Annotated in this window: 40 protein-coding genes (1 of these 40 running past the window's edge); 27 read left to right on the top strand and 13 right to left on the bottom strand. The window is 65.2% G+C overall.

What is annotated here, in order from left to right:
* From MLE42_RS08705 to MLE42_RS08650, 14 genes are all read left to right on the top strand, one after another.
* A partial coding sequence (locus MLE42_RS08705) for a hypothetical protein (protein ID WP_243287478.1) occupies nt 1–263 on the top strand: 263 nt, incomplete at its 5' end.
* A gap of 1,053 nt (nt 264–1,316) precedes the next feature.
* Nucleotides 1,317–2,171 carry a hypothetical protein gene (locus MLE42_RS08700; RefSeq protein WP_243287477.1) on the top strand — a complete coding sequence of 285 codons (855 nt, stop codon included), beginning with the start codon at nt 1,317–1,319 and terminating at the stop codon, nt 2,169–2,171.
* A 205-nt stretch (nt 2,172–2,376) separates the two neighbouring features.
* A complete protein-coding gene (locus MLE42_RS08695) occupies nt 2,377–2,865 on the top strand; it encodes a hypothetical protein (RefSeq protein WP_243287476.1) in 489 nt (162 codons plus the stop codon).
* Between the two features lie 2,070 nt (nt 2,866–4,935).
* On the top strand, nt 4,936–5,277 hold the full coding sequence (locus MLE42_RS08690) for a YciI family protein (RefSeq protein WP_243287475.1): 342 nt from the start codon (nt 4,936–4,938) through the stop codon (nt 5,275–5,277).
* Nucleotides 5,278–5,442: 165 nt separating this feature from the next.
* A complete protein-coding gene (locus MLE42_RS16375; RefSeq protein WP_420843081.1) occupies nt 5,443–5,931 on the top strand; it encodes an SF0329 family protein in 489 nt (162 codons plus the stop codon).
* A gap of 417 nt (nt 5,932–6,348) precedes the next feature.
* A complete protein-coding gene (locus MLE42_RS08685) occupies nt 6,349–6,771 on the top strand; it encodes a GNAT family N-acetyltransferase (RefSeq protein WP_243287474.1) in 423 nt (140 codons plus the stop codon).
* A 124-nt stretch (nt 6,772–6,895) separates the two neighbouring features.
* A complete protein-coding gene (locus MLE42_RS08680; RefSeq protein WP_243287473.1) occupies nt 6,896–7,330 on the top strand; it encodes a WapI family immunity protein in 435 nt (144 codons plus the stop codon).
* A 230-nt stretch (nt 7,331–7,560) separates the two neighbouring features.
* The gene (locus tag MLE42_RS08675; protein WP_243287472.1) at nt 7,561–7,845 is read left to right on the top strand and encodes a hypothetical protein; all 285 of its coding nucleotides are present in this window, start codon (nt 7,561–7,563) and stop codon (nt 7,843–7,845) included.
* A gap of 1,200 nt (nt 7,846–9,045) precedes the next feature.
* Nucleotides 9,046–9,417 (top strand): cupin domain-containing protein, encoded by a 372-nt coding sequence (locus MLE42_RS08670; protein ID WP_243287471.1) that lies wholly within the window; start codon nt 9,046–9,048, stop codon nt 9,415–9,417.
* A gap of 146 nt (nt 9,418–9,563) precedes the next feature.
* Nucleotides 9,564–10,010, top strand: a complete 447-nt coding sequence (locus MLE42_RS16370; protein ID WP_420843080.1) for an SRPBCC family protein — start codon at nt 9,564–9,566, stop codon at nt 10,008–10,010.
* A 135-nt stretch (nt 10,011–10,145) separates the two neighbouring features.
* On the top strand, nt 10,146–10,490 hold the full coding sequence (locus tag MLE42_RS08665) for a cupin domain-containing protein (protein ID WP_243287470.1): 345 nt from the start codon (nt 10,146–10,148) through the stop codon (nt 10,488–10,490).
* A 575-nt stretch (nt 10,491–11,065) separates the two neighbouring features.
* On the top strand, nt 11,066–11,344 hold the full coding sequence (locus MLE42_RS08660; RefSeq protein WP_243287469.1) for a hypothetical protein: 279 nt from the start codon (nt 11,066–11,068) through the stop codon (nt 11,342–11,344).
* Between the two features lie 71 nt (nt 11,345–11,415).
* Complete coding sequence (locus MLE42_RS08655) at nt 11,416–12,030, top strand: metal-dependent hydrolase (RefSeq protein ID WP_243287468.1); 615 nt, start codon at nt 11,416–11,418, stop codon at nt 12,028–12,030.
* Nucleotides 12,027–12,242, top strand: a complete 216-nt coding sequence (locus MLE42_RS08650; protein WP_243287467.1) for a hypothetical protein — start codon at nt 12,027–12,029, stop codon at nt 12,240–12,242. The genes MLE42_RS08655 and MLE42_RS08650 overlap by 4 nt, the downstream gene beginning before the upstream one ends.
* Before the next feature lie 28 nt (nt 12,243–12,270).
* Here MLE42_RS08650 and MLE42_RS08645 read toward each other — a convergent pair whose 3' ends face one another.
* Nucleotides 12,271–13,557 carry a transcription antitermination factor NusB gene (locus MLE42_RS08645; RefSeq protein ID WP_243287466.1) on the bottom strand — a complete coding sequence of 429 codons (1,287 nt, stop codon included), beginning with the start codon at nt 13,555–13,557 and terminating at the stop codon, nt 12,271–12,273.
* Nucleotides 13,558–13,592: 35 nt separating this feature from the next.
* Nucleotides 13,593–14,783, bottom strand: a complete 1,191-nt coding sequence (locus MLE42_RS08640; RefSeq protein WP_275975787.1) for a CsgG/HfaB family protein — start codon at nt 14,781–14,783, stop codon at nt 13,593–13,595.
* Between the two features lie 78 nt (nt 14,784–14,861).
* Between MLE42_RS08640 and MLE42_RS08630 the strand changes: the two genes are divergently transcribed.
* From MLE42_RS08630 to MLE42_RS08595, 8 genes are all read left to right on the top strand, one after another.
* Complete coding sequence (locus MLE42_RS08630) at nt 14,862–15,308, top strand: OsmC family protein (RefSeq protein ID WP_243287465.1); 447 nt, start codon at nt 14,862–14,864, stop codon at nt 15,306–15,308.
* A gap of 20 nt (nt 15,309–15,328) precedes the next feature.
* Nucleotides 15,329–15,940, top strand: a complete 612-nt coding sequence (gene nrdR, locus MLE42_RS08625; RefSeq protein WP_243287464.1) for a transcriptional regulator NrdR — start codon at nt 15,329–15,331, stop codon at nt 15,938–15,940.
* Nucleotides 15,941–15,967: 27 nt separating this feature from the next.
* The gene (gene lon / locus MLE42_RS08620; protein WP_243287463.1) at nt 15,968–18,397 is read left to right on the top strand and encodes an endopeptidase La; all 2,430 of its coding nucleotides are present in this window, start codon (nt 15,968–15,970) and stop codon (nt 18,395–18,397) included.
* Between the two features lie 7 nt (nt 18,398–18,404).
* Nucleotides 18,405–19,256, top strand: coding sequence for a tetratricopeptide repeat protein (locus MLE42_RS08615; RefSeq protein ID WP_243287462.1), 852 nt, complete (start codon nt 18,405–18,407; stop codon nt 19,254–19,256).
* Between the two features lie 49 nt (nt 19,257–19,305).
* Nucleotides 19,306–19,683, top strand: coding sequence for a hypothetical protein (locus tag MLE42_RS08610; protein ID WP_243287461.1), 378 nt, complete (start codon nt 19,306–19,308; stop codon nt 19,681–19,683).
* A gap of 79 nt (nt 19,684–19,762) precedes the next feature.
* Complete coding sequence (gene ftsY, locus MLE42_RS08605) at nt 19,763–20,674, top strand: signal recognition particle-docking protein FtsY (protein WP_243287460.1); 912 nt, start codon at nt 19,763–19,765, stop codon at nt 20,672–20,674.
* On the top strand, nt 20,667–21,794 hold the full coding sequence (gene ribD, locus MLE42_RS08600; protein WP_243287459.1) for a bifunctional diaminohydroxyphosphoribosylaminopyrimidine deaminase/5-amino-6-(5-phosphoribosylamino)uracil reductase RibD: 1,128 nt from the start codon (nt 20,667–20,669) through the stop codon (nt 21,792–21,794). The genes ftsY and ribD overlap by 8 nt, the downstream gene beginning before the upstream one ends.
* Nucleotides 21,795–21,862: 68 nt before the next feature.
* Entirely contained in the window at nt 21,863–23,539 is a 1,677-nt protein-coding gene (locus MLE42_RS08595) for a hypothetical protein (protein ID WP_243287458.1), read from the top strand.
* A gap of 1 nt (nt 23,540) precedes the next feature.
* Here MLE42_RS08595 and thiS read toward each other — a convergent pair whose 3' ends face one another.
* The 9 genes from thiS to rpmH all read right to left on the bottom strand — a co-directional run bounded on the left by thiS (nt 23,541) and on the right by rpmH (nt 30,660).
* Nucleotides 23,541–23,741, bottom strand: coding sequence for a sulfur carrier protein ThiS (thiS, locus tag MLE42_RS08590; protein ID WP_243287457.1), 201 nt, complete (start codon nt 23,739–23,741; stop codon nt 23,541–23,543).
* A complete protein-coding gene (locus MLE42_RS08585; RefSeq protein ID WP_243287456.1) occupies nt 23,738–24,931 on the bottom strand; it encodes a trans-sulfuration enzyme family protein in 1,194 nt (397 codons plus the stop codon). Before MLE42_RS08585 ends, thiS begins: the two co-directional genes overlap by 4 nt.
* 72 nt (nt 24,932–25,003) lie before the next feature.
* On the bottom strand, nt 25,004–25,294 hold the full coding sequence (locus tag MLE42_RS08580) for a hypothetical protein (RefSeq protein WP_243287455.1): 291 nt from the start codon (nt 25,292–25,294) through the stop codon (nt 25,004–25,006).
* On the bottom strand, nt 25,291–26,775 hold the full coding sequence (gatB, locus tag MLE42_RS08575) for an Asp-tRNA(Asn)/Glu-tRNA(Gln) amidotransferase subunit GatB (RefSeq protein WP_243287454.1): 1,485 nt from the start codon (nt 26,773–26,775) through the stop codon (nt 25,291–25,293). Before gatB ends, MLE42_RS08580 begins: the two co-directional genes overlap by 4 nt.
* Nucleotides 26,776–26,808: 33 nt before the next feature.
* Nucleotides 26,809–28,110: a tRNA modification GTPase gene (locus MLE42_RS08570; RefSeq protein ID WP_338029966.1), complete on the bottom strand. Its 1,302-nt coding sequence runs from the start codon at nt 28,108–28,110 to the stop codon at nt 26,809–26,811.
* 9 nt (nt 28,111–28,119) lie between these two features.
* A complete protein-coding gene (locus tag MLE42_RS08560) occupies nt 28,120–28,584 on the bottom strand; it encodes a R3H domain-containing nucleic acid-binding protein (protein ID WP_243287453.1) in 465 nt (154 codons plus the stop codon).
* Nucleotides 28,585–28,593: 9 nt separating this feature from the next.
* The gene (gene yidC / locus MLE42_RS08555; protein WP_243287452.1) at nt 28,594–30,150 is read right to left on the bottom strand and encodes a membrane protein insertase YidC; all 1,557 of its coding nucleotides are present in this window, start codon (nt 30,148–30,150) and stop codon (nt 28,594–28,596) included.
* Complete coding sequence (locus MLE42_RS08550; protein WP_243287451.1) at nt 30,147–30,515, bottom strand: ribonuclease P protein component; 369 nt, start codon at nt 30,513–30,515, stop codon at nt 30,147–30,149. The genes yidC and MLE42_RS08550 overlap by 4 nt, the downstream gene beginning before the upstream one ends.
* Before the next feature lie 10 nt (nt 30,516–30,525).
* Entirely contained in the window at nt 30,526–30,660 is a 135-nt protein-coding gene (gene rpmH, locus MLE42_RS08545; protein WP_026852422.1) for a 50S ribosomal protein L34, read from the bottom strand.
* Between the two features lie 233 nt (nt 30,661–30,893).
* On the opposite strand from rpmH, the gene dnaA reads away from it, so the two are divergent.
* From dnaA to gyrA, 4 genes are all read left to right on the top strand, one after another.
* Nucleotides 30,894–32,282: a chromosomal replication initiator protein DnaA gene (gene dnaA, locus MLE42_RS08540; protein ID WP_243287450.1), complete on the top strand. Its 1,389-nt coding sequence runs from the start codon at nt 30,894–30,896 to the stop codon at nt 32,280–32,282.
* A gap of 214 nt (nt 32,283–32,496) precedes the next feature.
* The gene (dnaN, locus tag MLE42_RS08535) at nt 32,497–33,630 is read left to right on the top strand and encodes a DNA polymerase III subunit beta (RefSeq protein ID WP_243287449.1); all 1,134 of its coding nucleotides are present in this window, start codon (nt 32,497–32,499) and stop codon (nt 33,628–33,630) included.
* 49 nt (nt 33,631–33,679) lie between these two features.
* Entirely contained in the window at nt 33,680–36,244 is a 2,565-nt protein-coding gene (gene gyrB / locus MLE42_RS08530) for a DNA topoisomerase (ATP-hydrolyzing) subunit B (protein ID WP_243287448.1), read from the top strand.
* A gap of 54 nt (nt 36,245–36,298) precedes the next feature.
* Nucleotides 36,299–38,905, top strand: a complete 2,607-nt coding sequence (gene gyrA / locus MLE42_RS08525) for a DNA gyrase subunit A (protein WP_243287447.1) — start codon at nt 36,299–36,301, stop codon at nt 38,903–38,905.
* Between the two features lie 136 nt (nt 38,906–39,041).
* Here gyrA and MLE42_RS08520 read toward each other — a convergent pair whose 3' ends face one another.
* Complete coding sequence (locus MLE42_RS08520) at nt 39,042–39,473, bottom strand: gamma-glutamylcyclotransferase family protein (RefSeq protein ID WP_243287446.1); 432 nt, start codon at nt 39,471–39,473, stop codon at nt 39,042–39,044.
* Between the two features lie 73 nt (nt 39,474–39,546).
* Nucleotides 39,547–40,785 carry a serine hydroxymethyltransferase gene (locus tag MLE42_RS08515; RefSeq protein WP_243287445.1) on the bottom strand — a complete coding sequence of 413 codons (1,239 nt, stop codon included), beginning with the start codon at nt 40,783–40,785 and terminating at the stop codon, nt 39,547–39,549.
* Nucleotides 40,786–41,544: 759 nt separating this feature from the next.
* Here MLE42_RS08515 and MLE42_RS08510 point away from each other — a divergent pair.
* Nucleotides 41,545–45,016, top strand: partial view of a PKD domain-containing protein gene (locus MLE42_RS08510; RefSeq protein WP_243287444.1) — the 5' portion only. Its footprint extends 62 nt past the window's final position; 3,472 of the gene's 3,534 nt are visible here — the first part of the coding sequence; its start codon is at nt 41,545–41,547; the stop codon falls past the right edge of the window.

The following is a 45,016-nucleotide window of genomic DNA, read 5'->3' as shown; positions in this document are numbered from 1 at the left end:
CTGAGGCGATGAATCGGAAGAGCACCTTGGTTCAAGAGGAGAAGCTCGTCACCCTGAGAGACGATTCGACTCAGCCTCCACCAACGATTGGCACACCCTCGTGGATGAGCATTCTTGGTGGTCCGGCATTGGGCCAACCAGGTAGTCGCCATACAACCTTCCAGCACCACGAACGCCCGTTTCTTTTCTCTGCTCGTTTCTGGCTTTTGGTCGGGTTCGCTGGTTTCCTGCTCTACATCATCAAAGCCGCTCTATTCCGGTGATCGGCCTAACCTTCCGCTCAACCTGGACCCCGCCTGCATTGCCTTTCGCTCTCTCTCAACATCTCGCTTCCTCGGCTCCGCTCAGCATCTCGGTGCAGGCGGGGCCCGGTTAGCTTCATTCGTTAGGCGTCATGCTCTACACTCCAAGCACCAGCCCACCTACACCTGGATTTGCGCTTCTCGGTTGCGCGGTTGGAATTACTTTGTTCGTAGTCGGTATGAAGGCAATTATCAAACGAGAGATCCGTCTAAGGCCTAACAGAGGCGCACCACTAGTAACCCATCGTGGAAGTGGAGCTATTTATGCGGGTTTGGGCTTTTGCCTCATCTCTCTCTTCCTTTGGCTTCCGGCAATAATCTATTTACTCAAACATTTCATCTTTTCGTCACACGCCTAACCCTCAGCTCAACTCGGACCCCGCCTGCATTGTCTTTCGCTCTCTCTCAGCTACTCGCTTCCTCGGCTCCGTTCAGTGCCTCGGTGCAGGCGGGTCCGGTTAGCTCCATCCGTTAGGCACACTCGGCGCTTTCCCTTCGTCTTCCGGGTCTGGTCCTTCTCAATCGGGTTTCAGGTTCAGCGCTCTGGCTTCGCCAGTCGTGAATCTCTGTGGCCTGGTGGCTCATGCTTCTCCTGAATGGCGGGCTTGCGCTGCTGCACACCAGCACCGCTCTCCTGCGGGCCTGGTGGTGAATCCAGCGACTTCCCGTGGCATCCTGGCTCCGCCGTTCCTCAACTCGCTCCATCTTTGGCGCAATCCGCCTCAGTTCTTTGCCTTTGGGCTCGTCCGCTCCAACCGGCTTCTTTGATTGGGCGGCATCCCCTTCGTCCGTTCTCATCCAGGCTCTCGGCAGCTCGGGTGGGCTTCAGTTTCGTGGGGTGCCTAACCTCTCGCTCAACTCGGACCCCGCCTGCATTGCCTTCCGCTCTCTCTCAAATTCTCGCTTCCTCGGCTCCGTTCAGCGTCTCGGTGCAGGCGTGGCCGGTTAGCTCTGTTCGTTAGGCATCGTTTGTAACGGAGTATGATCCAATCACTCACCACTTGAGGCTTTGACATGGAACCCAAGTCTAGAGAAAACAGTGGCAAAGAGGATCAGAATCGCCTGTTTGCAATGACCAATTGGATTCTCCTAGCAGCCGGAATCGTTAATATTCTTGTTGGTTGTCTATTTGCAATTAAAGGTGAAGCCACCAAGTCGACAAGCTTCACAGCCATTGCCTTATTACTTTTTCTCGCGGCGACAATTGATCGCTTTGAATCTCTCAAGGGTTTGGGAATTGAAGCTAAAACCAAGAAATTAGATAAAAAGATCGAACAAGCTGATGAAGTTTTGAATCAGCTCAAAAATCTTGCAGAAGTAACAGGCGCATCTCTAGTAAGTATTACAAGTAAAGTTGGGCGGTGGGGAACAGGAATCTCAACCCGTGAGGCATACGCCCTTGCGCAGAAGGTCCGGAGAATCCTCCTTTCAATTGGTTCCGAGAATACGACGATTGAGGAGGCATTAAAGCCCTGGGCCAGGATCTCATGCTTTGATTTAGCCCGTGTTATTACATCGCCCATATGTAACACATGCAACGAGGAACTGCGCCATCTCCACCAAGCGAATCAGTCAAAGAGCCCCATAAACCCTCATGACGAAAAATTTATGAAGTACATTGAGGAATCCCGCCTTATTTCTGAATATCAACAAAAACTTAGTAATTTACACCTAATTAAACTTGAAGAATATCCGGATGCGCTGTTTGCGCTTATTAATGAAGCTCCCATACAAAATAGAGAAGTGATTTCCGCCGCAGCGAACAAAGCATCACATTTTGCCCCCATGATTATTGAGCTAAAGAAAAATTTCTACTTAACCAATCCAGAGCCTTGGTTCGTCGAATTAGAGACCCCAAGGCAAGAGTAATGGCACAGCAAAATCCATCGCTCATCCCACTCTGCCTAACCCTCCGCTCAAGTCGGACCCCGCCTGCATTGCCTTCCGTTCTCTCTCATCATTTCGCTATCTCGGCTCCGCTCATCGCCTCGGCGCAGGCGCGGCCGCTTAGCTTCACTCGTTAGGCCTTTAGAACCCGGGCAGTACCCCATTAGGTACCCACAAAGGAAAATCCATGAGCTTATCTCGCAGATTTGTCCCTCACGTGGTCGGCCTAGTCCTGATGGTTCCGTTGCTTTTCAGCTGTGATCACCTACCCTTCGGCCAGAAACAAGGAGAGAAGACAAAATCGGAGGGGGCGCCAGAATCTCAAAGACCACCTAGTGCAACCGAAGTCTTCCACCTGCGCACCGAATGTGGTGAGTTCGGCGTAAGGCTTTTGAATGAAAACTTTGTGGGTCGCGCACTAACGCAGAGTCAAGTCTCTCACTACGATCCAAAGACGAATCGCTGCTTCGTTGAACTCACTGTTCAAAGTGCTGACCTCAGCGGGAAATTCATGGCGTCCTATCTCTACGACGGGCAGACGAAAGAACTCCTGGCCTTCACTGAAAGCAAGGATGGCGTGAAGCGGTTCCTGACCTTCAAAACCTATACGAATTCCTACGAACAAGCCCAGGAGTACATAAATTCCAAGATGGAAGATAAAGATTATTCAAAATGATCAAGTTCCAGCGCCCCGCTAAAGGCCTAACCTTCCGCTCAACTCGGACCCCGCCTGCATTGCCTTTCGCTCTCTCTCAACTTCTCGCTTCCTCGGCTCCGCTCATCGCTTCGGTGCAGGCGTGGCCGGTTAGCTTCATTCGTTAGGCCTCGAGACGCAGGCCTGTCCGCTTTCCGTTCGGCCTGCAAATCCGCCTGTTCGGCCGTTCTGCTTCCGATTTCTTAGCGGGCATGCGTTCATGGTGGCAAGCCCCATGTCGCTCTTTCCAATCTCCGCTCGGTTTTCCCATCGCATCGGTTCATGCCACAGCAAAGCTGAGGGCTCGGCCTAACCTTGCGCTCAACTCGGACCCAACCGCCCTTGCCTTCCGCTCTCCCGTGGTGGCTGGGATTTCCGTTCCCCTCTCATCGTCCGGCTGCGGTTGGGCCGGTTACCTTCGATCGTTAGGCCTCACTCATAGGAGCAGGAGATGACAAAGCGATGTGCTGTATTTCTGCTCTCAATCTTGTCCCCAGTAATCCTCCAGGCCCAAGCAAGGAAGGAACTACCAGCTCCGAGCCAGGCCATTCAAACATCCGGAACTCCGGAACCGAGATTCCGATTATTCAAAACGGAGAATGTCTGGACCTTCATTGAACTTGACACTCAGAATGGGCGGCTCTGGCAGGTTCAGTACTCGGTCAACTCAAGTTCAAGCCAGGTGAAGTCCACAATCAATAAATGGCCTCTGGTTTTGAGTGGCAGGAATGGCAGGTTCACACTGTACCCAACGAATAATATGTGGAACTTCATTCTTGTTGATCAAGATGAGGGCGGCACATGGCAAGCTCAATTTTCAATGGAACCCAACAACCGCGGGATTGCCCCAATAAATCTTGAATCAGAAAATTAAACCCCAAATTCGGCCGACGCTTTCGGCCTAACCCCTAGCTCAACTCGGACCCCGCCTGCATTGCCTTCCGCTCTCTCTCAACTTCTCGCTTCCTCGGCTCCGCTCAGCGCCTCGGCGCAGGCGTGGCCCGGTTAGCTTCATTCGTTAGGCGATCCTACGATGCTTCCCACTCTCGGCCTTCTCTTTTCAGAAATTGAGAGTACCCGCTACTTTAGTGGCCTCGCCTTCCTCATTTTTGGGACTGGGGTAACCGTTTTATTGAAATTGAAGCGTCTTGTTTTCTTTGATCGAGTGATCCTCAGATCTGAAAATCCGGTCCTTTATTGGGGCGTAGTTTTCTTTTTTTTCCTTCCAGTTCTTCTGTCCGGATTCGTCTTCGTGGTCTTCACTTTCGGAAACCGGCATTGAACAATCGCCTAACCCTCCGCTCAAGTCGGACCCCGCCTGCATTGCCTTCCGTTCTCTCTCAGCATCTCGCTATCCCGGCTCCGTTCATCGCCTCGGTGCAGGCGCGGCCGCTTAGCTTCATTCGTTAGACGCCACCCAAAACCCCATGACCACCTCAACCCTTCGCCCAGTCATCTTTGTGTTGCTGATCTCCCTGGTTATCTTCGGGGCGGAGTCCCCGAAGACACTTCCCGTCGTTCTTGAGATGAAAGTCCCATCTTGTCCTCCGCTAGCTCGGATTGCAGGCATCAGTGGTACGGCTAAATTCCTGGTTCAGACCGATGGTCATCAGATTAAGGAATTCCTAAAATCCGAAGGCCCGCCAATCCTTCAACGCCAATTACCAACCCAACTCTCATCCTGGAGGTTCACCGACCATACTCCGATGGAGTTCACGATCACATTCAAAGTCACGGTAGTACGCCAGAATCCATGCGATCCCAAACTGCCTGACGAAGTTAAGATGGTCCTCCCTTCACTCGTTGAAATAACCGCCTACACAGCAGGCGAATGCGATCCAGTCATCATCAGAGAGCCAAAGAAATGAACCCGCCGGCTGGGCGTCTAACCTCTCGCTCAACCCGGACCCCGCCTGCATTGTTTTCCGCTCTCTCTCAGCTTCTCGCTTACTCGGCTCCGCTCAGCGCCTCGGTGCAGGCGGGGCCGGTTAGCTTCATTCGTTAGGCCTCTCACAATCTTCAAAGCCATCATCGATCCAGGCACGGAGCACCATGGCCAAATACCTGATCTCCTTCCCCAGTGCTGCGATGGTCGTTCCAACCGGCGAGTTGGAGGCGGTAGGCCGCGATGCGCATGCCGTGATAGAAGAGGCGAAGATCGCCGGCGTTTACATCTTCGGCGGTGGCATCGATGAAGATGTGGCGCCAGTGCTCATTTCGGCCGATGGCTCGGTCGCTTTGGGCGGCTACCCCTGGGGGCCTAGGCTCGATGGTGGGTTCACCGTGCTCGACCTGCCCTCTCGCGAGGAGGCCATCGCCTGGGCCGCACGGATCGCCAAGGCTTGCCGCTGTGACCAAGAGCTACGCGTCTTCGGGTTCGACCCGCAGTCCTAACGGCGCACGGGCACATATCGGCCTAACCCTTAGCTCAACTCGGACCCCGCCTGCATTGTCTTCCGCTCTCTCTCAGCTTCTCGCTTCCTCGGCTCCGCTCATCGCCTCGGTGCAGGCGGGTCCGGTTAGCTTCATTCGTTAGCCCGCTTCCAGGGACTCCTACCCGTGCAATGGTCCAAATTACGAAGCCTCATTGAATCCCGGTTCGCTGAGTCACTCGGCAAGAGAGTCTCCATCCATAGCACTGCCTACGGGAATTGTTCCTGTGGACATGCCTGGATCACTCTCGATGGCGATGTCATCGCGAACTTCTGCACTCGCGCTCACTACTTGAAGTTGGCTGATGAAAGGGCTGGTAGGCAAACGCCCGCCTCTTCAACTAAGAAGCACGAAGCGCAATTTGTCGAGTACGGCGAAATGAGCCGCCAGGACGCCTATCAAAGCTGCTGGCGGTTCATTCATGAACTATCTATCGAGCAGGCCCTATCTGACTCAGACCCCCTCGTTATGTCCCTCGCAGTTCTAGATCAACGCCTTGGCAAACGCAGAATACAATCCCTTGCACTTGAACCTTTGCACTCACTCCCTCGTCATCTACTCGAGATTCGCGCCGCAGCTGAAGGAATTGCCCTTCCGGCGCGGTCTAACCCTTAGCTCAACTCGGACCCCGCCTGCATTGTCTTCCGCTCTCTCTCATTATTTTGCTTCCTCGGCTCCGCTCATCGCCTCGGTGCAGGCGGGTCCGGTTAGCTTCATTCGTTAGGCCTCGAGAAGCAGGCCTGTCTGATTTCCATTCGGCCTGCAAATCCGCCTGTTCAGCCGTTCTGCTTCTGATTTCTTGGCGGGCGTGCGTTCATGGTGGCAAGCCACAGGTCGCTCTTTCCAATCTCCGCTCGGTTTTCCCATCGCCTCGGTTTATGCCACAGCAGAGCTGAGGGCTCGGCCTAACCTTGCGCTCAACTCGGACCCAACCGCACCTGCCTTCCGCTCTCCCGTGGTGGTTCGGACTTCCGTTCTCCTCTCACGGGCCGGCTGCGGTTGGGCCGGTTACCTTCGATCGTTAGGCGCCCAATGAATATCGAGCTAACAGACACACCAAGGGAACAAGACGAAGCCTTCGTCATTGCGCAGGTTCATGCGTACAACTCTCGATTTATCGTACGGGATCAAAGAAGTCTGTGTGTATTTGCCCGTGATGGTGATGGAATTATTATTGGCGGACTAACAGGTCGGACAAACTGGCAGTACCTCGAAGTCTTATTCCTCTGGGTTCATGACGAGCATCGCAAAACCGGGTTAGCCTCAAAGCTAATGGCAATGGCCGAATCAGAAGCAATTAAGCGTGGCTGCAAAAACGCACGTCTCGATACGTTCAGCTTTCAAGCCCTCGGTTTCTACCAAAAACTTGGTTATCAAGAGGTCGGCCATTTGCCAGGGTTTGGTGGCCAGCACACACGCCATTTTTTGCATAAATCACTTTGCTCTGGCGCCTAACCCCTAGCTCAACTCGGACCCCGCCTGCATTGTCTTCCGCTCTCTTTCATCTCCCTGCTTCCTCGGCTCCGCTCATCGTCTCGGTGCAGGCGCGGCCGGTTAGCCCCATTCGTTAGGCTTCACCGTGAAGACGCTCTCAATCGGCAATCAAGAACGCGAACAATTCTCCATCACCGTATTGGGCTACGAGAGATCTGCTTCCGGAGAGTTTTACGACGACAACTGGCTCACTTCGAGAGTCAAAATTTCGGTCGGCTCATTTTCAGGGGAATTTGGGCTCTCACTTTTCACAACAGACTTTACCTCCTTTTTAGAACAGCTTTCTGCTCTTTACAAAACTCTCAGTGGTGAAGCCAAGTTTGAAACCATGGAAGGTCAAATTGAGTTTTCAATGACTGGTAATGGTCGCGGCGGAGTGGAAGTCTCTGGCCGTGTTCTAGACCAGGCTGGGATCGGAAATAAGCTAGAATTCGCTTTCCAGGTCGACCAAACGTATCTTCCCTTGGCAATTCACGATCTGAACGAAATCTTGAACGAATTCCCAGCCCGTCCAGCTTAATCTCTTGTCTAATTTGGCCTGCCCACCCAACTGGCCGTCCCGTTCGAGCCCTTCTCAATCCAAGGTATGTCACAGCCTAACCTCTCGCTCAACTCGGACCCCGCCTGCATTGCCTTCCGCTCTTTCTCTTCATCTCGCTTCCTCGGCTCCGCATAGCGCCTCGGTGCAGGCGGGGCCGGTTAGCTTCATTCGTTAGGGCTCTGAAACATCTTTAGCGACTCCAGGAATCCATGTACCTATCCACCGCCATCATTTTCCTTGTCTGTCTCGGTATTCGTGTCGGCCTACATTTTTTTGACAAGAATTCCATTCAGGAAGCAGCCAAGGACAAAGGCTGGGTGAATGTTCAAGTCATTTGGACGCCATTTGCTTCTGGTTGGTTCCTTTTAAGGAATGATAAACGCCAGTACCGCGTCATTTACTCCCGGGAAGACGGGGTTATGCATGAGGCGCGTTGCAAGAGTTCAATCCAAGATGGTGTTCAATGGTGTGATACAGCCCATGATTACGATTGATCGCCCTAACCCTCCGCTCAACTCGGACCCCGCCTGCATTGCCTTTCGCTCTCTCTCAACTTCTCGCTTCCTCGGCTCCGTTCAGCGTCTCGGTGCAGGCGTGGCCGGTTAGCCACATTCGTTAGGTGCCACCATGAAACCAAAGAACCCAGCATCAGTAGCGATCCTGACGGGACTCCTAGGCCTAGCGGCGGGGGGCGGTGTTGCCACGATTTACTGGCGTCACCAAATCGAGATTGCCCATCGTCTTTATGCAAGTTCACAGGCGGTTTATACCTTAGAGAACCTAAAGTTCATCAGGTCAAATCAAGACCCACTAGCAATCCAATATTTAGAAATGCACCTTGATAGGTATGTAATACAGCTCGGGAAAACCTACACAAGAAACGATTCGTATGCATCCCGTGAAAGAGAGGTTCTGCTTCGAATCAAGAGCTATAGGAATACAAATCATGTACCCGATGGCCTACCTGCAGATATCAATCAGACTGCGAACACGATACTCAGACAGGCTGCCATGTAGCACCTAACCCTCCGCTCAACTCGGACCCCGCCTGCATTGTCTTCCACACTCTCTCAACTTCTCGATTCCTCGGCTCCGTTCATCGCCTCGGTTCAGGCGTGGCCGGTTAGCCACATTCGTTAGGCGCCACCTTCTATGCCGAGCCAACATCACGAAGACCTTATCAATCTTGTTAGGTGGATCTGGTTCAATCACATCGTCCAGATTTATGGCGACTGCATGGAACCAGGTGGGGTCTTATTTATCCTTGACCATAAACTCCGCTTTCTAGCGCTAGAGCACCTCGATATCTCGGGTACTTGGCCAGATTTCTATCTTAACCTTAATGATGGCCACGGCCCGATACTTGGCGAAGTCGGTGAAATGGCCAATGATCGATGGGGACGTGTGATTTGTTCAGATGGTCTTCCAGTTAGAATCCTTCGCGTCGGCTTCGACTATACGGTTGGAGTCATCAATCCAAGGTTTACGGAACGCGAAATCACAACTATAAAAATCGTCCAAGATCTCCTCATTCAAGAGCGCCTGCGTGTGCATGGCGCCTAACCCTCAGCTCGACCCGGACCCAACCTGCATTGCCTTTCGCGCTCTCTCAACATCCCGCTTCCTCGGCTCCGCTCATCGCCTCGGTGCAGGCGGGTCCGGTTAGCTTCATTCGTTAGGCCGCAGGAGCCCCTGTGTCGAATCCCATCTCCCCGAAGTCGGTAGCCCTGTCGCTTACCGAGCCATGGTCTCCTCGTGTGATTGGCGAAGTTGATGACTCGTTCGTAAAAGTCGCCAAGGTCCATGGTTCGCTAGCCTGGCATAGCCATGAGAACGAAGATGAATTGTTCTATATTCTTCAAGGCCATCTGCGTATCGAAATGGAGGACCGTTCGGTCGAACTGAGCGAAGGCGAGCTGTTTGTTGTCCCAAAGGGTGTACGCCACAACCCGATCGCTGAGGAAGAGTGCTACCTGATGCTCTTCGAGCGCAAAGCCACTTTACATACCGGGGATGTAGTGACCGAGAAAACGCGCTCAATCGCGGAACAACTTCGACCACTCTGATGCCCCAACGTCGCTGCGGCCCAACTCTCCGCTCAACTCGGCCCCGCCTGCATTGCCTTCCGATCTTTCTCGTCTACCTGCTTCCTCGGCTCCGCACAGCGCCTCGGTGCAGATGGGTCAGTAGCTTCACTCGTTAGGTGTCTCGCATGCCGATGTACCAAGTCACGCAACGCATAAAGGCTCCTGCAAGTGACGTCTGGAGACACCTGTCAGACGTCCTGGCTTGGCCAGCGTGGTTGCCGACTGTCACTGGGGTCTCGCCGCTTGAAGGTCAACCATTTCAGCTTGGCGCAAAATTCAAGGTCATTCAGCCCAAATTGCGCCCAGTGATCTGGCAAGTTACCCAATTGGAGCCTGGCCGGTGTTTCATCTGGGAATCGACAACCCCGGGTATGCGGCTTTGGGGCAATCACACAGTTCGTGGCGTCGGACCCGGGGAGTCAGAAGTGGCGCTTCAATTCCGGTTCTCAGGCCCTCTCGGAGTGATCCTCGGTTGGCTTGCAGGTCCTATCACACGCAAATACATCGCCACTGAAGCCGCCTCTCTCAAAGCGTTGGCTGAATCTGCGGCCATGGCGAGACCTAACCTTTAGCTCAACTCGGCCCCCGTCTGCATGGCCTTCGGCTCTCTCATCTTCTCGCGTCCTCGGGTCCGTTCATCGCCTCGGTACAGGCGTGTTCGGTTACCTTCATTCGCCAGGCCTTGAAATGACAGGAAGGAGGACACGATGGACGACGAACAGGCGGCACCGGAGACGAAGGGCGTTACGGTGAAGCTGCTTGCCACGGTTGATCTTGGCCCCGAGATCGAGGGCATGGCGGGGCGTCAGCTTCGAATGCGCATGGTGACCATCGAGCCGGGAGGGGTCTTCGGGCCGATTCACGACCATAAGGACAGGCCCGGCATCGTCTACATCCTGCAGGGGACGATCACCGACCATCGGAATGGCGTCGCGACGGACTACAGGCCGGGCGTGGGCTGGCCCGAGGATCGGAACACGACACACTGGCTGGAGAACAGGGGAACGGTTCAGGCGGTGGAGATCTCGGTCGATATCGTCCAGCAAGCCTGAGATTGGGCGCGACCTCGGACACGATTGGGGCGAACCCTGGCGCTCGGCTCCATGTGGTGTCCCGGTGCCGGCGCGACCAGGTTTCCCGACGAAACACGGTTCTCGGATCACCTCAAAACGCATCGACTTGTGATCCAGCCACCGCTGGCTTCCGAGCCCGTGAACGATGGACACCGGCCCCGCGTCTTCCCGCTCCCAACCACGGCTTCGGTGCGGTCCGATTCGACGATGGGACCACGGTTTCAGCCGGTATGAAGTGCCCCGGATTGTTTCGCGCTTTTCCCGAAGGCCAGGACGTGCTTGAGTACCTCGATATTCATGCCGTTAGCGCGCTCACGGCTCAAAGCCAATGACCGCCATCCCCGTGGCCTGACCCTTGGCCCAGCCCGGGCCCCGGCCGCCTTGACTCGCGCCCTCCTGCTTCGTTCCGCCTTCCCGGCTCGCCTCCCTCTGGGGCCGCATTAAGCCGATTTTCTGGTCGCTTGATGCGACCCGATTCCCCGTCCCACCCATCGAGTGGTTGCGGACGGCCCGATTACCTCCCATCGTAAGGCCACACCATCTGGAGGCCCGACATGGAAAGGCTGTTTCCTGATATGGGTCATCCCTACGGGATGAACCCCTCGCCCTATTTCTCCCTGCGGGACGGAAAACTCTATCCCGATGTCGGCCACCCCGAGGGCGCGGGAACGAAACCCTGGTTCTCCGTTCGCGGCGACAAGGTGTATCCCGACATCGGACACCCTGATGGGGCCGGAACTGCGCCCTGGTTCAAGATCGAGAAGGGCAAGCTGTACCCCGACCAGGGCAATCCGGATGGCGCCGGGACCTCCCCCTGGTATTCCATCAGGTGAAGCCCGGCCCGACTCCCTGTTCCCCCAGGCCCACCCCGGGGCCGGCCGGCCTGCGCCGCTAGGCCTTTCCGATGCCGACCATCCTCTCCCATCCGGCGGTTCCCCTGGCCCTGGGCGTGGGATTCGGCCCGAAGGCCGTCCCCAGGCCCCTGCTGATCGCCGGGATCGTCGCCTCGGCGCTCCCGGACCTGGATGTGATCGCCTTCCGCCTGGGGATTCCCTACTCGGCGGCCTTGGGCCACCGGGGGTTCAGCCACTCCCTGGGCTTGGCGGCGGTGGTGGCCCTGGGGGGCGCCTGGGCCCTTCGCAAGGCGCTCCGCAAGGCCAGGTCGCCGCTCCCGGCGGCCTTCGGGTTCCTCTTCCTCTCCATGGCCTCGCACGGTCTCCTGGATGCCTTCACCACGGGCGGCCGGGGCATCGCCCTGCTCTGGCCCTTCACGGAGCAGCGCTTCTTTTGGCCGCTCCAGGTGATCCGGGTGTCGCCCCTCAGCCTTTCGAAGCTCCTCTCCCTGCGAGGCCAGACGGTCCTGCTTTCCGAGGCCCTGTGGGTCTGGCTCCCTTCCACCGCCTTGGCGCTCGGGCTCTGGACCCTGCGCCGGGGGCGCCTTCTCCCGGTCGGGCCCCGCCTCGACCCCACCCGGCCAAGCCTGCCCTCGCCACCCGACCAGCCCCGGGGGAACCCATGAAGGTCTTCGCCTACACCGCCATCGCCGTGGTTCTCTTCTTCGCCTTCGCGATCCATTCGGTCCGGCGGGAGGAGCGGCGGCGTTCCGACCGGCGCCAGGAGGACCTCCCGGTTCTTCCGCCCGACCCGAGGCGGCGGGATCGTCGCCGCGGGAACGTGTTCTCGTACCTCGGCTGGGTGCTGCGGTCGCTGCTCCCGAAGGCCCGCCGGTAGGCGGTCTTCGATCGCGGAGACCGCCTGCCTAGCTGGGGCGCAGGACGGCGAAGGCCTGGAAACCCTCACCCTCCCAGCGGAGGGGATGGGGGCGGAACAAGGCCGTGGCCTCGCGATCCGTCCCATCGGCCGCACCCAGGGCCGCCGGCCAGACCTCCGCCGGGCGAAGGTCGGGGCGGGCCTCCGCCAGCCAATCCCGGTGGGCGATGCCCTCCTCGGGCAGCCAGGAGCAGACGGCATGGATCAGCAGCCCGCCCGGGGCCAGACGCCCGGCCGCGGCCGCCAGGAGGCGACGCTGGATCCCGGTGAGGCGGGGCAGGTCGTCGTGGGCCAGCCAGGGCCACTCGGGGTGCTTCTGGAGGGTGCCGCTGCCCGAGCAGGGGGCATCGAGCAGGATGAGGTCGAAGGTGGCGTCGCTGGTCTCCAGCCACTCCGCCGCATCCGCCTGGATCACCTGGGCCGCCACACCCCGCTGCTGGAGGGTCTGCCGCAGCCGGGCCGCGCGCCGGGGATGCACCTCCAGGGCCGTGAGCTCCGCCCCGGGGTGGCGCAGGGCCAGGGTGGTGGTCTTGCCGCCGGGAGCGGCGCAGGCGTCCAGGATCCGCGTCACGGGGCGATCCCAGCCATAGGCCAGCAGGGCCTGGGAGCTCCGGTCCTGCACCATGCCCGCCCCGGATTCCAGCCAGGGCCGCGGGAAGGGGGCCCCCTCCTCCAGCCGCAGGCAGCCCGGCCATTCGGGGTCCGGCGCCAATCCTGCGGGGAGCTCGCCCCGCACGAGGCGGAAGGCGGGGCGGGGGGGCTGCTGGAGGCGGGACCACAGGGCCTCGACCTGGTCCAGGGCCCCGTGCGGCGCCAGGGCGGCCTTCAGGGCGCGCTCCGCGGCGGGGGGCCGGTCCAGGGCGGAGGGCAGGGCGTCCAGTTCCGCGGCCAAGGCGGCGCGGTCCTTCGCGGCCCGGCGCAGCAGGGCGTTCACCAGGCCCTTGTGGGGATGGAAGCCCAGGTCGCGATCCCCCGCCAGCGCCACGGATTCGTTCACCGCCGCGTGATCGCTGACGCCGGGCAGCCAGGCCAGCTGCGCGAGGCCCATGGCGAGGGCCACTTGGGTGCCCAGGGGCACGCCCCGGGCGGGATCCTTCAGTCGGGGCTTCACCCAGGCCTGAAGGCGGCCCCAGCGGCGCAGACAGAGGCCGAGCAGGGCCTGGGCCAGATGCGCATCCTCACCCAGGTCCCGGTCCCAGATGTCCGGCACCCGGCCCTTTTCCCCGAAGACTTCGTGGAGGGCGTGGGCGACGTGAAGGCGGGCGGGCGTGGGCATGGGGCTCCGAACGACAGAACCCCGATTATCCCCCGTTACAGGTCCTTCAGGATCTCGGCCTTCTTGGCCTCGTAGTCCTTCTTGTCCAGCAGGCCCTTCCGGTAGAGCTCCTGCAGCTTCTGCAGGCGCTCTTCGGGGCCAGCCTTGCCCGTGGCTGACGTGGCGGCTGACGTGGCGGCCGACGAGGCAGTCGGGGCGGGCTTCGTTTCCGCGCGGGGCGGGGCAGGCTCCGAGCGGCGTTCGGATCGGCGCAGGGCGTCCTGGAGCGCGATGGCCTCCTGGCATTCCTTCAGCGCGGTCTGGAAGATGCTGGCGTCGGGCTGCATGTCCAGGGCCGTGCGCAGGTGGGGCAGGGCGTCGTCGTACTGGCCCAGGATGAAGCGGATGATGCCCACGTTGTACTCGGCGCGGGGGTAGTACTTGGGCTTCTGGCCCTTGTCCTCGCGGGACTGGTCCAGCCCGCCGAGGGCCAGGTCCAGCGCGCCGCGGACATCCTGGGCCTTGAGACGCTCGTGGGCCCGGCCCATGCCGAAGACATCGTCATCGAAGAAGGTGAGCTTGCGCACCTCGCTCCAGGCCAGGAGCAGGCGCAGCACCTTCACCTTGGCGGCCTCGAAGGCCAGACGGCGCACCTCGGAATCCCGAGGGTAGGCGGGGAATCCTTCGTACGAGGTGTTGCTGAGGCTGGGCGCGTCCTCCAGGCGCTGCGCGCCGAAAACGCGGCCACTGCTCAGATCGACCACCTGCACGGTGGCGCTGAAATCCAGGCTGGTGGTGGCGGTGCGCTTGAGGCGGACGAGCTCCTTCTTCGTCTTGTAGTCGGTGCTGCGCTCCTCCTTGGCGGACTGGTTGCGGCTGAGGTCCGAGCGGTTCACGTTCACGATGACCAGCACGCTGGGGCCGAGGAGCTTGCCGAGCTTGGCAATGGTGGCGGGCTCCACGTAGCCGCTGGCGCCCAGCTCCTGTTCCTTCAGCACCGCGTCGAGGTGGGCCCGGTCCACCACCTCCACCTGGCGGCTCTGCACCAGGTCGGCGGTGAGGGCATCCGCCAGCTCCCGGGAGTCGAGGTCGCGGGCAGGGGCGAAGGCCAGGCGCTCCACCTTGAGGCCCAGGCCCGGCGGGTGGATGAGGGTGACCTCCACCTTGGGATTGGCGATCTCGCTCCAGAACTGGGCCTGGGCGGGCAGCGACAGCGCGGCCAGGGTCGCGGGGATCAGCAGGCGCATGGGGGCTCCGGAACGTCGTTCCAGGTTAGCAGGAGGGGTGTGTGGCATCCTGGGCGCAGGCTTCCCGAGGAGAACCCCATGGCCCACCGCTATCCCCTCACCCTCTCCTGGACCGGCAGCACCCACGACGCCACCTACTCCCGCAACGCCACCGTCACCACCGCCGGCAAGCATCCCCTGGCCGTGAGCAGCGCTCCGGAGTACGCCGGTGACGGCGGTCGCTGGAACCCCGAGGACCTGCTGGGCTCGGCCCTGGCCACCTGCCACATGCTCACCTTCCTGGCCCTCTGCGCGAAGGCGAAGGTGGAGGTGGTGGGCTACGAGGACCACGCGGAAGCGGTGCTCGACACCATCGACAAGGTCACGCGCATCACCCAGGTGCACCTGCGCCCGACCCTCCGCGTGCCCCGGGGCACCAGCATGGCCAAGGTGGTGGAGCTCTTCGAGAAGGCGCACAAGTACTGCTTCGTGGCCAATTCCGTGACCTGCGAGGTGGTGATGGAACCGCGGGTGGTCGAGGTCTAGGAACCTTTTCCGGAGCGACCGTGCGCTGTCCCTTCTGCGGGCACCTCGAGGACAAGGTGGTGGACTCCCGGGAGTCCCGCGAGGGCGATTCCATCCGCCGCCGACGGGAGTGTCTGTCCTGCGCCCGGCGCTTCACCAGCTACGAGCGCGTGGAGGAGGTGCCGCTGGTGATCCTCAAGAAGGACGGCCGGCGCGAGCCCTTCGACCGGCAGAAGCTCATGAAGGGCCTGCTGCTGGCCTGCCAGAAGCGGCCCGTGTCGCTGGCCCGCATCGAGGAGCTGGTGGCGGACATCCACGCCCGGCTCATAGAGCGGCCGGATCGCGAGATCCGCAGCCGGGAGCTGGGCGAGCTGGTCATGGACGAGCTGAAGGGCCTGGACCAGGTGGCCTACGTGCGCTTCGCCAGCGTGTATCGCGACTTCAAGGACTTGCCGGATTTCGTGAAGGCCCTGGAGGGGCTCATGCACAAGGAGGCGGCCACCGGGCGGAACGGGGGCGGCCCGGTCACACCGGTCAAGCCGACCTCCTCATCCAGCGCCCCCCAGCCTCCCACGGCAGAACCCAAGCCCATGCCCCAGGCCCTCTTCCCCGGCGAAGCTGCGCCTCCGCCCCCGAAGGTCCGGAAAAAGTAGGGGTATCCTGAGGGTCGAGGTTTTTCCGTGGCCGACGACGTTCTCCTGCCCCCCCCTCCCGACGAACAGCCCAAGCTGCCGGAAGAGCTGCCGGTGCTGCCCCTGCGGGACGTGGTGGTCTATCCCTACGTGATCCTGCCCCTCAGCGTCAGCCGCGAGAAGTCCATCCGCGCCGTGGACACGGCCCTGGTGGAGAACCGCATGATCCTCCTGCTCTCCCAGAAGCAGGTGGAGATGGACAACCCCAAGCCCGAGGACCTGTACCAGGTGGGCACGGCGGCCCTCATCATGCGGGTGCTCAAGCTGCCGGACGGCCGCATCCGGGCCCTGGTGCAGGGCCTCCAGCGGGTCCGCGTGGAGTACTTCACCGAGACCGAGAACCTCTTCAAGGCCCGGGTGGAACCCCTGGCCGAGCCCGAGCTGAAGGTGCCGGACCTGGAGCAGGACGCCCTCCTGCGCAGCGTGAAGCAGACGCTGGAGAAGGCCGTGGCCCTGGGCAAGACGCTGCCCCAGGAGGTGCTGGTCATCGCGGGCAACCTGGACAACCCGGGCCGCCTGGCGGACCTGGTGGCCTCCAACCTGGACCTCAAGCTCCAGCAGACCCAGGAGGTCCTCGAGATCGCCCACCCGGGCCTGCGCCTCAAGCGCGTGAACGAGCTGCTCCAGCGCGAGATCCAGCTGCTGGAGGTGCAGCAGAAGATCACCATGGAGGCCCGCGGCGAGATGGACAAGAGCCAGCGGGAGTACTACCTCCGCCAGCAGCTCAAGGCCATCCAGCAGGAGCTGGGCGAAGGCTCCGAGCTGGCCGAGGAGATCCAGGCCTTCCGCGACAAGCTGGCCAAGATGACCGTGCCCGAGGACCCGCTCACGGAGATCGAGCGCAACCTCAAGAAGCTGGAGCGCATGCATCCCGACTCCAGCGAGACCGCCGTGACGCGGACCTACCTGGAGTGGATGACCGAGCTGCCCTGGGGCTCCTTCACGGAGGACAACCTGGACCTCGCGCAAGCCCAGGCGGTGCTGGACGAGGACCACTTCGGGCTGGCCAAGATCAAGGACCGCATCCTGGAGTTCCTGGCCGTCCGCAAGCTCAAGCCCGACCTCCGCGGCACCATCCTCTGCTTCGTGGGCCCCCCGGGCGTAGGCAAGACCTCGCTCGGCAAGTCCATCGCCCGGGCCCTGGGCCGCAAGTACTCGCGCATCTCCCTGGGCGGCGTGCATGACGAGAGCGAGATCCGGGGCCATCGCCGCACCTACGTGGGCGCCATGCCCGGGCGCATCGTGCAGGCCCTGCACCAGGTGAAGAGCATGAACCCCGTGATCATGCTCGACGAGGTGGACAAGATCGGCCGCGACATGCGCGGCGATCCCAGCGCGGCCCTGCTGGAGGTGCTGGACCCCGAGCAGAACCACACCTTCCGCGACCACTACCTGAATGTGCCCCTGGACCTCAGCCAGGTGCTCTTCCTGGCCAACGCCAACGAGCTGGAGCCCATCCACCCGGCCTTCAAGGACCGCATGGAGATCATCTACCTCAACAGCTACACGCTGGAGGAGAAGCTGGGTATCGCCGAGCGGCACCTGATTCCCAAGCAGCTGGAGAAGCACGGCGTCACGCGCCAGCAGCTGTCCATTTCGAGGAAGGCCCTGAAGGCCATCATCACGGGCTACACCCGCGAGGCGGGCCTGCGCCAGCTCGAGCGCGAGATCGGCGCCGTCTGCCGCAAGGTGGCGCGGCGGGTGGCCGAGAACTCGCTGAAGAAGAAGCTCGTGCTCACGGACGACGCCATCCACGAGCTGCTGGGCCCCGTGAAGCTGCTTCAGGACGAGCGCCTGAAGGCCCCGCGGGTGGGCGTCGTGACGGGCTTGGCCTGGACCTCCGTGGGCGGCGACGTGCTGTTCGTCGAGGCCCTGAAGATGCCGGGCAAGGGCCTGCTCACCCTCACGGGCCAGCTGGGCGACGTGATGAAGGAGAGCGCCCAGGCCGCCCTGAGCTACATCCGCAGCCGGGGCGAGGCCTTCCAGATCGATCCCGAGGTGTTCCAGAAGCAGGACCTCCACATCCACTTCCCCGAGGGCGCCATCCCCAAGGACGGCCCCAGCGCGGGCCTGGCCATCGCCACCGTGCTGCTGTCCGTGCTCAAGGACATCCCGGTGAAGAACACCCTGGCCATGACCGGCGAGATCGACCTGCGGGGCGAGGCCCTGGCCATCGGCGGCCTCAAGGAGAAGGCCCTGGCGGCCCTCCGGCTGGGCATCAAGGACATCCTCATCCCCCACGCCAACCAGAAGGATCTGGAAGAGATCGACCCCGAGCTGCGGAACCAGCTGCACTTCCACCCTGTGAAGCACGTGGAGGAGGTCTTCGAGCAGGCCCTGGTGGGTTGGAAAAGACCGGAGGTCGTGGTATCAAAAGCCAAGTCCAGGCCCGCCTCCAAGGCCACATCCAAGCGTTGAGGTTTCCATGTTGCTGCTGTTCGCCGCGGTCCCCCCGCCCAAGCCCCCGGCTGTCCAGGCCCAGGTTCTCGAGGTGGGCACCCAGGGGCTTCCGCCCGCCATGGAGGCGTTCATCCAGGCCGACGACTGGCCGGGACTCGCGGACTGGTTCGAGAAGGCCTCGCCCAAGGTCCGGCGGCAGTACTACGAGTACTGGCTCCAGGCCCTGAACCGGAGCCAGCGCTGGGCCCGCCTGGCGGACGCCTGCAGGACCCTCACCCCCCAGATCGAGGGCCGCGGGAAGCCCCGCCTCGGCACCTACCGGCTCTACCGGGCCCAGGCCCTCAGCCAGCTCGGCCGGCACCGGGAGGCCATGGCGGCCCATGCGGAAAACGGCCGGCTGGGCCAGCCCGACGGCTACGCCAACGCCTGCGTCGAAGCCCGGCTGGCCGGGGACTGGAAGGCCCTCCTGGCCCACGCGGGGACCCTGCTCGCCCGCAAGCCCGGGGACGCCGAGGCCCTGGGCTGGAAGGGCGAGGCCCTCTCCCACCTGGGGCGCTTCGACGAGGCGACCGCCGTGCTCAAGCAGGCGGTCCAGGCCAATCCCAAGGCCGCCTATGCCTGGAACAACCTGGGGCGCGCGGCCCTGCAGCACAAAGCCTGGGCCGACGCCCAGGCGGCCTTCGACCAGGCCCTGAAGCTGGAGCCGGGCCAGATGGAGGCCCTGTTCAACCGCGGGATCGCCCGGTTCAACCTGAAGCAGTACGCCGCCAGCCGGGACGACTTCAAGGCCGCCCTGGCCCTGCGGCCCGGCGACCCGGTGCTCCAGGAAAACCTGCGGCAGGCCGAGAAGATGGCCGCCGCCTACCCGCAGCCCTGAGGTTCTTGCCGCCACCGGCTCTGGAGCCCATGCTGTCGCGGGGTGACCCATGCTCGCCGAAGCCTTCGCCCTCGTCCTCCAGCTGCCGCCCCTGGCCTTCAGCCCGGCCGCCCCTGCTGCCTTCCGGCCCCCGCGGGAACTGACCTGTCCGGTCGGGGAGCTGGGTCGGCCCTGGTCGCCACCTTCGCCCCGCCCCCTCTGGTCCGCACGTCTCGCGGTGGACCCCCGCGACCTGCGCCCCCGGGAACCCGCGCACCTCGTAAACCCCCTGGCGGACCTCCTGCTGCTCTTCGCCTTGGCGGGCTGGGCCTCGAGCACGGGTGGCACCGTGGACTTCCGGCCCTGGCCGGATCGGAATCCTCTCTTCGCCACCCCGCCGATGGCGCCGTACGCTTCGCCGGTTCCGTGGGCAAAGCCTGGGTTCTAGCCCAGTTGTTCCACGTGGAACGCCGTTAAAGAGGGTCGGAAACCGGGTCCCTTCGGTAGACTGGTTCCGCGAGGTGGGCGTGGGGCTTCTGGGCGGTCTGTTCGACAAGTTCAAGCAGGGACTGAAGCGCACTCAGGAGCTGGTGCTGGCGCCCATGGGCCGCCTCCTGGGCCTGCGGCGCCTGGACGAGGATCAGCTGGAGGAGCTGGAGGACCTGCTGCTCCAGGCGGACCTGGGCGTGCGCGCCGTGGACCAGCTCATGGCCCGGCTCCGCTTCGAGCTGCGGGGCGGATCCGAGATCGACCCCAAGGCCGTGCTGAAGGACGAGCTGCTGAAGCTGCTCCGGCAGCGCCCCGCCCGGCCCTTCCTGGCCTCGGGCACCCAGGTGGTGCTCCTGGTGGGCGTCAACGGCGTGGGCAAGACCACCACCCTGGGCAAGCTGGCCGCCCACCTCAAGGCCCGGGGCGAGGAAGTCCTGGTGGTGGCCGGGGACACCTTCCGGGCCGCGGCCATCGACCAGCTGGAGCGCTGGGGCGAGCGGGCCGGGGTGCCGGTGATCCGCAACCAGATGGGCGGCGATCCGGCCGCCATCGCCTTCGATGGGGCCACCAGCGCCAAGGCCAAGGGCACGCCCTGGGTGCTCATCGACACGGCGGGGCGCCTCCACACCAAGGACCACCTCATGAAGGAGCTGGACAAGATCCGCCGCAGCCTCCAGAAGGTGATCCCTGAGGCGCCCCACCGGGTGCTGCTGGTGCTGGACGCCACCACGGGCCAGAACGGGCTGCAGCAGGCGGAGGTCTTCGCCCGCACCGCCGGGGTCACGGACCTGGTGCTCACCAAGCTGGATGGCAGTGCCAAGGGTGGTGTGGTGGTGCCCATCCTGGACCGCCTGAGGCTCCCCATCGCCTTCGTGGGCGTGGGCGAGGGCGTGGACGACCTCATCCCCTTCGACGCCGAGGCCTTCGTGGACGGGCTGCTGGATGCCTGAACCGGACCTGACCCCCGAGGTGGCCTGGGCCCTGGCCACGGGCGGCCCCTGGCCGGACCCGGAATCCCTGGCGGGGGATGCCCGCTTCATGGCCCTGGCCCTCCAGGAGGGCCTGAAGGGCGTGGGCCTGTCGAGCCCCAACCCTCCGGTGGGCTGCGTCCTGGTGAAGGAAGACCGGGTGATCGGGGCCGGAGTCCACACCCGGGCCGGCGATCCCCACGGCGAGATCATGGCGCTTCGGGACGCCGAAGCCCGGGACGAGGATGTGCGGGGCGCCACCGCCTACGTGACCCTGGAGCCCTGCTGCCACCAGGGGCGCACGGGCCCCTGCACCCTGGCCCTCATCCAGGCCGGCGTGGCCCGGGTGGTGGTGGGCGTGCGCGACCCCAACCCCCGGGTGGACGGCGGGGGTCTGGCCATCCTGCGGGCCCAGGGCGTGGCCGTGGAGGAGGGCGTGCTGGGGGAGGCCTGTGCCCGCTTCCACGCCCCCTTCTTCAAGCTCATCCGCACGGGCCTGCCCTGGGTGAGCCTCAAGCTGGCCCTGGGATCCGATGGCGCCCTGGGTCCCGCGGGGCGGACCACCCCCATCACGCCTCCGGAGGTCCAACGCCTGGGCCACGCCCTGCGGCGAGCGGCGGAGGCCATCGTGGTGGGGCGCCACACGGCCGAGGTGGATGATCCCCAGCTCACGGACCGCTGGGCCGCCCCCACGGCGCCCCACCGGATCTTCCACCGGGTGGTCATGGACAACGGCGGCCAGGTGCCCGCCGGGGCGCGGGTCTGGCTGCCCGTGGCCGGACAGCCGGCGCTGCGGGCCGTCACGGGGGATCCGGAACCCCTACGGGGCGTGGAGGACCTGCGCCTGCCCCCAGGTCCCCGGGGATGCAGTTTGCGCCACCTGTTGCACGAACTCGCCGCCCGGGGCGTGGGCCGGGTGCTGGTGGAGGGCGGGGGTACGCTGGCCCAGGCCTTCCTCGACCAGGACCTGGTGGATGAGTTCCACCGCTTCCAGAGCGGGGCTCCGGCGGGTGGAACGCCGCTCCCGTTGAGCATTCCCTCCGCCTGGACCCTCCACGCCGTGGGCCGGTGGCCCGGAGGACGCTGGGAGGTATGGCGCTAGACTGGCCTCCCCGGTTTCCTGGCACGACCTTTGAGAAGCGCGCTTGTTCCCCCACCTCCGGAGTTCCCATGCGTCCCCGATCCTGGCGATTCCTTCTCGGCCTCCTGCTCCTCCTGCCCTTCGCCGCGTGCGGCGGCGGGTCGGATTCCTACGTCAGCCCCGACGCCCTGATCACCCTCCAGGCCCAGTTCGAGAAGCCGACCCTCACCCCCGCGGGCCTCGGCGCCACGACCCTGCGCCCCGCGCGCTACTGCTGGGCCGAGGTGCGGGACGCCTCCTCCGGAAGCCTCCTGGCCTCCGGCTACCTGGGAAGCGACGGCACCGGCCGCACCACGGTGCCCAAGGGCCTCCAGGTCTACGTGCAGGTCTTCGCGGACTACCAGGTGCCCAGCGCCGATCCCGCCAGCTCCTTCCTGCGGGGCAGCGTGAGGAACGCGCCCCTGCCGGCCACCACCCTCACCAACGCGGCCTTCGACGCCATTCCCGAGTGGTCCGTCACCAGCAACACCTTCCTGGCGGACCGGGACGGCACCCTGGCGGTCACAGCCCAAGCCAGCAACCGCATCGCCGGGGCCTTCAACATCGCCGACCAGGCCGTGACCTTCGCCGCGGCCGTGCGGGACATGGACGGCTCCACCACCCTGCGGCTGCCGGACCTCCACACCTTCTGGACCACCAGCACCAATGCCGCCGACCAGCAGCGCACCTATCCCACCGTCCTGACGGGCTCCGGGTCCACCATCCTGGTCTCCGGCCAGGGCCGGGCCCTCTTCGGCCACCAGGTCTACGGCCTGGGGAGCGGCGCCCCCAACACGGAAACCGATGAATGGGATGACGGCGTGCTCCAGGAGTCCTTCGCCCGCCTCCTCTTCGCGGACTACAGCTTCAAGCCCGATGGCAGCAGCAACCTCTCCCTCCTGCGCCGGGACAACGACAATGTCTGGGTGGACCGGGGGGTGCAGAGCGAATCCACCGCGGCCTTCGTGGCGGGCTATTCCGATTTCCTCGCCGGGGCCGTGCGGAACAACAGCCAGATCCTCGATAGCTATGTGGACGGCGCGGGCGTCGCCCGGGTGGACGTCTTCGACCTCACGGACCATGCCTATGTGCCAGCGGCTGCCAAGGGCGAGTTCGCCCGGGGCTCCGTCGCCGTGAGCCTCTGGGGGCTCTGGAAGAACGTGCTGGGGGGCGGCTCCACGGGCCTGAACACCCTCTGGGCCGCCGTGCGCTCGACCCAGGCCTACCCGAACGGCACGGGTGAGTACGAACAGGCCACCCTGGGCTGCTACCCCACCTACCTCCAGGGCGTGGCCAGCCGCACCACCGCCACCACCTGGCAATCGGCCCTCAACGAGCTGGCCCTGGAGTCCGTGCCGAGCCCGGACGCCACCTACTTCGCCGGCACGGCCCTCTGGCTGACCCGGAGCCTCCCCTTCGCGGATTCCGGGAGCCTCCAGACCTACGCCCCCAGCCTCGGCTACTACTACGACCGCGACCAGAGCCAGGCCTGGCGGTTCGTCCACATCGGGGGCGCCCGCACCATCACCATGACGCCCACCAGCGGCCAGGACTTCTACCTCGAGCTCATCGGCCCCGGCGGCTGGGTGGCGGGGAGCTACAGCAATCCCGGCAGCACCCGCACCCTGACCTTCAGCAACCTGGCCGCGGGCACCTATGTCGCCCGCGTGCGGACCGGCGCCACCACGGCCACGGGAACGAACACCTACACGATCAGCGTGAACTGAATCAGCCCCCGCCCACCAGCCGCACCACCTCCAGCCGGTCGCCCTCCTTCAGGGGGGTGGCCGGATGGTCGGCCCGGCGGATGACCTCGCCGTTCAGCTCCACGGCGCTCCCGAAGGCCGGCAGGTCCAGCCAGGCCGCCAAGTCCGCCACTGTGGCCAGGGCCGGGGTCTCGCGGGTCTCCCCGTTGATGCGCAGCCTCACCGGGCCTCCGCCGCTGCCTGGAAGCCCTTCTCCAGATCGGCAATGAGATCCGGCTGATCCTCGATGCCCACGGAGAAGCGCAGGAGGCCATCGGTGATGCCGAGGCGGGCCTTCACGTCGGGCGGTGTCCTCAGGTGGCTCATGCTGGCGGGATGCTGGATGAGGCTCTCCACGCCGCCCAGGCTCACGCCCCGGGTGATGACCTCCAGGGCCTCACAGAAGCGTTGGCCCGCCAGGAGGCCCGCCCGCAGCTCGAAGCTGATCATGGCGCCGAAGCCCTTGTCCATCTGCCGGGCCGCGACCTCGTGGCCCGCGTGGGTGGGCAGGCCCGGGTAGTCCACCCGGGCCACGGAGGGCTGCCACAGCAGCCACTGGGCCAGGGCCTGGGCGTTGTCCGAGGCGCGATGCACCCGTAGGGGCAGGGTCTTGAGGCCGCGGTGCAGCAGCCAGGCGGCCATGGGATCCAGCGTCGGCCCCATGACCTTGGTGAGGTGCCAGCAGGCCACCACATCCGCGTCCGAGCCGGCGATGACGCCCGCCACCACGTCGGAGTGGCCCGCCAGGTACTTGGTGGCCGAGGCCACGCTGAGATCAATGCCGAACCGCAGGGGCTTGGTGTGGAAGGGGCTGGGAAAGGTGTTGTCGGCCACGGTGCGGATGCCGTACTTCTTCCCGAGGGCGGCCACGGCGGCGAGATCTGTCACGGCCAGGGTGGGGTTGGAGGGTGTCTCCACCCAGAGCATCCGGGTCTCCGGGCGGATGGCCGCCTCCCACTCCGCGCCGTCCAGTGTGTTCTGGATCCAGGTGACCTTCAGGCCCCGCCCGGCCTCCCAGCGGCGGATGAGCTGCTCGGTCCCCAGGTAGATGGCGGCGGGCGCCACGAGGTGATCCCCCGCCTTCAGGAAGGCCTCGAAGACCAGGGCGAAGGCCGCCATGCCCGAGGCGGCCACCAGGGCGCGCTCGGCGCCCTCTAGGGCCGCCAGCACCGACTCGACCTCGCTGGCGTTGGGATTGCCCCAGCGGGTGTAGAAGGTCGGGGGTTCGACGGCCGCCGCGAACTCGGCGCCCTCGCGGTTCTCCAGCAGCTCGAACACGGAGGTCTGGAAGATCGGCGTGGTCACGGCCCGTGTCGGGTTGTGGTGCTTCCCGGCGTGGATGGCGGTGGTGGTGGGACCCCAGGGCGTGGGCATGTCGGCCTCGTCAGGTGCGCGGGAGCGCCTTGGCTCCTGGTTCCCAGCATAGGCGCGGAAGCCCGCTCCGGCCTACCACTTCCAGAAGATGAGGGCGAGGGCCACCACCGCCAGACCGATCACCACCACCAGGCGCCAGACCGAGGCCCGGCCTGTCGGGCGCCCGCTGGGCTCCTGGTCCGTCAGGGCCGCGCGGGTCAGCTCGTCCATGTCCGAGGGCGGCGCGGGAGCCTGGCAATCCAGGCAGCGGAAGGGCTCGCCCGGTGTCTCCACCGCATCCACGATCACCCGCCCGCAGCTCTGGCACACATGGCCCACGCCGGGAAGGTAGGCCGAGAGGGAAGGGGGGATCTCGTTGCTCATGGCCCAGCATGCGGTGCGGGCCCGTCCTTGGCCAGCCCTTCGGCCAACACTTCGTTCACCACGCCGGGATCCAGACGGCCGCCCCCGGCCTTCAGCACCTGACCCACCAGGAAGCCCCGGAGGTTTGTCTTCCCCGCGCGGAACTGGGCCACCGGCCCCGGGTGGTCGGCCAGCACCTGGGCCACCAGCGTCTCGATGGCGCCCCGGTCGCTGACCTGGGCCAGCCCCTTGCGCGCCACGATGTCGCCGGCCCGGCCCTCGCCCGCCAGCAGGGCCGGGTACACCTGCTCCTTGGCGGTGCCGTAGCTGATCCGGCGTTCCCCGACGAGACCCACCAGTTCCGCCAGGGCCTCCGGCGGGATGGGGAAGGCCGCGATGCCCCCCCCTCGCTCGTTGAGGGTGCGGCTCACCTCGCCCAGCATCCAGCTGGCCGCGGCCTTGCCCTGGCCCGACGCGGCTGCCAGCGCCTCGAAGTAGTCCGCGAAGGCCGGATCCTGGAGCAGGGTGAGGGCCTCCTCCTCGCCGAGGCCAAAGGCCGCCCGCCAGCGCTGCGCCCGGGCCTCCGGAAGCTCGGGCAGGGAGGCTCGCACCGCGGCGATCTCGGTCTCGGTCACCTCCAGGGCCGGCAGATCCGGCTCGGGGAAATAGCGGTAGTCCATGGCGGCCTCCTTGGTCCGCTGGGCCCGGGTCTCGCCGGCCTCCGCGTCCCAGCCGCGGGTCTCCTGGACCACGGCGCCGCCCGCCTCCAGCAGGGCCGCCTGCCGCGCCACCTCGTGGGCCAGAGCCTGCTTCACGAACCGGAAGGAGTTGAGGTTCTTCACCTCCACCCGGGTCCCGAGGGTCTGGGTTCCCCTTGGCCGGAGGCTCACGTTGGCGTCGCAGCGGAAGCCGCCCTCCTCCAGATTCCCCTCCCCGACGCCCAGGAAGACCACCAGGCGATGCAGGGCCTTGAGGTAGTCCGAAGCCTCCTGTGGACTTCGCAAGTCTGGCATTCCCACCACTTCAAGCAGTGGTACCCCGGCCCGGTTGAGGTCCACCAGGGTGGCGCCGGATCGCTGGTCGTGGAGGCTCTTGCCCGCATCCTCCTCCAGGTGGGCGCGCTCGAGACGGATGCGCACGGGTCCACCCTCCCCGCGCACGGCCGCGTCGCCGGGGATCTCCAGGGACCCGCCCTCCACCAGCGCCACGGGACCCTGGGTGATCTGATAGCCCTTGGGCAGGTCCGGGTAGAAGTACTGCTTCCGGTAGAACGTGCTGCGTTCCTGGATGCGGGCCCCCACCGCCAGCCCCAGGGCGAGGCCCAGGCGGACGGCGGCTCCATTGAGCACGGGGAGGGCCCCGGGCAGGCCGAGACAGACGGGGCAGGTCTGGGTGTTGGGGGGGGCGCCATAGGCGTTGCGGCAGGCGCAGAAGAGCTTGGACCGGGTCCGCAGCTGGACGTGGACCTCGAGACCGATGATGGCTTCAAACCCAGGCTTCACGCGCCCTCCTGGGGCCAGTCTACTTCGCCGGGCCTATTTTCCGAGGCAGAAGCCGCTGAAGAGTTCGTCCAGGGTGCGCTCGGCGCGGTCCTCCCCCGTGAGCTGGGCCAGCAGGCCCCAGGCCCCCTGGAGGAGCGAGGCCGGTAACTCGGGCGGGCAGCCGGACTCCAGGCCGGCCAGCAGGTCCATCTGGCGGGCGAGGTCATCCAGGAGGTCGGCCTGCCGCTGGGTGGCCAGGGCCCCCAGGCAGGCGTCCGGAGCCAGCCCACCCAGGATGCGGTCCTTGAGGGCGCCCTCCAGGGCATCCAGCTCGCCGCGGTGGGCGGCGATGGCCACGCCGGGCACCTCGGCCAGGTCTCCGAAGGTGCGGACCTCCAGGACCTTGCCGGCAAAGGGGGCCAGGGCCGCCTGGAGGGCCGGATCGGGGGTGGCGTCCGGGGCCGGCCAGAGGTGCAGCACCAGATCGGCCCCTTCCAGGACAGGGGCGACGCGGGCCACGCCGAGCCGCTCCACCGGATCCTCCGTGTCCCGCAGACCTGCGGTGTCGTAGAGACGAAGGGGCAGGCCCCGCCACTCGCACCGGACCTCCAGCACGTCGCGGGTGGTACCGGGGATGTCGGTAACGATGGCCCGGTCCTCGCCGGCCAGGGCATTGAAGAGGGTGCTCTTCCCGGCGTTGGGACGGCCCACCAGGGCCAAGCGGAGGCCATCCTGGAGGTGCCGGGCCGCCCGGCAACGGACCTGTTCCACGTGGAACCGTCGTCGAATGGGCTCCAGCTCCCGATTCAAGGCCAATAAATCCAATAAGATATCTTCTTCGTCCCCGTAGTCCACGGCCGCCTCGGCCCGGGCCACCCAGGGCGTAAGGGCCTCCTGGGCGGCCGGAATCCAGGGAGGAAGAGCCCCCGCCCGCGCCTGGGCCAGCCGGATCTGAATATCGGTCTCGGCGGTCACCAGGTCCCGCAGGGCCTCGACCTCCAGCAGGCCCTGCTTGCCGTTCAGGAGGGCCCGGCGAGTGAATTCGCCCGGCTCCGCCAGGCGGACGCCCAGGGTGCCCAGGTGTTCCAGGAGCCGGCGCACCAGCAGCGGGTTGCCGTGGACCTGGAGCTCCACCAGGTCCTCCCCCGTGTAGCTGGCGGGGGCGGGGAAGAAGAGCACCAAGGCCCGTTCCCGGAAGCCCCCCCAGCGCAGGGTGCGCAGGCTGGCCCGGCGCGGTTCCGGCAGCGCGAGCAGGGGCGCCAGTACGGCCGATAAGCCTGGCCCCGAGACGCGCACCAAGGCCACCGCCGAGGGCAGCAGCGGCGTGGCGGGGGCGCAGATCGGTTCCGGGGTCACCGGGCCAGTCTACTTCCGGAACACCTTCACGGGCTTGAAGGTGCCCGTGCCTTCGCTTTCGGTGCCCAGGCCTTCTTCGCGACTCACCACCAGGTGCACCCAGCGGCGCTCGCGGGGGCTCAGGGCCCCGAGGGTGTGGCTGCCCAGCTCCCGGGCCCGCTCGGCCGCGAAGCGGCCCATGGCCATGACCTCCTGCATGCGGAAGAGCCGGGCGCCCTTCGCGTCCAGATAGGCCAGCTTGGCGTCCTCGCGCTCGCCCTGGGCCTCGTGGACCAAGAACTGGAGGGCGTCCAGGCCCGCGCCCCGATTGGCCGCCAGCCAGCCCGCGTCGGGACCGGACACGGACAGGCGATTGGGGAAGGCCTCCTCGTCGCCCGAGGGGGCGGACTTCGCCTCCACGGACAGGTCCAGGTGAGCCATCCACCGGGTGATGAGCTCGGGCACGGATTCCAGGCTGGCGCCGCTCTTACGCATGGCTGTCTCCTAGACCTTGATGGGCTGGGGCTGGTAGGACTTCATGATCCACCAGGTCTGGGCGATGCCGATGAGATTGAAGACGAAGTAGTAGATCACGAGCCCGGCCGGGCTCTGGGCGAAGAAGAAGGTCATCATCGCCGGCATGAGCACCAGCATCATCTTGCGCTGGGCGGGATCGCCCACGGCGGGGGTCATGTACTGCTGGGCGAACATGGAGGCGCCCATCAGCACGGGGTAGATGAAGTAGGGGTCCCGGGCGGAGAGGTCCACGATCCAGCCGAAGAAGGGCGCGTGGCGCAGCTCGAAGACGGCGTTCAGCATGGACCAGAGGGCCAGGAAGATGGGCATCTGGAGCAGCATGGGCAGGCAGCCGCCCATGGGGTTGTGGCCGTTCTTCTTGTAGAGCTCCATGAGCTCCTTCTGCATCTCGGCCTTCTTGGTCATGTCGCCGCCGAACTTCTCGTACTTGGCCTGGATGGCCTTCTGGTGCGGCTCGAAGTCCTTCATGCGCAGCATGGAGATGGTCTGCTTGGTGTTCAGGTGCCAGGTGGCCAGGCGGATGATCACCGTGAAGAGCACGATGGCCCAGCCCCAGTTGCCCACCACGCGGTAGACCATGCGCAGCATCCAGAAGAGCAGCTGGGCCACGGCGCCGAAGAAGCCGTAGTCGATGACCCGGGTGAAGGGCTTTTCGAAGGCCAGGAGCGGCTCGGCCTGCTTGGGACCCAGGTAGAGCGAGGCGTCGAGGCGGCCGTTCTCGGGCAGCAGCTGGTAGCCGGAGGCGTCCCGGCCTGCGGGGCGGGGCAGCTTCCAGAGGGCGGCGAAGTAGTGGTTGCGCTGGCTCTTGGCGTCCTTCTCCACGCCCGCGTCCAGGCCCAGGCGGCTCGAGGAGGGCGGCAGCTCCTTGCGCTTGGCGCCCAGGAAGCTGAAGAAGGGGTCATGCAGCATCTCGGTCCAGGTCACGGCCTGGATGGACTTCTCGGACAGGGTGAACACGCGGCCCAGGTGCTTCACGGGCTCGTCGCCGGTGGGGTTGGCGATCAGCTGGAGGGCGGCGTTCCGGGACGAGAGGCCCTCAAGGCGGATCTCGAGACCCTTCTGGGGCACCAGGTAGCTCAGGCGGTCGCCCGCGGCATTCTCGAAGGTGACGGTGGTGACGCCCGTCGCGGCCTTCTCCTCGCGCACCGTCTCGAAGCCCGGCCCCTGCAGGGCGCCCAGGCCCGGGAAGGCGTCGGGGAAGAAGGAGGTGCCGTCCTGGAGCCAGATGGCCTGCTTCAGGGCGCCGGTGGCCACCTGCCAGGTCAGGCGGTAGTCCGCCGTGGCCAGGGTGTGGGTGGCGGCCGGATCCGCGGCCTTCACGCCCGTGGGCGCGGTCACCGCGGCGGCCTGGGCCACGGGGGTCGGGGCGGGCGCGGCGGCCGGCTGGGCCTTGGGCGTCTCCGGAACGGGCGCCTGGGCTTGGACGGGGGGAGCCGGCTTGGCGTACCGGGAACTGAGCCAGAACTGGGCCCCCAGCAGGATCATGCTGCCGATGACGAAGTAGAGGACATTGCGGTTTTTCATGGCGTGTCCAAGGGGAGGAGACGGCGCAGGGCCAGCCCGAGCTGAACCTCGATATCCCGGAAGGTGAGCCGATCAAGGGGGGGCGCGCTCCGGGCGGGGCGCACCCAGACGACCCAGGGCTGGCCGGCGAGGCGCCCGGAGAGCGACAGGAAGGCCATGCGGACCTGCCGGCGGAAGCGGTTCCGCCGGACGGCGGGGCCGGTCTTCCGCGGGGAGGTCACGAGCAGGAGCGGCAGGGCGCCGCTGGGCCGGCGCCAGGCCCGGATGTCCAGATACGCCTCATGCCCCAGCAGCGGCCGGGGCAGGGGCGTGGGCACGGCGTGGTCCCGCTGGCGGACCGTGCGGAAGCGGCCCTTGAAGATCACGGGACCGGCGTCAGACCGCCAGGACGTGGCGGCCCTTCGCGCGGCGGCGCTTGAGCACCAGGCGGCCATTCTTGGTCTTCATGCGGCTCAGGAAGCCGTGGGTCTTCGCGCGGCGGCGGTTGTTGGGCTGGAAGGTGCGCTTCATGGTTCCACCTCGGGGGTCCCCTCCCGGGGAGGAGGACGAACCTTCGAGGGTATCAGCGGTGGGCGCGCCGCTCAAGGCCATTTCCATCCTCCCATCCGCCCCCCGGGGTGCTAGATTTGGGATCCTCCCCGCGAGTCTTCCGTGGCCGGTGGCGTGCGAAGCCCGCCCCCGAGGTTGCGTGCCCACGCGCTTCCGCCACGTCAGCCGCCCCACCCACCGCCCCCGGTGAACACATGCGCTCCACCGATCCCACCGCCCTCTGGGACACCATCCGACTAGGCCTGTCCAAGCAGCTCCCCGAAGCCAGCTTCAAGGAGTGGATCGCGCCCTGTGCCCCCCTGAAGGTCGAGGACGGGACCCTGTGGATCCAGGTCCCCAGCGCCGCCGCCAAGCTCTGGATCGAGCAGCAGCTGCCCGAGGAGTTCAACGACGCGCTGGCCCAGGGCGGCCTGGCGGATCTCCACCTGGTGTTCCAGGTCACGGGCGCCCCGCCCGTGGCGCCCGTGACCCCGCCCAGGAAGAGCGAGTCCAGCTCCCATTCCCCCTCTCATTCCGCTGGGGAGGCGCCCACCTCCTTCCCCTACCTCTTCAATCGCTACACCCTGGACCGCTTCGTGGTGGGCCCGGGCAGCCAGCTGGCCTTCGCCGCCGCCAAGGCCGTGGTGGACAGCTACGGCAAGGCCGCGACGCCCCTCAGCATGAATCCCCTGTTCATCTACGGCGGTGCGGGGCTCGGCAAGACCCACCTCATGGTGGGCATCGGAAAGGGCCTGCTGGCGCGCAATCCAAAGCTCCGCGTGGCCTACCTCAAAGTGGACAACTTCTTCAACGAGCTCACCGTCGCCATCAAGGCCAAGAACACCGAGCCCATGCGGAAGAAGTACCAGCAGAACGACGTGCTGCTGCTGGATGACGTCCAGACGCTGGGGAAGATGGAGCGGACGCAGGAGGAGATCTTCTACATCCTGGAATACCTCCTCCAGCACGGGAAACAGATCGTCCTCACCTCGGACAAACCCCCGCAGCGGCTGGAGGGCTGCCACGAGCGGCTCATCACGCGCTTCAAGTGGGGCCTCACGGCCGACATCCAGCCGCCCGACTTCGAGACCCGCATCGCCATCCTGAAGAAGAAGCTCGAGGACGCGGACTTCAAGAACGTGCCCCCCATCCCGGAGGACGTGCTCACCTTCATCGCCCACAAGGCCAAGGGCAGCGTCCGCGATCTGGAGGGCTTCCTCACCCGCGTCATCTTCCAGGCCAGCCTCATCGGCGTCCCCCCCACCCTGGAAGTGGCCCACGCGGCCTTCCAGGGCCAGAGCGGGGAGGAGCCCACGGCCGGCGTGCCACCCGAGCGGATCTACCGCATGACCGCCGAGACCTTCAACGTCTCCTTCGTGGATCTCATGAAGAAGCGCTCCCGCCAGCAGGTCATCCTGGTGCCGCGGCAGGTGGCCATGTACCTGGCCCGGGAGATCGCCTCCGCGCCCTTCACGGACATCGGGCGCTCCTTCAGCATGCACCACTCCACCGTCATGAACGCCATCGACTCCGTGCGGGAGCGCATGAAGCGCGATCCGGAATTCCACAGGATGGTCCAGGCCCTCCTAAATAGTATTCATTGATTTGATTGTGGTTGACTTGTTTTCAACACAGGGCTCAGCCGGGAAGTCCACAAACCGGCCGGCCGGGTCGCGCGGAGGGGCCCCGACCCCTGGATTCCGCACCTCCCCGGAGGCTCTCCACAGCCTGTCCTGAGCGGGGAAACTCCGGTAGGATAGGACTTTGAGACGTCATTCCACAGGTTGTCCTGGGCTTCAGCATCATCAAGGGTGATACATGAGTCTTCAGTTACAGGTTTCCAAGGATCGTCTGGATCGCACCCTGGGGATTCTGAAGCACGCCTTGGACCGTCGGGTCACGTTGCCCATCCTCCAGCACATCCTGGTGGACGTGCGGCCCAAGGAGGTCGTGCTGAAGGCCACGGACATGGAGCTGGCCTTCGAGGCCACGGTGCCCGGCGAGGGGCAGGGCGAATGGACCATGGCCGTGCCCGGCAAGAAGTTCATCGAGACCGTCCGGGTGTTCCCCGAGGGGCTCCTGAGCCTGGAGTGCCCCGATGCCGGCGGCCGCCTGTGGCTTCGGGCCAAGGGCATGAACTCCGAGCACAACATCCAGCCCGGCGAGGGCTTCCCGGAGCTCCCCGGGCCCGGCACCCAGCTGCCCGTGGTGAAGATCCCCGTGCTGCGCTTCAAGCGGGCCATCCAGCTAGGCTCCATCGCCGTCAGCAAGGATGCCACCAAGCCCACCCTCTCGGCGGTGCTGGTGCACCTCTCCAAGCACCACGTGCGCGTGGTCTCCACGGACGGCTTCCGGCTGGCTGTGGCGGAGGTGCCCTGCGATACGAAGCTCAAGGATGAAGTCCGCCTCATCGTGCCCAAGCGGGCCCTGGACCTCATCCCCACGCTGCTGGGCGACGAGGGCGAGGTGGAGCTCTGCTGGGATGGCACCACGCTCTTCCTGGACCAGCCCGGCCTGAAGTTCAGCACCCGCCTGGTCACGGGCAACTACCCCGCCTACGAGAAGGTCCTGCCCGCCGAGCTGCCCAAGCGCGTGATCATGGACCGCGAGGTCTTCCTCCGCACGCTGCGCTTCGTGGGCCTGAAGAAGGATGACTACAACAAGAACGTGCGCCTGTTCTACGAGTTCCCCAACCTGCGCACGGTCTTCCAGCACCCGGACGAGGGTGTGAACCAGGCCACGCTGCCCTTCACGGGCGAAGAACAGCCCTTCGAGCTGGCCTTCAACATCGACTACCTCACGGAGCTGCTGGAGCGGCTCCCCGGCGAGGAAGTCGTCTACCAGTTCAAGGATGAGGTGGGCCAGGGCGTCTTCATGTCACCCAGCCTGGAGGACTTCAGCTTCCGCTACGTCCTCATGCCCGTCCGCTTCGCCACCAGCGCCACCGCCTGAACGGCGCCCGCACCACCGCATTCCACCGTACCCAACCAAGTGAGTCTTGATGTCTGAAGAAGTCTCCCGCGCCCGTGTCCACACTCCCCAGGAATCCGACAGCTACACCGCCGACAACATCACGGTCCTGAGAGACCTCGAGGCCGTCCGAAAGCGGCCCGGCATGTACATCGGCGACACCGATGACGGCAGTGGCCTGCACCACATGGTCTACGAGGTGGTGGACAACGCCATCGACGAGGCCCTGGCGGGCTTCTGTACCCGCGTGGATGTGACCCTCCATAACGACGGCAGCTGCAGCGTGGAGGACAACGGCCGCGGCATCCCCGTGGACATCCACAAGGAGGAGGGCCGCAGCGCCGCGGAAGTGATCATGACGGTGCTCCACGCCGGCGGGAAGTTCGACAACACCAGCACGGAGGGCAAGAACGCCTACAAGGTCTCCGGCGGCCTCCACGGCGTGGGCGTGTCCTGCGTGAACGCCCTGTCCTCCAAGCTCTGGCTCACCGTCTGGAAGGAGGGCCAGGAGCACGCCATGACCTTCTCCCAGGGCAAGGCGGACGCCCCCCTGAAGGTGGTGGGGCCCACGGCCCGGCGCGGCACCCGCGTGCGCTTCCAGCCCGATCCCGAGGTGTTCAACAACGTCCTCGACTTCAGCTTCGAGACGCTCAGCCAGCGCCTGCGGGAGCTGAGCTACCTGAACCAGGGCGTCCACATCCGCATCACGGACGAGCGCTCGGGCAGCACCCACGACTTCATGAACGCCGGCGGAATCAGCGCCTTCGTGGAGCACCTGAACCGCAACAAGCCGGTCCTCCACAAGCCCCCGATCCTCATCAAGGACGAGAAGCAGGACACCACGGTGGAGGTGGCCCTCCAGTGGAACGACTCCTACCAGGAGACCCTCTACTGCTTCACGAACAACATCCGCAACCGCGACGGCGGCGCGCACCTGGAGGGCTTCCGGGCCGCCATGACGCGCGTCATCAACGCCTATGCCGAGAAGAACAACCTGCTGAAGAGCGCGAAGGTGAGCCTCTCGGGCGAGGACATCCGCGAGGGACTCACCGCAGTCATCAGCGCTAAGGTCCCTGATCCCAAGTTTTCTAGCCAGACCAAGGATCGGCTGGTGTCCTCGGAGGTCAAGGGCATCGTCCAGACCATCGTCTACGACAAGCTCTCCAGCTTCTTCGAGGAGAACCCCCGGGAGGCCAAGGCCATCCTGGAGAAGGCCATCGAGGCCGCTCGGGCCCGCGAGGCCGCCCGCAAGGCCCGCGAGCTGACCCGCCGCAAGGGCGCCCTGGACGGGGGCGGCCTGCCCGGCAAGCTGGCGGACTGCCAGGAGAAGGACCCGGCCCTTTCCGAGATCTTCCTGGTGGAGGGCGATTCCGCTGGCGGCAGTGCCAAGCAGGGCCGGCACCGGGCCACCCAGGCCATCCTGCCCCTCAAGGGCAAGGTCCTGAACGTGGAGAAGGCCCGCTTCGACAAGATCCTCGGCCACAACGAGCTGCGGGTGCTCATCCAGGCCCTGGGCACGGGCATCGGCAAGGAGGAGTTCAAGGTCGAGAACCTCCGTTACCACAAGATCGTCCTCATGACCGACGCCGACGTGGACGGCTCCCACATCCGGACCTTGCTGCTGACCTTCTTCTACCGGCAGATGCCCGAGCTGGTGGAGCGGGGCCACCTCTACATCGCCCAGCCCCCCCTCTACAAGGTGAAGAAGGGCAAGACGGAGCGGTACCTTAAGGACGAGCGGGCCCTGGAGGAGTTCCTCTTCCAGAAGGCCCTGGACGGCTGGACCCTCAGCCTGCCGGATGGCACCGAGCACAAGGGGGTCACCCTGGTGCGCGAGCTGAAGAAGTGGGGCGAGGTGCAGCAGCTCTTCAGCAAGCTGGACCGCCGCGGCTACGCCCAGCCCCTGGTGCGCGCCCTCCTGGCCGAAGGCCTGCTGGACGCCGAGCGGTTCCAGAGCCGGGAGGCCCTGGAAGAGCTGGCCGCCGCCATCACCCGCGAAAAGCTGGGAACGTGCGAGATCGAGACCATCGAAGCCATGGAGGTGCCCTCGGACGAGGAGGGCGGCGCGCCGGTGTTCGTGCCCGCCTCCCACCGCCTCCGGCTGGTGCGCATGCACATGAGCCGCCCCATCACCCTCTGGATCGACAGCCAGGTGGCGCACTGGGGCGAGTTCCGCCGCCTGGCCGCGCTCCAGGTGGAGCTCGCGGGCTTCCGGGGGGGCGAGCTGCGCCTTCGCCGCCTGAAGGACGTCAAGGAGGCGCCGAAGGACAAGGAAGCGGAGGACGAGACCGAGGACAGCGCCCCGAAGCTCGGCAAGGAGCAGGTCTTCTCGGACCCCGAGTCCATGCTGGCCATGGTCATGGAAGAGGGCAAGCGGGGCCTCGGCATCCAGCGCTACAAGGGGCTGGGCGAGATGAACCCGGAGCAGCTCTGGGAGACCACCATGGACCCCGAGCGCCGCACCCTGCTGCAGGTCCGCGTCGACGACGCGGTGGAGGCCGACGAGATCTTCACCGTCCTCATGGGCGACGCCGTGGAACCCCGGCGCCGCTTCATCGAGACCAACGCTCTCCTCGCGGAGAACATCGACATCTAAGTCCTGTTTTTGCAGGATGTCGAGCTGCGTTCCACGTAGAACATCGGGAAACCCATGAACCTGAATCGCATCGAGCCCCTGGAAATCGAAAAGGAAATGCGGAAGTCCTACCTGGACTACGCCATGAGCGTCATCGTGGGCCGGGCCCTGCCCGATGTGCGGGACGGCCTCAAGCCCGTGCACCGCCGCGTGCTGTTCGCCATGGGGGAGGCGGGGAACGACTGGAACCGGGCCTACAAGAAGTCCGCCCGCACCGTGGGCGACGTGATGGGTAAGTACCATCCCCATGGCGACTCGGCCATCTACGACACCCTTGTCCGCATGGCCCAGCCCTTCTCCATGCGCCACGTGTTGGTGGACGGCCAGGGCAACTTTGGCTCCATCGATGGCGACTCCGCCGCCGCCATGCGCTACACCGAGGCCCGCCTGTCCCGGCTGGCCAACGAGATGATGGGCGACATCGACCAGGACACGGTGGACTTCGGCCCCAACTACGACGGCAGCATGCAGGAGCCCCTCGTCCTGCCCACCCGCTTCCCCAACCTGCTGGTGAACGGCTCTCAGGGCATCGCCGTGGGCATGGCCACCAGCATCCCCCCGCACAACCTGCGGGAGTGCTGCTCGGCCCTGGTGACCCTCATCGATCACCCGGAGACGGGCCTGGATGGCCTCATGGCCCACATCAAGGGGCCGGACTTCCCCGGCGGCGGCCTCATGCTGGGCACCGAGGGCGTGGTGGATGCCTACCGCACGGGCCGCGGCCGGTGCGTGGTGCGAGCCAAGTCCCACGTGGAGCAGATCCGCCGGGCCGGGGACCGGGAGCAGATCGTCTTCACCGAGCTGCCCTACCAGGTGAACAAGGCCACGCTCATCGAGAAGATCGCCGACCTGGTCCGCGAGAAGAAGATCGACGGCATCAGCGACCTGCGGGACGAGAGCGACCGTGAGGGCATCCGCCTGGTGGTGGAGCTGAAGAAGAACGAGCCCAGCGACATCGTGCTGAACCAGCTCTACCAGCTGACCCAGCTCCAGAACAGCTTCCCCATCACCATGCTGGCCATCGTGAATGGCCAGCCCCGCATCTGCACCCTCCGGGAGGTGCTGCAGGAGTTCATCGGCTTCCGGCGCGAGGTGGTGACCCGCCGCACCCTCTTCCAGCTGAGGAAGGCGGAGGAGCGCCACCACGTCCTGCTGGGCCTCAAGATCGCCCTGGACCACCTGGATGCCGTCATCAAGCTCATCCGGGCCGCCAAGACCCCCGAGGAGGCCAAGGCCGGCCTCATGGCGGGCGCCTTCGCCAGCGCCGCGGCCCTCAAGAAGGATCCCAGCCTCTGCCTGTCCGCCGTGCAGGCCCAGGCCATCCTGGACATGCGCCTCCAGCGCCTCACGGGCCTGGAGCGGGAGAAGATCCTCGACGAGCTGGCCGAGCTGGAGAAGCTCATTGCCAAGCTCAAGGCCATCCTGTCCGACGAGAAGCTGCTCCTGAAGGTTATCAAGGAGGAGTTCCAGCAGGTGGCCGAGCAGTTCGGCAACGACCGGCGCACCGAGATCACCGGCTACTCCGGCGAGATCCGCATGGAGGACGTGGTGCCCGACGACCCGATGGTCGTCACCATGTCCAAGGCCGGCTACATCAAGCGCACGGACCTCACCGCCTACCGCCGCCAGCGCCGGGGCGGCAAGGGCAAGGTGGGCATGAAGACCAAGGACGAGGATTTCGTCGAGCAGCTCTTCATGACCAAGGCCCACGACACGCTCATGGCGTTCACGGACAAGGGCATCGTGTACGCCCTGAAGGTCTATGACCTGCCCGAGGCCGCCGCCTCCACCCGGGGCAAGCACATCCGGAACCTCATCTCCCTGAAGGATGGGGAGAACGTGGTGACCCTCATGGCCCTCCGGGACTTCCCCGAAGGCGAGAACCTGGTCTTCGCCACCAGCGACGGCACGGTCAAGAAGTCGAGTCTGGCGGCCTACGCCAACATCCGGTCCAACGGCCTCATCGCCCTCAACATCGACGATGGCAACACGCTGGTGGCCGTGCGCCGGTCCACGGGGCAGCAGCAGATCGTCCTGGCCACGGCCCAGGGCAAGGCCATCCGCTTCCCCGAAGAGGATGTCCGGGCCACGGGCCGCGCCACCACGGGCGTCCGGGGCATGAAGCTGGCGAAGGGCGACCACATCGTGGACATGGAGGTGGCCGACCCCCTGCCGGACCTGCCCGAGGGCGTGGAGCCCGACGAGAGCACCGAGGACCACGGCATGCTGCTCACGGTCTGCGAGAAGGGCTACGGCAAGCGCAGCCTCCTCCAGGACTACCGGCTCCAGGGCCGCGGCGGCACGGGTGTCATCAACATCCGGGCCGGGGTCCGCAACGGCCAGGTGGTGGGCTTCAAGCTCGTGAAACCCGGGGAAGGGTGCCTCCTCATCAGCCAGGAGGGCATGGTCATCCGCTTCCTCATCGACGAGGTCCGCAAGACCGGCCGCAATGCCCAGGGCGTCAGCCTGCTCAAGCTGGCCAGCGCCGAGGACCGCGTGGTGGGCCTGGCCAAGATCGACGCCAGTGCCATGGCCCTGGACGAGGAGGAGGAGCTGATCGAGAGCGAGCCCGCCCATCCCGGTCCCGACGAGGGGGGGGAGCAGCCCAAACTCGGACTTTGATTTTCCGGGGGTCTCCTCGCAACGCCTGCGTGGCGGGGATCTAAGGGCGCGCGACCCGCATACCCCCGGGGCCCCCGCGCAAAGGACCGGCGAAGCCGGTCCTTTGCTTGTACCCGATCGATTTGCGCCCTTGCCGCTAGAGGTACGGCGCCCAATCCCCGTCGAGCAGCTCGACGGCCTCGCGCTCCAGGCGGGGCAGGCGTTCCACATGGAACACATAGACCCAGGCGCGGTAGTGGTGGCCTCCTTCGAGGGTTACGGAGTGGATTTCCCGGGTGAAGAGGCCTTCCTCCACACCCTCCAGGGGATCCAGGTCGGCCAGGGCGGAATCGAGGTCCGCCTCATCGTCGTAGCCCACGAAGTCGCCCCGCACCCAGCCGGGTCCGGGGGGCGGCCCCCCAGGATCGGACTCCGGCACCAGGGCGGGGTAGCCCGCCGGCAGGTGGAACAGGCGTCCCGCCACCCAGGCCCGGGTCAGCCCTTCGGGGTGGGTCCGCAGCAGCCAGGCGTGCTTGGCCCCGCCCTCCCGCAGGGACCCGTACACGAACAGCCCATCCGCCTGAAGCATGGCCACCCCCAAAAACATACCGCCAAAACGCAGCACGTCTTGGCGGTGGTCTGATCGCCCGGATGGGAACTTACTATTCCGGGATGGGGAACTGATCCGTGAGGTGGAAGACCTCCTGGCGCACCCGGGCGAAGGTGCACTCGTCCGCCCGATGCCGCAGGGTGACGTCGAAGAAGCGGGCGATCTGATCCATCTCCTCCTCCTTCATGCCGCGGGTGGTGAGGGCGGGGCTGCCCAGGCGCACACCGGAGGGCTTGAGGGGCGGGTTGGGATCGAAGGGGATGCCGTTCTTGTTCGTGGTCATGCCGGCCCGGTGGAGACAGGATTCGGCCTCGTGGCCCAGGAGGTCGTGGTCGCGCAGGTCCACCAGGAAGAGGTGGTTGTCCGTGCCGCCGCTGACGATGCGCCAGCCGCGCTCCTGCAGGCCCTTGGCCAGGGCGTGGGCGTTGCGGATCACCTGGCCGCTGTAGGCCTTGAACTCCGGCTGCATGATCTCGTGGAGGGCCACGGCCTTGGCGGCGATGACGTGCATAAGGGGGCCGCCCTGGACACCGGGGAAGACGGCGCGATCCAAATCCTTGGCATATTGGGATTTGCAAAGAATCATGCCGCCGCGGGGGCCCCGCAGGGTCTTGTGCGTGGTGGTGGTGACGAAGTCCGCGTGCGGCACGGGGTTGGGATGATGCCCCGTGGCCACCAGGCCGGCGATGTGGGCCATGTCCACCATGAGCAGGGCGCCCACCTCGTCGCAGATCTCCCGGAAGAGGGGGAAGTTCCAGGTGCGGCTGTAGGCCGAGGCCCCCACCACGATCATCTTGGGGTTGTGCTGCTTGGCCAGGGCGCGCACTTCGTCCATGTCCACACGCTCGTCCTCCTGGCGCACGTGGTAGGGCACGAACTTGTAGAGGATGCCGGAGCTGTTCAGGGGGTGCCCGTGGGTGAGGTGGCCGCCATGGGCCAGGTCCAGGCCCATCACCGTGTCGCCGGGCTTGAGGGCGGCGAGGTAGACGGCCATGTTGGCCTGGGCGCCGCTGTGGGGCTGCACGTTGGCGTGCTCGGCCCCGAAGATCTGCTTGGCGCGGTCGCGGGCCAGGTTTTCCACGATGTCCACCTGGCTGCAGCCGCCGTAGTAGCGCTTGCCCGGATAGCCCTCTGCGTACTTGTTGGTGAAGTGCGATCCCATCGTCTGCATGACCGCGCGCGACGCATAGTTCTCCGACGCGATGAGCTCCAGGTGGTGCCGCTGGCGCTGCACCTCCAGCTCCAGGGCCTGGAACACAGCGGGATCGGAGGTTCGGATCACTTCGTACATGGCGGAGGCTCCAGGGTGATGCCCCTATCCTAGCCGCGGTCGCGCCCCGCCACGGCACACTCTTCGTGAGTGGCGTCACAGAAAGGGACGCGGGGGCCCATTCACCTCGCACTCCAAGGCGGGACAGGCGCAGATCCGCGTCTGACGTCACGGGAACCCACTGGCCGCTTCGATCCGGCGGATGGGCGCGATCTCAGGGTGTTCCAGCGTCCGGCCGCGGGTGCGATGGGCACGATCCCCACGGTCCCCGCGGTCCACCGGGGCCTCCTCGGCAGGACCGACGGGGTTCCATGGACGACCGCAGGACGAGACGGGTGCCGCCATGCGGATGGCGCGGAGGATCCATAAAACCAACCACACAAATCAATGAGTCAGTAACGTGTCAAAGCCGCGACTTAGAAGAAACGGCAGGTGGCCTGCTGGGCTAGCGGTGGCCGCGTCGGATCGGGTGCGGATCCGCCGGGAGGGCTGAATGGGGGCGGTCCAAGGCGATACCCCCGGATAAATTTAAATGAATTATTCACCACAAATCGGCTCGTATCTATAAAATACAAATGACTTTCAGAACACCTATCAAGAACGCATGTTGCTTAATCACTGAAGATGCGTTTACTCTCTTCCGGTTCTATTTGCTTTCATGCTGGATCGGTAGAAGGGATTCTTTTGGGAGTCGCTATGGCTGAACGCAGGTTTTTCCTCGGCTTCATAATTTTGATGACGGGCCTGCTCGTCCCAGGGTGTTCGGGCGGCGGTGGTTCTGTGTCCTCGGGGACCGTCCCCACACAGAACACCGCACCCCAGGTCTCGAATTACAGCTATTCGCCCGCAGATGGGCAGCTCAATCCCTACGTCAGCTATTCGTTCACCGCTGCGGCCTCGGATCCGGACATCGGGGACACCATCGCGAGCTACACCTGGGATTTCGGTGATGGCAGCGCCCAGGTCACCAGCGCATCTCCGACCACGGCGCACAGCTTCAACAAGGGCACGCTGGACCCCGTGAAGGGGGGGGGCGTCTCTGTGAAGGTGAAGGCCATCGACAGTCGGGGCGCTGGCAGTGCCTGGTTCTCCAAGTCGCTCACGGTGGCCGGCCAGGCCTCCCCCGTGACGGTCTCCTTCGTCTCTCCCACCCAACCGGTGACCCTGCAGGCGGCGACCACGGGCACGGTGTCGCAAGCCTTCCAGATCCAGACGACGGATGCGGCCGGAGGGGTCATCAGCACCTCCGGGATCGCATTCACCACCGGCGATACGGCCGCGGGCGCCCAGATCGTCAGCATCGTCAGCAACGGGGGCGGCCTCTTCACCGTCACCGTCAGCTACCAGCCGGGGACCATCGGCTCGAGCCGCACGGATACGCCCAGCGTGGTCGTCACGGATTCCAACGGTCTCGCCAGTGCCTCTGTTTCCGGCCCCGCCGTCACGATCACGACGACCGGTCCGAACAACTCTCCGAGCCTCGTGGTGACCCAGCCCGCTTCACCCAGCACGCCCATCTACTCGAGCGTGAAGGCGAACCTGGCGTTCACCCTCACGGATGCCGATGGCGACCCTGTGTCCTACACGGTGGACTGGGGCGATGGGACCACACCCGATGCTGCCACAGCCTCATCCGGAACCAAGACCGGCGCGTTGGTGTCGCTGAGCCACGTCTACGCAGACACCTTCACGAGCAGCAGCAAGAATGCCACGGTCCTCATCACGGCCCAGGACAACCGGGGTGGCGTGGCCGGCCCGCAAAACCGGATCTTCGCCGTCACCTACAACACCTACCCGGTCGCAGCCATCCACTCGCCCGGGCCCAGCGGGACCCTTCCGAGCGCGACGGACCTTCCCACGAATCCCAGCAGCGGGCTCTACAACCCGCCGACGACCACCAGCCCCGACTTGGTGGTGATCCCCGCGGGTGGGAGCCTCATCTTCAGCGGGACCGGAGCGCCGCCGGCCAGCGGGGGCACCATCAGCTACACCTGGACCTTCAACGGCGGGGTGCCGGCCACGTCCAACCTCCAGACACCTCCGAAGATCGTCTATCCAGGCGTGGCGGGGCAGGCCGTCGCCTATCTCGCGACCCTCACCGTCACGGACAACCTGAACCGCGCATCCAGCACCGGCGCCCCGACGAACCTCGCGCCTCCGGTCGCCAAGACCTATCAGAAGTGGATCGTGGTGGACGGGGCCCACACCCAGAACTTCAACCTGAGCTTCCTCTACCGTCAGCGGTCCCAGGCGGGGTCCGACAGCTTCACACCGGCCACCCAGGCTGCCAATGGATACGGCGCGGCCGTGCAGATTTTCCAGGACGGCCAGTTCACGACCTTCCCCGTCTCAGACCTCACCAGCCATGCCACCGTCCAGATTCCGGTGCGATCGAACCTGCCTTTCTACGTCCAGGTGCCCGGGTTTGGCCCGGATTCGCACGGCTACCTGCTCCAGATCCCCAATGCCCCCACGGGGACCTTCGCCGATCCCTCTCTGGGCTCAGCCCTGGGAACAGGTTCGAGCTTCGGATTCCAGAATCCCGGCGCACCCTGGAACCCCACGCTCCAGATCGTGACGGCCGAGGGCTTCGGTCCCGAGACCACCGCGGTAGGGCAGCGCCGCCTGCAGGGAATCGTCAACATTTCCGCGCCCTACGGGACCAACATGATGGGCGGCACCTCGCCTCTGCCAGCCAACATCCGGTGGATGGACCGGCTTTCGGTTCCCGGCAACGACCCTGCGGGCGCCACGCAATGGACCCAGTCTTCCAACACCATCGCCACCTTCAACGGCATTCCCGCCAATCAGCTCTTCGATGAATGGACGCTGTTCGCCCACACCCTAAAAAATAGCGCCGCGATCTTGTCGCTCGATCCAGGGATTTTCCCGACCGGACCGGCAGGCCCAACCGATCTCGGCTTCATCGTGAACTACCCCAAATACAGCGCAGACGGTACGAAATCCGATGCCTACTGCGTCAACGCGCTCCAGGCCTTCCGCGTGCCCGCCAGCAGTACGGACCCCTACGACTTCAACGCAGGGAACAATGCGTTCAATGATGCCTCGCTGACGGTTGGCTTGGGCAAAGTGGTGCCCCCGGTCGCGCCGACGGACCAACCCACCTTCCTCCCGACAACCAGTGGAGCCCCTGTCCAGCTCTACCTCGACCAGATCGCCAACGGATCCCAGGGTGCAGCGCCACTGCAGGGTGGGATCACAGGATTCACCATCCCCTACGATGGCAATGATCCGAACCGAATCCCCAGCCAGAACCTCACGGGGAGCTTCGCCAACATCCGGCAGGTGTTCTCCTACGCCGACTACCTGTGGTCACGGGTCTGGGCCCGGCCGTTCGTGCTGGATCGTGCCTCGCTCAGCTATGTCGACACCACGTTGAACATGCCCAATTTCAATGGGTTCAGCTACGGATCCCCGGCTGTGGGTGGTGCCTGGCCCAAGAGCACCAGCGCCATCAGCCCGGACAACAGCAAGATCGACCTGACGGCAAACGGGTATCCGGCCTTCGACGCCAGCCAGTCGCCGGTCTCCACCACCGGGATCCCCCCCTCCACCGGCGTTGGCCACTTCTACTGGGCCGCCTTCACGCCCTACTACTCCGCAGCCTCCGGAGCCGTGATTAGCCGCTCCTGGCTGGCGGATGCCGCGGGCCAGTTCCCCACCACGTTCAACGGGGCCTCGGCCACCGGATTCGCGCTCAGCGGCTGGGGCTTCACCCCTCCCATCGACCTGGTGGTCGACAAGCGGGGGCGGGATGCGACCGGCGCGCTCAATGGCCAGCTGACGGGCGGCTATCGCATCGCCTGGTTCAACCCGACCAAGGATGCCAACGGCAGCGTCGTGCCTCCGGACTTCTGGGTGGTGGACATCCAGGCCAACGGGAAGACGCAGGATTTCATGTTGCCTGCGAACTACCCTGCGACTCAGCTGGTCAGCAACTCGGTGTTGACCGATGCCCGGACCTTCCTCCCGTCGGGTGGCTCCACGTACACAGCCGGTGACCAGGTCGGCCCCGGATATTGCTGGTTCGATCTGCCGCTCGAACTGCGGCCGACCAGCGGGACGGCCACCATCACGGTCTTCGCGGTGAAATCCGTCCAGGTCAACACCACGTCCACTGCCTCTGCGCGCCCGCTCAACCGCCCCGATTGGATCGAAGGGGTCAAGACCGCGACCCCGAGGGTGTCGATCGTCTCCAACACGGGCGATGTCAGTTTCGGCCACAAGATCC

This window comes from Geothrix terrae (assembly GCF_022808775.1).
GTDB lineage: Bacteria > Acidobacteriota > Holophagae > Holophagales > Holophagaceae > Geothrix > Geothrix terrae.
The sequence above is the reverse complement of the archived record's forward strand: the minus strand, read 5'-3'. Positions and strand labels throughout refer to the sequence as shown.

What these genes read in the sequence shown, in the direction of transcription:
- MLE42_RS08675 (WP_243287472.1), top strand. Translation starts at nt 7,561, where the DNA reads ATGTACCTATCCACCGCCATCATTTTCCTTGTCTGTCTCGGTATTCGT.
- dnaA (WP_243287450.1), top strand. Translation starts at nt 30,894, where the DNA reads ATGCGCTCCACCGATCCCACCGCCCTCTGGGACACCATCCGACTAGGC.
- gyrA (WP_243287447.1), top strand. Translation starts at nt 36,299, where the DNA reads ATGAACCTGAATCGCATCGAGCCCCTGGAAATCGAAAAGGAAATGCGG.
- ribD (WP_243287459.1), top strand. Translation starts at nt 20,667, where the DNA reads ATGCCTGAACCGGACCTGACCCCCGAGGTGGCCTGGGCCCTGGCCACG.
- MLE42_RS08585 (WP_243287456.1), bottom strand. Translation starts at nt 24,931, where the DNA reads ATGCCCACGCCCTGGGGTCCCACCACCACCGCCATCCACGCCGGGAAG.
- dnaN (WP_243287449.1), top strand. Translation starts at nt 32,497, where the DNA reads ATGAGTCTTCAGTTACAGGTTTCCAAGGATCGTCTGGATCGCACCCTG.
- MLE42_RS08560 (WP_243287453.1), bottom strand. Translation starts at nt 28,584, where the DNA reads ATGCGTAAGAGCGGCGCCAGCCTGGAATCCGTGCCCGAGCTCATCACC.
- MLE42_RS08580 (WP_243287455.1), bottom strand. Translation starts at nt 25,294, where the DNA reads ATGAGCAACGAGATCCCCCCTTCCCTCTCGGCCTACCTTCCCGGCGTG.
- MLE42_RS08685 (WP_243287474.1), top strand. Translation starts at nt 6,349, where the DNA reads ATGAATATCGAGCTAACAGACACACCAAGGGAACAAGACGAAGCCTTC.
- gyrB (WP_243287448.1), top strand. Translation starts at nt 33,680, where the DNA reads ATGTCTGAAGAAGTCTCCCGCGCCCGTGTCCACACTCCCCAGGAATCC.
- MLE42_RS08690 (WP_243287475.1), top strand. Translation starts at nt 4,936, where the DNA reads ATGGCCAAATACCTGATCTCCTTCCCCAGTGCTGCGATGGTCGTTCCA.
- MLE42_RS16370 (WP_420843080.1), top strand. Translation starts at nt 9,564, where the DNA reads ATGCCGATGTACCAAGTCACGCAACGCATAAAGGCTCCTGCAAGTGAC.
- MLE42_RS08640 (WP_275975787.1), bottom strand. Translation starts at nt 14,783, where the DNA reads ATGCGCCTGCTGATCCCCGCGACCCTGGCCGCGCTGTCGCTGCCCGCC.
- MLE42_RS08645 (WP_243287466.1), bottom strand. Translation starts at nt 13,557, where the DNA reads ATGCCCACGCCCGCCCGCCTTCACGTCGCCCACGCCCTCCACGAAGTC.
- MLE42_RS08615 (WP_243287462.1), top strand. Translation starts at nt 18,405, where the DNA reads ATGTTGCTGCTGTTCGCCGCGGTCCCCCCGCCCAAGCCCCCGGCTGTC.
- MLE42_RS08665 (WP_243287470.1), top strand. Translation starts at nt 10,146, where the DNA reads ATGGACGACGAACAGGCGGCACCGGAGACGAAGGGCGTTACGGTGAAG.
- yidC (WP_243287452.1), bottom strand. Translation starts at nt 30,150, where the DNA reads ATGAAAAACCGCAATGTCCTCTACTTCGTCATCGGCAGCATGATCCTG.
- rpmH (WP_026852422.1), bottom strand. Translation starts at nt 30,660, where the DNA reads ATGAAGCGCACCTTCCAGCCCAACAACCGCCGCCGCGCGAAGACCCAC.
- MLE42_RS08695 (WP_243287476.1), top strand. Translation starts at nt 2,377, where the DNA reads ATGAGCTTATCTCGCAGATTTGTCCCTCACGTGGTCGGCCTAGTCCTG.
- MLE42_RS08700 (WP_243287477.1), top strand. Translation starts at nt 1,317, where the DNA reads ATGGAACCCAAGTCTAGAGAAAACAGTGGCAAAGAGGATCAGAATCGC.
- MLE42_RS08650 (WP_243287467.1), top strand. Translation starts at nt 12,027, where the DNA reads ATGAAGGTCTTCGCCTACACCGCCATCGCCGTGGTTCTCTTCTTCGCC.
- MLE42_RS08630 (WP_243287465.1), top strand. Translation starts at nt 14,862, where the DNA reads ATGGCCCACCGCTATCCCCTCACCCTCTCCTGGACCGGCAGCACCCAC.
- MLE42_RS08655 (WP_243287468.1), top strand. Translation starts at nt 11,416, where the DNA reads ATGCCGACCATCCTCTCCCATCCGGCGGTTCCCCTGGCCCTGGGCGTG.
- MLE42_RS08660 (WP_243287469.1), top strand. Translation starts at nt 11,066, where the DNA reads ATGGAAAGGCTGTTTCCTGATATGGGTCATCCCTACGGGATGAACCCC.
- MLE42_RS08515 (WP_243287445.1), bottom strand. Translation starts at nt 40,785, where the DNA reads ATGTACGAAGTGATCCGAACCTCCGATCCCGCTGTGTTCCAGGCCCTG.
- MLE42_RS08520 (WP_243287446.1), bottom strand. Translation starts at nt 39,473, where the DNA reads ATGCTTCAGGCGGATGGGCTGTTCGTGTACGGGTCCCTGCGGGAGGGC.
- MLE42_RS08595 (WP_243287458.1), top strand. Translation starts at nt 21,863, where the DNA reads ATGCGTCCCCGATCCTGGCGATTCCTTCTCGGCCTCCTGCTCCTCCTG.
- MLE42_RS08610 (WP_243287461.1), top strand. Translation starts at nt 19,306, where the DNA reads ATGCTCGCCGAAGCCTTCGCCCTCGTCCTCCAGCTGCCGCCCCTGGCC.